58 protein-coding genes and 2 pseudogenes (2 of these 60 only partly in view) are annotated in these 54,034 nt (G+C 62.9%); 25 read left to right on the top strand and 35 right to left on the bottom strand.

Annotated features, from left to right (window positions below; all coding sequences use genetic code 11):
* Positions 1-203: the 5' end (the start) of an adenylosuccinate synthase gene (locus NKJ88_RS17895; RefSeq protein ID WP_023684197.1), read on the bottom strand. It extends 1,096 nt beyond the left edge of the window; 203 of the gene's 1,299 nt are visible here — the first part of the coding sequence; it begins with the start codon at positions 201-203; its stop codon lies beyond the left edge, outside the window.
* A gap of 209 nt (positions 204-412) precedes the next feature.
* Here NKJ88_RS17895 and NKJ88_RS17890 point away from each other — a divergent pair.
* Positions 413-1,316: pseudogene (locus NKJ88_RS17890) on the top strand (DMT family transporter).
* Positions 1,317-1,421: 105 nt separating this feature from the next.
* Positions 1,422-1,886: a DUF2231 domain-containing protein gene (locus NKJ88_RS17885; protein WP_352444938.1), complete on the top strand. Its 465-nt coding sequence runs from the start codon at positions 1,422-1,424 to the stop codon at positions 1,884-1,886.
* Between the two features lie 64 nt (positions 1,887-1,950).
* Here NKJ88_RS17885 and serA read toward each other — a convergent pair whose 3' ends face one another.
* From serA to glmM, 5 genes are all read right to left on the bottom strand, one after another.
* Positions 1,951-3,552 carry a phosphoglycerate dehydrogenase gene (gene serA, locus NKJ88_RS17880; RefSeq protein ID WP_023699182.1) on the bottom strand — a complete coding sequence of 534 codons (1,602 nt, stop codon included), beginning with the start codon at positions 3,550-3,552 and terminating at the stop codon, positions 1,951-1,953.
* A 58-nt stretch (positions 3,553-3,610) separates the two neighbouring features.
* The gene (locus NKJ88_RS17875; RefSeq protein WP_352444901.1) at positions 3,611-4,786 is read right to left on the bottom strand and encodes a phosphoserine transaminase; all 1,176 of its coding nucleotides are present in this window, start codon (positions 4,784-4,786) and stop codon (positions 3,611-3,613) included.
* Between the two features lie 201 nt (positions 4,787-4,987).
* Positions 4,988-5,848: an outer membrane protein gene (locus NKJ88_RS17870; RefSeq protein ID WP_352444899.1), complete on the bottom strand. Its 861-nt coding sequence runs from the start codon at positions 5,846-5,848 to the stop codon at positions 4,988-4,990.
* Positions 5,849-6,077: 229 nt separating this feature from the next.
* Positions 6,078-6,923 (bottom strand): outer membrane protein, encoded by an 846-nt coding sequence (locus tag NKJ88_RS17865; protein WP_023806565.1) that lies wholly within the window; start codon positions 6,921-6,923, stop codon positions 6,078-6,080.
* A 252-nt stretch (positions 6,924-7,175) separates the two neighbouring features.
* On the bottom strand, positions 7,176-8,528 hold the full coding sequence (glmM, locus tag NKJ88_RS17860) for a phosphoglucosamine mutase (protein WP_023704880.1): 1,353 nt from the start codon (positions 8,526-8,528) through the stop codon (positions 7,176-7,178).
* A 343-nt stretch (positions 8,529-8,871) separates the two neighbouring features.
* Here glmM and NKJ88_RS17855 point away from each other — a divergent pair, with 343 nt between their 5' ends.
* Positions 8,872-9,870: a hypothetical protein gene (locus tag NKJ88_RS17855; RefSeq protein ID WP_352444896.1), complete on the top strand. Its 999-nt coding sequence runs from the start codon at positions 8,872-8,874 to the stop codon at positions 9,868-9,870.
* Between the two features lie 238 nt (positions 9,871-10,108).
* Complete coding sequence (locus NKJ88_RS17850; RefSeq protein WP_023744990.1) at positions 10,109-10,561, top strand: hypothetical protein; 453 nt, start codon at positions 10,109-10,111, stop codon at positions 10,559-10,561.
* 73 nt (positions 10,562-10,634) lie between these two features.
* On the opposite strand, the gene NKJ88_RS17845 is transcribed toward NKJ88_RS17850, so the two are convergent.
* Together NKJ88_RS17845 and NKJ88_RS17840 are read right to left on the bottom strand one after the other, a co-directional pair.
* Entirely contained in the window at positions 10,635-11,510 is an 876-nt protein-coding gene (locus tag NKJ88_RS17845) for an NAD(P)-dependent oxidoreductase (protein WP_023736875.1), read from the bottom strand.
* Positions 11,511-11,538: 28 nt separating this feature from the next.
* A complete protein-coding gene (locus NKJ88_RS17840; protein ID WP_023699188.1) occupies positions 11,539-12,303 on the bottom strand; it encodes an SDR family oxidoreductase in 765 nt (254 codons plus the stop codon).
* A gap of 208 nt (positions 12,304-12,511) precedes the next feature.
* On the opposite strand from NKJ88_RS17840, the gene NKJ88_RS17835 reads away from it, so the two are divergent.
* The gene (locus tag NKJ88_RS17835; protein WP_352444893.1) at positions 12,512-12,856 is read left to right on the top strand and encodes a winged helix-turn-helix transcriptional regulator; all 345 of its coding nucleotides are present in this window, start codon (positions 12,512-12,514) and stop codon (positions 12,854-12,856) included.
* A 66-nt stretch (positions 12,857-12,922) separates the two neighbouring features.
* On the opposite strand, the gene ftsH is transcribed toward NKJ88_RS17835, so the two are convergent.
* The 9 genes from ftsH to ybgC all read right to left on the bottom strand — a co-directional run bounded on the left by ftsH (position 12,923) and on the right by ybgC (position 22,932).
* Positions 12,923-14,848 (bottom strand): ATP-dependent zinc metalloprotease FtsH, encoded by a 1,926-nt coding sequence (gene ftsH, locus NKJ88_RS17830; RefSeq protein ID WP_023673598.1) that lies wholly within the window; start codon positions 14,846-14,848, stop codon positions 12,923-12,925.
* A 103-nt stretch (positions 14,849-14,951) separates the two neighbouring features.
* Positions 14,952-16,367 carry a tRNA lysidine(34) synthetase TilS gene (tilS, locus tag NKJ88_RS17825; protein ID WP_352444891.1) on the bottom strand — a complete coding sequence of 472 codons (1,416 nt, stop codon included), beginning with the start codon at positions 16,365-16,367 and terminating at the stop codon, positions 14,952-14,954.
* Positions 16,368-16,418: 51 nt separating this feature from the next.
* Positions 16,419-17,501 (bottom strand): tol-pal system protein YbgF, encoded by a 1,083-nt coding sequence (gene ybgF, locus NKJ88_RS17820; protein WP_352444889.1) that lies wholly within the window; start codon positions 17,499-17,501, stop codon positions 16,419-16,421.
* Positions 17,502-17,712: 211 nt separating this feature from the next.
* Complete coding sequence (gene pal, locus NKJ88_RS17815; RefSeq protein ID WP_023684182.1) at positions 17,713-18,219, bottom strand: peptidoglycan-associated lipoprotein Pal; 507 nt, start codon at positions 18,217-18,219, stop codon at positions 17,713-17,715.
* Between the two features lie 249 nt (positions 18,220-18,468).
* A complete protein-coding gene (tolB, locus tag NKJ88_RS17810) occupies positions 18,469-19,773 on the bottom strand; it encodes a Tol-Pal system beta propeller repeat protein TolB (RefSeq protein ID WP_023673841.1) in 1,305 nt (434 codons plus the stop codon).
* Between the two features lie 38 nt (positions 19,774-19,811).
* A complete protein-coding gene (gene tolA / locus NKJ88_RS17805) occupies positions 19,812-20,969 on the bottom strand; it encodes a cell envelope integrity protein TolA (protein WP_023684181.1) in 1,158 nt (385 codons plus the stop codon).
* Positions 20,970-20,976: 7 nt separating this feature from the next.
* Positions 20,977-21,429 carry a protein TolR gene (tolR, locus tag NKJ88_RS17800; protein ID WP_023673843.1) on the bottom strand — a complete coding sequence of 151 codons (453 nt, stop codon included), beginning with the start codon at positions 21,427-21,429 and terminating at the stop codon, positions 20,977-20,979.
* Between the two features lie 9 nt (positions 21,430-21,438).
* Complete coding sequence (gene tolQ / locus NKJ88_RS17795; protein ID WP_023673844.1) at positions 21,439-22,149, bottom strand: protein TolQ; 711 nt, start codon at positions 22,147-22,149, stop codon at positions 21,439-21,441.
* 312 nt (positions 22,150-22,461) lie between these two features.
* Positions 22,462-22,932 carry a tol-pal system-associated acyl-CoA thioesterase gene (gene ybgC / locus NKJ88_RS17790; RefSeq protein WP_352444886.1) on the bottom strand — a complete coding sequence of 157 codons (471 nt, stop codon included), beginning with the start codon at positions 22,930-22,932 and terminating at the stop codon, positions 22,462-22,464.
* 64 nt (positions 22,933-22,996) lie between these two features.
* Between ybgC and NKJ88_RS17785 the strand changes: the two genes are divergently transcribed.
* Complete coding sequence (locus tag NKJ88_RS17785; RefSeq protein ID WP_352444884.1) at positions 22,997-24,247, top strand: glycoside hydrolase family 5 protein; 1,251 nt, start codon at positions 22,997-22,999, stop codon at positions 24,245-24,247.
* Between the two features lie 145 nt (positions 24,248-24,392).
* On the opposite strand, the gene NKJ88_RS17780 is transcribed toward NKJ88_RS17785, so the two are convergent.
* From NKJ88_RS17780 to NKJ88_RS17755, 6 genes are all read right to left on the bottom strand, one after another.
* A complete protein-coding gene (locus NKJ88_RS17780) occupies positions 24,393-25,295 on the bottom strand; it encodes a metallophosphoesterase (protein WP_352444882.1) in 903 nt (300 codons plus the stop codon).
* Between the two features lie 133 nt (positions 25,296-25,428).
* Positions 25,429-26,466: a Holliday junction branch migration DNA helicase RuvB gene (gene ruvB, locus NKJ88_RS17775; protein ID WP_023700287.1), complete on the bottom strand. Its 1,038-nt coding sequence runs from the start codon at positions 26,464-26,466 to the stop codon at positions 25,429-25,431.
* 43 nt (positions 26,467-26,509) lie between these two features.
* Complete coding sequence (ruvA, locus tag NKJ88_RS17770) at positions 26,510-27,130, bottom strand: Holliday junction branch migration protein RuvA (protein WP_352444881.1); 621 nt, start codon at positions 27,128-27,130, stop codon at positions 26,510-26,512.
* A 10-nt stretch (positions 27,131-27,140) separates the two neighbouring features.
* Positions 27,141-27,647, bottom strand: coding sequence for a crossover junction endodeoxyribonuclease RuvC (gene ruvC, locus NKJ88_RS17765; protein WP_023668769.1), 507 nt, complete (start codon positions 27,645-27,647; stop codon positions 27,141-27,143).
* Between the two features lie 66 nt (positions 27,648-27,713).
* Positions 27,714-28,244: a protease adaptor protein RcdA gene (rcdA, locus tag NKJ88_RS17760; protein WP_023668768.1), complete on the bottom strand. Its 531-nt coding sequence runs from the start codon at positions 28,242-28,244 to the stop codon at positions 27,714-27,716.
* Positions 28,245-28,629: 385 nt separating this feature from the next.
* Complete coding sequence (locus tag NKJ88_RS17755) at positions 28,630-29,010, bottom strand: hypothetical protein (protein WP_023668767.1); 381 nt, start codon at positions 29,008-29,010, stop codon at positions 28,630-28,632.
* A gap of 311 nt (positions 29,011-29,321) precedes the next feature.
* Between NKJ88_RS17755 and NKJ88_RS17750 the strand changes: the two genes are divergently transcribed.
* Positions 29,322-29,873: a DUF2269 family protein gene (locus tag NKJ88_RS17750; RefSeq protein WP_352444878.1), complete on the top strand. Its 552-nt coding sequence runs from the start codon at positions 29,322-29,324 to the stop codon at positions 29,871-29,873.
* 7 nt (positions 29,874-29,880) lie between these two features.
* Here NKJ88_RS17750 and NKJ88_RS17745 read toward each other — a convergent pair whose 3' ends face one another.
* Positions 29,881-30,651 (bottom strand): sulfite exporter TauE/SafE family protein, encoded by a 771-nt coding sequence (locus tag NKJ88_RS17745; protein WP_023668765.1) that lies wholly within the window; start codon positions 30,649-30,651, stop codon positions 29,881-29,883.
* A gap of 229 nt (positions 30,652-30,880) precedes the next feature.
* On the opposite strand from NKJ88_RS17745, the gene NKJ88_RS17740 reads away from it, so the two are divergent.
* Positions 30,881-31,378, top strand: a complete 498-nt coding sequence (locus NKJ88_RS17740) for a GNAT family N-acetyltransferase (RefSeq protein ID WP_023824263.1) — start codon at positions 30,881-30,883, stop codon at positions 31,376-31,378.
* On the opposite strand, the gene NKJ88_RS17735 is transcribed toward NKJ88_RS17740, so the two are convergent.
* Positions 31,335-31,778 carry an Lrp/AsnC family transcriptional regulator gene (locus NKJ88_RS17735; protein ID WP_031199504.1) on the bottom strand — a complete coding sequence of 148 codons (444 nt, stop codon included), beginning with the start codon at positions 31,776-31,778 and terminating at the stop codon, positions 31,335-31,337. The two genes, NKJ88_RS17740 and NKJ88_RS17735, sit on opposite strands and share 44 nt — an antisense overlap.
* A gap of 123 nt (positions 31,779-31,901) precedes the next feature.
* Between NKJ88_RS17735 and NKJ88_RS17730 the strand changes: the two genes are divergently transcribed.
* From NKJ88_RS17730 to NKJ88_RS17720, 3 genes are all read left to right on the top strand, one after another.
* Positions 31,902-32,819 (top strand): DMT family transporter, encoded by a 918-nt coding sequence (locus NKJ88_RS17730; RefSeq protein ID WP_023716071.1) that lies wholly within the window; start codon positions 31,902-31,904, stop codon positions 32,817-32,819.
* Between the two features lie 143 nt (positions 32,820-32,962).
* Complete coding sequence (locus NKJ88_RS17725; protein WP_352444876.1) at positions 32,963-33,610, top strand: thiamine phosphate synthase; 648 nt, start codon at positions 32,963-32,965, stop codon at positions 33,608-33,610.
* Between the two features lie 46 nt (positions 33,611-33,656).
* Positions 33,657-34,721, top strand: a complete 1,065-nt coding sequence (locus tag NKJ88_RS17720; RefSeq protein WP_352444874.1) for a tetratricopeptide repeat protein — start codon at positions 33,657-33,659, stop codon at positions 34,719-34,721.
* Between the two features lie 9 nt (positions 34,722-34,730).
* On the opposite strand, the gene NKJ88_RS17715 is transcribed toward NKJ88_RS17720, so the two are convergent.
* Complete coding sequence (locus NKJ88_RS17715) at positions 34,731-35,747, bottom strand: zinc-dependent alcohol dehydrogenase family protein (protein ID WP_352444872.1); 1,017 nt, start codon at positions 35,745-35,747, stop codon at positions 34,731-34,733.
* An 80-nt stretch (positions 35,748-35,827) separates the two neighbouring features.
* On the opposite strand from NKJ88_RS17715, the gene NKJ88_RS17710 reads away from it, so the two are divergent.
* From NKJ88_RS17710 to NKJ88_RS17680, 7 genes are all read left to right on the top strand, one after another.
* Positions 35,828-36,712 carry a LysR family transcriptional regulator gene (locus NKJ88_RS17710; protein ID WP_352444870.1) on the top strand — a complete coding sequence of 295 codons (885 nt, stop codon included), beginning with the start codon at positions 35,828-35,830 and terminating at the stop codon, positions 36,710-36,712.
* A gap of 141 nt (positions 36,713-36,853) precedes the next feature.
* Positions 36,854-37,420, top strand: a complete 567-nt coding sequence (gene efp, locus NKJ88_RS17705; protein ID WP_023668757.1) for an elongation factor P — start codon at positions 36,854-36,856, stop codon at positions 37,418-37,420.
* 22 nt (positions 37,421-37,442) lie between these two features.
* On the top strand, positions 37,443-38,243 hold the full coding sequence (locus tag NKJ88_RS17700) for an inositol monophosphatase family protein (RefSeq protein WP_023684166.1): 801 nt from the start codon (positions 37,443-37,445) through the stop codon (positions 38,241-38,243).
* 109 nt (positions 38,244-38,352) lie between these two features.
* Complete coding sequence (gene trhA, locus NKJ88_RS17695) at positions 38,353-39,069, top strand: PAQR family membrane homeostasis protein TrhA (protein WP_023700276.1); 717 nt, start codon at positions 38,353-38,355, stop codon at positions 39,067-39,069.
* 179 nt (positions 39,070-39,248) lie between these two features.
* Entirely contained in the window at positions 39,249-40,274 is a 1,026-nt protein-coding gene (locus NKJ88_RS17690) for a MotA/TolQ/ExbB proton channel family protein (protein WP_023668754.1), read from the top strand.
* Between the two features lies 1 nt (position 40,275).
* Positions 40,276-41,307, top strand: coding sequence for a peptidoglycan -binding protein (locus NKJ88_RS17685; protein ID WP_023684164.1), 1,032 nt, complete (start codon positions 40,276-40,278; stop codon positions 41,305-41,307).
* A 239-nt stretch (positions 41,308-41,546) separates the two neighbouring features.
* Entirely contained in the window at positions 41,547-41,972 is a 426-nt protein-coding gene (locus NKJ88_RS17680) for a hypothetical protein (protein ID WP_352444867.1), read from the top strand.
* A gap of 77 nt (positions 41,973-42,049) precedes the next feature.
* Here NKJ88_RS17680 and NKJ88_RS17675 read toward each other — a convergent pair whose 3' ends face one another.
* Positions 42,050-42,403: a DUF1304 domain-containing protein gene (locus tag NKJ88_RS17675; RefSeq protein ID WP_023668751.1), complete on the bottom strand. Its 354-nt coding sequence runs from the start codon at positions 42,401-42,403 to the stop codon at positions 42,050-42,052.
* A 153-nt stretch (positions 42,404-42,556) separates the two neighbouring features.
* On the opposite strand from NKJ88_RS17675, the gene NKJ88_RS17670 reads away from it, so the two are divergent.
* Complete coding sequence (locus tag NKJ88_RS17670) at positions 42,557-44,044, top strand: carboxypeptidase M32 (RefSeq protein WP_352444865.1); 1,488 nt, start codon at positions 42,557-42,559, stop codon at positions 44,042-44,044.
* Between the two features lie 10 nt (positions 44,045-44,054).
* Here the strand turns inward: NKJ88_RS17670 and NKJ88_RS17665 are convergent, their stop codons facing one another.
* Positions 44,055-45,857, bottom strand: a complete 1,803-nt coding sequence (locus NKJ88_RS17665) for an ABC transporter transmembrane domain-containing protein (protein ID WP_352444864.1) — start codon at positions 45,855-45,857, stop codon at positions 44,055-44,057.
* A gap of 204 nt (positions 45,858-46,061) precedes the next feature.
* Between NKJ88_RS17665 and rpmE the strand changes: the two genes are divergently transcribed.
* Complete coding sequence (rpmE, locus tag NKJ88_RS17660) at positions 46,062-46,283, top strand: 50S ribosomal protein L31 (RefSeq protein WP_023668748.1); 222 nt, start codon at positions 46,062-46,064, stop codon at positions 46,281-46,283.
* Between the two features lie 184 nt (positions 46,284-46,467).
* Here the strand turns inward: rpmE and NKJ88_RS17655 are convergent, their stop codons facing one another.
* Positions 46,468-47,109 (bottom strand): TetR/AcrR family transcriptional regulator, encoded by a 642-nt coding sequence (locus tag NKJ88_RS17655; protein ID WP_023684159.1) that lies wholly within the window; start codon positions 47,107-47,109, stop codon positions 46,468-46,470.
* Between the two features lie 118 nt (positions 47,110-47,227).
* Between NKJ88_RS17655 and NKJ88_RS17650 the strand changes: the two genes are divergently transcribed.
* Complete coding sequence (locus NKJ88_RS17650) at positions 47,228-48,055, top strand: NAD(P)H-binding protein (protein ID WP_023824267.1); 828 nt, start codon at positions 47,228-47,230, stop codon at positions 48,053-48,055.
* 1 nt (position 48,056) lies between these two features.
* Positions 48,057-48,507: pseudogene (locus tag NKJ88_RS17645) on the top strand (anthrone oxygenase family protein).
* A gap of 33 nt (positions 48,508-48,540) precedes the next feature.
* On the opposite strand, the gene NKJ88_RS17640 reads toward NKJ88_RS17645, so the two are convergent.
* The 4 genes from NKJ88_RS17640 to NKJ88_RS17625 form a co-directional block, all read right to left on the bottom strand.
* Positions 48,541-48,852, bottom strand: coding sequence for an Rdx family protein (locus NKJ88_RS17640; protein ID WP_023824269.1), 312 nt, complete (start codon positions 48,850-48,852; stop codon positions 48,541-48,543).
* Positions 48,849-49,637 carry an RDD family protein gene (locus NKJ88_RS17635; RefSeq protein WP_352444861.1) on the bottom strand — a complete coding sequence of 263 codons (789 nt, stop codon included), beginning with the start codon at positions 49,635-49,637 and terminating at the stop codon, positions 48,849-48,851. The genes NKJ88_RS17640 and NKJ88_RS17635 overlap by 4 nt, the downstream gene beginning before the upstream one ends.
* 81 nt (positions 49,638-49,718) lie before the next feature.
* Complete coding sequence (locus tag NKJ88_RS17630) at positions 49,719-50,468, bottom strand: YebC/PmpR family DNA-binding transcriptional regulator (protein WP_023668740.1); 750 nt, start codon at positions 50,466-50,468, stop codon at positions 49,719-49,721.
* A gap of 180 nt (positions 50,469-50,648) precedes the next feature.
* A complete protein-coding gene (locus NKJ88_RS17625; protein ID WP_023668739.1) occupies positions 50,649-50,972 on the bottom strand; it encodes an ArsR/SmtB family transcription factor in 324 nt (107 codons plus the stop codon).
* Positions 50,973-51,022: 50 nt separating this feature from the next.
* Here NKJ88_RS17625 and NKJ88_RS17620 point away from each other — a divergent pair, with 50 nt between their 5' ends.
* Genes NKJ88_RS17620 through NKJ88_RS17610 form a run of 3 tightly spaced genes read left to right on the top strand, consistent with a single transcriptional unit; the run spans position 51,023 to position 52,400 of the window.
* Positions 51,023-51,505: an SRPBCC domain-containing protein gene (locus tag NKJ88_RS17620; protein WP_023668738.1), complete on the top strand. Its 483-nt coding sequence runs from the start codon at positions 51,023-51,025 to the stop codon at positions 51,503-51,505.
* A 20-nt stretch (positions 51,506-51,525) separates the two neighbouring features.
* Entirely contained in the window at positions 51,526-51,888 is a 363-nt protein-coding gene (locus NKJ88_RS17615; RefSeq protein WP_023700266.1) for a VOC family protein, read from the top strand.
* A 29-nt stretch (positions 51,889-51,917) separates the two neighbouring features.
* A complete protein-coding gene (locus NKJ88_RS17610; RefSeq protein WP_023698429.1) occupies positions 51,918-52,400 on the top strand; it encodes an SRPBCC family protein in 483 nt (160 codons plus the stop codon).
* A 21-nt stretch (positions 52,401-52,421) separates the two neighbouring features.
* Here NKJ88_RS17610 and NKJ88_RS17605 read toward each other — a convergent pair whose 3' ends face one another.
* Together NKJ88_RS17605 and NKJ88_RS17600 are read right to left on the bottom strand one after the other, a co-directional pair.
* Positions 52,422-53,183, bottom strand: coding sequence for a TerC family protein (locus tag NKJ88_RS17605; RefSeq protein WP_023694576.1), 762 nt, complete (start codon positions 53,181-53,183; stop codon positions 52,422-52,424).
* A 73-nt stretch (positions 53,184-53,256) separates the two neighbouring features.
* Positions 53,257-54,034: the 3' portion of a TIGR00282 family metallophosphoesterase gene (locus tag NKJ88_RS17600; protein WP_023668734.1), read on the bottom strand. Its footprint extends 47 nt past the window's final position; the window shows 778 of its 825 coding nt (coding positions 48-825); its start codon lies beyond the right edge, outside the window; it ends in the stop codon at positions 53,257-53,259.

Here is a 54,034-nt window from a genome sequence, read left to right as displayed (position 1 = left end):
ATGATCGACAGCTTGCCTTGCCGCACCACGCCCGACGGCAGCAGCGACAGTTTGTAGACCTTGCCGTCGACGACCAGCGTATGGCCGGCATTGTGGCCGCCCTGGAAGCGCACGACCACGTCGGCGCGCTCCGACAACCAGTCGACGATCTTGCCCTTGCCTTCGTCGCCCCATTGCGAGCCGACGACCACCACATTGGCCATGTTTCTTTTCCCTTGAGATGCCGCCCTGGCGGCCTGGATATGGTTCGAAACGACAGGCCTCTATAGCGTCAAGACCTCGCAAGCGCGACCTTTCTTTGCCGCCGAAAATGCCCTGAGGCACAACAATTTTCGGCTTTGACATCATTTACTTGCGTCGGCGGGGGCAATAGGCCGGCAAACACAACTTCCCAGGCGGCCGGAATCCCGCAATGCATCGACGCGCCTACCTGTTCCTGCTGCTGACCACCTTGTTGTGGGGCGGCAATTCCGTCGCCGGCAAGCTGGCGGTCGATCACGTCTCGCCGATGACGCTGGTCTTCCTGCGCTGGGTGCTGGCCGTCGCGATCCTGCTGCCGATCGGCTGGCGCACGATCAGGGAGGACTGGCCGGTGGTGCGCAAACACTGGTTCGTCCTGGCTGCACTTGGCGCCAGCGGCTTCACTCTGTTCAACACCATTTTCTACACCGCGCTCAACTACACGACGGCGATCAATGTCTCGATCGAACAGGCGGCGATGCCGGTCTTGATCATCATTGCCAATTTCTTCTTCTTCCGCCTGCGCGTGAGCTGGGCTCAGATTGCGGGCGTGGTGCTGACCATCTTCGGCGTCATCTTGACTGCCTGCCGGCGATCCGCGCCGGCTGCTCCCATTGGAACTCAATTTCGGCGACGCCATCATGCTGGTCGCGGTCGTCCTCTACAGCGGTTATTCGGTCGGGCTGCGGCTGAAGCCGGTGATGCGCTGGCAGAGCCTGATGTTGTCCCTGGCGATCGCTGCCCTCATCACCTCGCTGCCGTTCTTCCTGTGGGAGGTCGCCGCCGGCAAGGTTATCGTCCCCGATATCAGCGGCTGGGTGGTCATCGTCTATACCGCGATCGGCGCTTCGGTCATTTCGCAGATCACTTACATCAGGGGCAACGAACTGATCGGCGCCAACCGTGCCGGGCTGTTCATCAATCTGGTGCCGATCTTCGGCACGCTGCTGTCAGTGCTGATCGTCGGCGAGACATTCCAGCTCTACCAGGCGCTGGCGCTTGCCCTGGTGCTGGGCGGCATTTCGCTCGCCGAATACAGCGGGCGCAAGATGTCGGCACCGAACCGCTGCGGATAACATTTGGCCGCTGCCGCGCTGCGCCGCCGTCGGGATAACTGCTGCCGCGCGCCGACCTGGAACATTTTACCTCTGGCGGAGTTTGCTGGGGAGGGAGGCAACAAGATGAGCCACAACCCTCGCAGCACAGCAAGCATTGCCGGTCACCCCATTCATCCAATGCTGATTCCGTTTCCGATCGCCTTCTTTATCGGCACCTTCGTTTGCGATCTGATTTTCTGGCAAACAGCCGATCCCGGGTGGGTCACCGGATCGCTTTGGCTTCTCGGCGCCGGCCTGATCATGGGCGCCTTGGCCGCTCTTACCGGCCTGACGGACGTTCTCGGCGATGTTCAGATCCGCAATCTCACGACGGCATGGCTCCATGCCGGCGGCAACGTGCTCGTCGTGCTGATCGAGCTTTATAACTGGTACTCGCGTTATGTCGGTGGAGCGGCGGCTGTGATCCCGACCGGCTTTATCTTATCGCTGATCGTGGTTCTGGTCCTGCTGTTTACAGGCTGGAAGGGCTGGGAATTGGTCTATCGGCATCGCGTGGGCGTCTCCGACGGCTCAGACGAATTGACCTGAACCGGCCTGTGCGGCGGCCGCCCCAATGATGGGGGGAGGACCGCCGCGTCCGCCACGACGTCAACTACATCGCGTTGACGTCGAACTGCAGCCGCTTGGCCGAGTCTATCGACTTGTGCGCCTTGACCTGTTCCAGCACTTTTTCCGGGAACGGCGCGTCGAGATAGAGCAGCGCAATCGCGTCGCCGCCCGGCCGGTTGCGGCCGAGCTGGAAGTTGGCGATGTTGACGCCGTTCTCGCCGCACACCGTGCCGAGCAGGCCGATAATGCCGGGCGCATCGGCATTGGTTGTGTAGAGCATGTGCTGGCCGACCTCGGCGTCGAGATTGATGCCCTTGATCTGGATGAAGCGCGGCTTGCCGTCGGAGAAGCAGGTGCCGGCGATCGAGCGCGTCATGTGCTCGGTCTTCACCGTCAGCTTGATGTAGCCGTCGAACACGCCCGACTTGTCGCGCTTGACCTCGGCGACGATGATGCCGCGCTCCTTCACCATGATCGGCGCCGACACCATATTGACGTCGGCGACCTGCGGCCGGATCAGTCCGGCAAGCGCGGCACTGATCAGGGCACGCGTGTTCATCGTCGCGGTCGAGCCGTCGAACAGGATCTCGACCTCGTTGATCGGGTCCTCGGTGACTTGGCCGACAAAGGCGCCGAGCACTTCGGCGAGCTTGACGAACGGCTTCAGCCGCGGTGCTTCCTCGGCCGTGATCGAGGGCATGTTGATGGCATTCGAAACCGCGCCCTTGATCAGATAGTCGGCCATCTGCTCGGCCACCTGGAGCGCTACATTTTCCTGCGCTTCCGCTGTCGAGGCGCCGAGATGCGGCGTTGCCACCACATTCTCCATGCCGAACAGCGCGTTGTTCTCCGCCGGTTCGACCTCGAACACATCGACGCCGGCGCCCGCCACCTTGCCGCTCTTCAGCGCCGCGACCAGGTCGGCTTCGACGATGAGCCCGCCACGCGCGCAATTGATGATGCGCACGCCGTTCTTCATTTTGGCGATCGCCGCCGCGTCGATGATGTTGCGCGTCTTGTCGGTCAGCGGCGTGTGCAGCGTGATGAAATCGGCGCGGGCGAAAAGCTCGTCCAGCTCGACCTTGTCGACGCCGAGTTCCTCGGCGCGCTTGTCCGACAGGAACGGGTCGAAGGCAACGACATGCATCTTCAGGCCGACGCCGCGCGTGGCGACGATCGAGCCGATATTGCCGCAGCCGATGACACCCAGCGTCTTGCCGGTGATCTCGACGCCCATGAAACGGTTCTTTTCCCATTTGCCGGCATGGGTCGAGGCATTGGCCTCCGGGATCTGCCGTGCGAGTGCAAAGATCATCGCCACCGCATGTTCGGCCGTGGTGATCGAATTGCCGAAAGGCGTGTTCATCACGATGATGCCCTTGCGGCTCGCCGCGGGGATGTCGACATTGTCGACACCGATGCCGGCGCGGCCGACGACCTTGAGTCTTGTCGCGGCGTTGATCAGTTTTTCCGTGACCTTGGTCGCCGAGCGGATGGCAAGGCCATCATACTGGCCGATGACTTCGAGCAGCTTTTCCTTGTCCTTGCCGAGATCGGGCAAATAGTCGACCTCGATACCGCGGTCCTTGAATATCTGGACGGCGGTGGTGGAGAGTTTGTCAGAGACGAGAACGCGGGGCGCCATGGCGGCCTCCTTGAACTGGATTGTCGGGAAAGGGCGGCCCGCAGGCCACCACGAAATCTCAGGCTGCGGCCTTCAGCGAAGCCTTCTGCGTGGCGAAGGCCCAGTCGAGCCAAGGCAGCAGCGCCTCGAGATCGGATGTCTCGACGGTGGCACCGCACCAGATGCGCAGGCCGGAAGGTGCATCGCGATAGGATCCAATGTCGTACGCGACGCCTTCCTTGTCGAGCACAGAGACGATCGCCTTGGCGAAAGCCGCCTGCCCGTCGGCGTCGAGCGCCGCGACATCGGCGTCGGTGAAGGACAGACATACGGACGTGTTGGAACGTGTCGCCGCATCGACCGCGAGATGGCCGAGCCAGGACGACTTGTCGACAAACCCATCTAGCACGGCGGCATTGGCATCGGCTCTGGCAATCAACGCATCGAGACCGCCGATCGACTTCGCCCAATGAAGCGCATCGAGATAGTCCTCGACGCACAGCATCGACGGCGTGTTGATGGTCTCGCCCTTGAAGATGCCTTCGATCAGCTTGCCGCCCGAGGTCAGGCGGAAGATTTTCGGCAGCGGCCACGCCGGCTTGTAGGTTTCCAGTCGCTCGACGGCGCGAGGCGACAGGATCAGCATGCCGTGTGCGCCCTCGCCGCCCAGCACTTTCTGCCAGGAGAAGGTGACGACATCGAGCTTCTGGAAATCGAGCTTTTGCGCGAATGCCGCTGAGGTGGCATCGCAGATGGTCAGGCCCTTGCGATCCGCCGGTATGAAATCGCCATTCGGCACGCGCACGCCTGAGGTCGTGCCGTTCCAGGTGAAGACCACATCGCGGTCGAAATCGATCTTGGTGAGATCCGGCAGTTCGCCATAGCCTGCCTCGATCCTTCTGATATCGGCGAGCTTCAGCTGCTTGACGACATCGGTCACCCAGCCCGAGCCAAAGCTTTCCCATGCCACCATGTCGACACCGCGTTCACCGAGCAGCGACCACAGCGCCATCTCGACAGCACCCGTGTCCGACGCCGGCACGATGCCGATACGGTAATCCGCCGGAACCTGGAGAATTTCGCGAGTCAGCTCGATCGCCTGTTCGAGCTTGGTCTTGCCGATCTTGGCGCGGTGGGAACGGCCGAGCGCGGCATTCTTCAGCGCCTCGACCGACCAGCCGGGGCGTTTTGCGCAGGGACCTGAGGAGAAATTGGGATTTGCCGGACGGAGTCCGGGCTTCGTATGCGTCGTCATCGTGGTCTATCCTTCCAGATAGTGGCCCCTCGTTGGGGAGGGGTGGCCCACGGACGGCGATATGCGTTCAGCCCTCAGGCGTCAAGAGGAAAGTTTTTGTCGCTGACAAGATAGAAGCAGTCCGGCATCAGGATGTCGTGAGCCCAAACGCAAACGGCGGATCGAAGAGATCCGCCGTCGGGTTTCGTATCTGCAGCCAGCCTACCAGAGGTCGTAGCGCAGCCCGAGCTTGACCGTCTGATAATTGATGCCCTTGTGGATGTTGAAGGCGCCGCTGTCATAAGCGACGTATTTGGCGCCCGGCACCGAGAAATATTCGTAGCCAAGGTCAACCGACACGTTCTTGGCCACCTGATAGGAAAGACCGCCCCCAATCGAATAAGCAAGGTTGAATTTGCCCTCTTTATCCGTTGCACCCTCGTAGCCGGCCGGATCATCACAAGAGAACCCGCCCGTGCCGGACGAATTGGGGGCCACTTCCACGCAATCCTTCGCCCCAATGCTCCTGTAATATTTATTGTATGCGACACCGACCCCTCCGCCAAGATATGGAGTGATTCCAACATAGGTGCCGAGATCGACATAGCCATTGGCCATGATGCTGTAGCCTTTGTTGGAAGCATTGTCGGAAAGATCGCATGCCTGCGTAGCCGCGACGGAATTGATGGTGCCAAAACCGTCGTCCACAAGCGTATGGCCGTCGCAAGTGGCTGCCAACTTGGCGTGTTCCCCGAATTTGTCGGTCGGAAGAATCCCGCCGTTCAGCTCGACCCGAAGATAGTCGTTGACATGATACCCCATACCGAGACTGCCTGTGAAAAGGCTGCTCTCATCGGTAAAGCTGTTAAGCGGGCCGGTTGTCGCTTCCTCATGCTCGAAGGGATGGCTGAACGCGTAGCCGACATCCCCCCGCAGATACCAGCCCGAGCCGACCTCGACCGGTTGATAGTCCGGCGCCTGATCGACATAGATCGGCGGGTCGTAGTCCGCGGCTTGCGCCGGCGTCAGCAGCGCTAGCGCGAGTGCGGCAAGTGCCGGCGCTGTCAGCAATTTGAAATTCATGGGTCCCCGGCTCCTGAAATTGGCGCTCTTCATTTTGATCGCAAGCGCCGTTTCAGTGGGCATTGTTAACCATAGTGGTTAAGTGCGGGTTAAGGATAACGCGACGTTACCGATTTGATTTCGATAGGCTTTCTCTCCGCACGCCGCGGCCTGGAAGTGCACCGCAATCGGCAAACAAAAACCGCCCGGCATGGCCGGGCGGTTCGCAAATTCCTGGATTTCGAAGCGACTACTTGGTGTAGATCGGCTCGGGCTCGGGCTGGTAAGGCTCCGGCGGCGGGGCGCAGTCCGACCGGCCGAACTGGTAGCGCAGGCCGCCGCGCACTTCGTGCACATTGATGCCGCGATCGAAGCCCGGACCAGCGCCGGTGGTGCCACCCAGTCCAGAAGCATATTCGAACATGCGGCCGCCATTGATGTGGCTGTAGCGATAGCCGACATCGAGCTTGACGCGGTCGGTCAGGCAGTAGGAGGCGCCGGCCATGAGGGCGTAGGCGAAACGCCAGCCTTTGCCGCCGCGGTGCTCGAACGAACCGTCCCTGTCGGTGTTGTGCAGCGTATCCCACTTCAGCCATGCACCGCCGATGCCGGCGCCGACATAGGGCGTCACGCCGTGCCAAGTACCGATATCGACATAGGCATTGGCGAGGAGCAACAATGCCGAATAGGAGGAAGTGTCGACGGAAGTACAAGGAAGCAGATCGCCGCAGGTTCCGCTGGTCGAGCCGCGGAATTTGGACTTGCTCATCCAGTCGAGTGTGAGATCGGTACGGAAATGCTGGTTGATCTGGTAACCGACACCGGCGCCGGCCGAAAATGCGCTTTTGAGCTTGCCGGTGTCGAAGTCGTTCGTGCCGGGTCCGTAGGTAATATAGTCACCACCGCGGAACTTCGACCAGTGATAGTCGATATCGCCGCGGATGTACCAGCCGCCGAAATCCGCCGGCTGCTCGTAGGCGATCGGCGCCGGCGCCTCTTCGACCACTGGCGGCTCCGCAAGATCGGCGGCGAATACTGGCCCGGCCACGCCTGCGAACAGCGCGGCAAGGAAAGCCATTTTTGCTGTATTGAACATGTTTGTCACCCCTGAGAACCCGTCGGAACTTTGAATCCGCTCGAATGTGTTTGACCTCAGTTGTGGATAATGAATTGCAAAAGTTAAAAGGCGTTTAACCCTGTCGATTAACCACGAATTCTCGACATTTTAGCAAACGGCCTCCGCCGCCATGACGCTGGGACCAACCCTGGCCGAAACAAAAAGCCCGCCTGCAGGCGGGCTTGAAGTCTTGAGCCGGCAGTTCGCCCCTGCCGTTGTAAGGCAGCGCAATCAGGCGGCGCTGCGCGTTTCCGAAATGATGTCGACGATGTCGTTGACCACGGCCTCGACCAGCTGTGGGTCGTCGCCCTCGGCCATGACGCGGATCAGCGGCTCGGTGCCGGAGGGCCGTATGACCAGGCGGCCGGCCTTGCCAAGACGGTTGCGCGCATCTTCGATCGCCGCCTTGACCAAGGCTTCTTCAAGCGGCTTGCCGCCGGCGATGCGGACATTCTTCAACAGCTGCGGCACCGGCTCGAATTTCTTCGACAATTCGCTGACCGGCCGGTTCTGCCGCTTGATGCAGGCCAGCACCTGCAGCGCCGAGACCAGCCCGTCGCCAGTGGTCGAGAAATCGGACAGCACGATGTGGCCCGACTGCTCGCCGCCGACATTCAACCCATGGGCGCGCATATGCTCCACGACATAGCGGTCGCCGACCTTGGTGCGATGCAGCTGCAGCTTCATGTCGCCAAGGAAGCGTTCGAGGCCGAGATTGGACATCACCGTCGAGACGACGCCGCCGCCGGCCAGTCGCCCGCTCTGGTGCCAGGACTCGGCGATCAGCGCCATGATCTGGTCACCGTCGACGATGGTGCCGTTCTCGTCGACGATGACGACACGGTCGGCATCGCCGTCGAGTGCGATGCCGATATCGGCGCGCACTTCATGCACCTTCTTCTGCAGGCCGGCCGGATGGGTCGAGCCGCATTCCTTGTTGATGTTAAAACCGTTCGGATCGACATTGATGGCAATGACCTCGGCGCCCAGTTCCCAAAGTGCGGCAGGCGCCACCTTGTAGGCCGCGCCATTGGCGCAATCGACGACGATCCTGAGACCCGACAGCGACATCGAGCGCGGCAGCGTGCGCTTGGCGAATTCGATGTAGCGGTCATGCACGCCGTCGACGCGCTTGGCGCGGCCGAGCCCGTCGGAATCGGCGAGCGCCAGTTCGATATCCTTGTCGAGCATGCTCTCGATGCGCTCCTCGATCTCGTCGGAGAGCTTGTAGCCATCGGGACCGAACAGCTTGATTCCGTTGTCGTAATAAGGGTTGTGCGAGGCCGAGATCATGACGCCGATATCGGCGCGCAGCGAGCGCACCAGCATGGCGACCGCCGGTGTCGGGATCGGGCCGAGCAGGAACACATCCATACCGGCCGCGCACAGGCCGGACACCATGGCGTTTTCGATCATGTAGCCGGACAGCCTGGTGTCCTTGCCGAGCACGACGCGGTGGCGATGGCTGCCGCGCTGGAACGACAGGCCGGCGGCCATGCCGACCCGCATCGCGATCTCAGCCGTCATCGGAAACTTGTTGGCGCGCCCGCGAATGCCGTCGGTGCCAAAATAACGTCCTGCCATGCTTGCCAGAATCCCCGTCGGTTTTCAGCCGGCTCGTAATGCCACAATTGGTCCGAGCCCGACTATCACATTGTGTGATTGTATATTACCAATTCTTAGAAAATCATTGTAGCAGGCTGTTCGGAGCGTTGGCAGCGTATCATGACACGGTGTTGCCGCAATATAGCATTCACACTGGGCCACACTGCTCAGATTGGGCCGGTAAGCCGGACTGTTGGAGCGGCAGATCGCAAGGGTCCATCACCTTATCGGGAGAACGCCGTTTAGCATCTGGCGCAGCCTAGCGTTGAGAGCTATTGATTGACACAGGTACAACCTGTGGGCGCAGCAACGGGAGAACGCCATGCTCATCCACCGACTTGCAACTTTGACGGGTCTTGCCGTCGCAACCTTGTTCATGGCGGCGCCCGCCAGCGCGCTGACCATGGCCCAGTGTAGTACCAAGTATAATGCTGCCAAGGACGCCGGCTCGCTGAACGGGCAGACCTGGAATCAGTATCGGAAGGCCGAGTGCGGCACCGACGCGGCGGCCACCACCGAGACCGCAAAGCCGGCGGCCAAGAAGGCCGCTGCGGCCAAGACGGACACGACCAAGGCCGCCGCCGCTGCTGATGACGGCGCCAAGGGTCTGACGGCCAAGGAATGCAGCGCTAAATACCAGGCTGCCAAGGCCGCCGGTACGCTCAATGGCGCAAAGTGGAACGACTTCCGCAAGACCGAATGCGCCGCCGGCGCGTCCGCCGCGGCAGAACCGGCCACGACCAAGGCCGCAGCCACAACCGACGATGGCGCCAAGGGCCTGACGGCCAAGGAATGCAGCACCAAGTACCAGGCGGCAAAGGCCGCCGGCACGCTGAACGGCGTGAAGTGGAACGACTTCCGCAAGACCGAATGCGCCGCCGGGGCCTCGGCCGCGGCAGCACCCGCCAAGGCAACCACCAAGGCAGCTGCCGACAGCAGCGGCAAGGGCCTGAGCATGGCCGATTGCAGCGCCAAGTACCAGGCTGCCAAGTCTGCCAATACGCTGGGCGGCAAGAAGTGGAACGACTTCCGCAAGGCCGAATGCGGCGCAGGCGCAGATGACGACGACACGGTGCCGGCTCCGAGCGAGGCGACCTATACCAGCGAGCCCGAGAAGCCCTCGGTCACCGCTCCCAAGGGCGTGAAGTTCCCGGCCGCGATCTCGAAGAAATACGCCGGCGAGACGCCGGCCAAGGGCCGCATGCACACCTGCCTCGAGCTCTACTACGCCAACAAGGATGCCAACACGCTGAATGGCCTGCGCTGGATCCAGAAGGGCGGCGGCTTCTACAGCCTCTGCAATGCCAAGCTGAAGAGCTGATCGCGTAGCCATATTCTCCAGACAGAGGCCCGCGCATCGCAACATGCGCGGGCCTTTTTATTGCGCTCGAAAACATCTGGCGTTGCTCGCGTTTACATATCGCGGAAGGTGTTGGCATCATCTATTCGCCCACACTGCCCACCGCAGACTTACGGTTGGCGCAAAGATTCCAGTTGAACATATGCAGAACAAACGGTATACAAAAGGACATCGAACTTTTGTCAACCAGGAGGGTCTTATGTCCAGATTGAAATTGGCGGCATTGGCTGTGACGGCATGGATTGCGTGGAGCGTCACCCCTGCAAGCGCACTGACAATGAAGGAATGCGGCGAGGCCTATCGCACAGCCAAGGAAGGCGGCACTCTGAACGGCATGGATTGGACCGCTTTCCGCACCGAGAAGTGTGCGACGTCAGCTGCGGAGAGTGCCAATGCGGATGCGGTCAAAACCGAGCCGCAGCCGCAGAAGGAAACCAGCGCGGCGGTCGCCCCCGCTGTAGCGCCGACGGGCGTGACATTCCCGACCACCCTCGCCGCCGAATTCAAGACCGAGAAGCCCTCGAAGGCGCGGATGAAGACCTGCCTGCAGGGCTACCACGGCAACAAGGACGCGGGTACGTTGAACGGCCTTCGCTGGATCCAGAAGGGCGGCGGCTATTACAGCCTCTGCAACGCCAAGCTGAAGAGCTGATCGACCAGCAGCGTTTGAAGATCGAAGGCCCTCAACCGCAAGGTTGGCGGGCCTTCTCTTGGGTCTTGCCCCGTCAAGCGCCTTGTTTCGAGAGCTGGAGCAGTGCGACCAGGCTTGTAAGATCGGCATTGGCCTGGCCGGCAGCCACCCCGCGCTTCATCAGGCTTTGCATCGGCAAGACGAGTTCGGTGCTGACGTCAGCCGACCTGCTGGCATCGATGAGATTGACGTAGGCATCAACCTGCATGCCCAGGTTGGAAACGACATTGCTGGTGTGATCGCCACTGTCGATCTGTTCCGCCCACTTCGGCAGCAGGCCTTGCATCGACTGAAGCCAGGAGGCCAGCAGCGGCATGAACTCGCCGGCCGGGATTCCTGCTGCGCCCGTCAATGCCAACGCCTGCAGAACGCCCGCGAACATGCCGTACATGCCGGTCAGAAGCGAGATATCATAGAGCGGCGCGAGGCCAGCATCCTCACCGAGGAATTTGCTGGTGCCGAGCGCTCCGAGCTGCCCCGAACAGGCATCGAACGCCTGGCGCGAACCGCTGTAGAGAATCAAGGCGTGCGGCCCGCCGATCATCGGCGGCACCGCCATGATGCCGCCGTCGATATAGCTCGCGCCCTGGCTCACCGCCCAGCCCGACATCGCCCGCGCCTGCTCGGGCGTGCCGTTGGTGAGATTGACCAATGTGCGGCCCGACAGCGCGTCTCGGCTTGGGCCGAGCACCTCACGAGCGGTGTCATAGACAAGCAGGCACGCCACGATCAGTGGACTCGATCTGACGGCTTCCTCGACACTCTTGGCCACAATGGCGCCCTTGGCTGCCAAAGCCTCAGCCTTTGCCGGAGAACGGTTCCACACCGTCACCGCATGTCCCTGGTTCAGAAAGGCTTCGGCAAGCGCCGTGCCCATGGCGCCGAGACCGATCACTGTTATGTCGCTCATTCTGCTTCTCCTTGGTTTGGTTGCGCGGTTACGCCGGTGTCGGGCTCAGGTCCTGGCCAAGGCCACCGTCCACGGTCAGCCGCGCGCCCGTGGTGAAGGTCGCGTCGAACGCCAGGAACAGCACTGCGCGCGCCACCTCCTCCATCGTGCCGTGGCGCTTCATCGGCGTGACCGCGTCGCCGATCGCCATGAAGGCGGCCCGCTCCTCGGCCGAGGCGTCGGCCACACCCATCGTCGGCGTATCGATGAAACCAGGGCTGACCACATTCACGCGGATGCGGCGCGGCAGAAGCTCGGCGGCCAGGACCTTGGCGAAGGCGCGCAGTGCCGCCTTCGATCCGGAATAGACGCTCATGCCGCCGGTGCCGGATTCGTCGGCGATCGACGAGGTGAAGACTATGGCGCCACCATCGCTGATGAGGGGCAGCAGGCGCTGCGCGGTGAAGAAAGCGCCTTTGGTGTTGATGTCGAAGGTGCGATCGTAACTGTCCTCGGTGACCCGCTCCACGGGTTCGAGATTGGCCACCCCGGCATTGACGTGAAGGAAGTCAATCTGGCCAAGCTTCTGCCCCACTTCGGCACCGAGCGTGACGATATCGGCCATGTCTGAGATATTGGACCGCACGACATGAGCTCGCGAAAGCAGCTTGGCTCGCGCGGCCTCGATGTTGCGCTGGTCGCGGCCGGTGACCAGGACCTCGGCGCCGCTTTCGATCAGGGCTTCGGCAACGGCGAGCCCCATGCCGTGCGTCCCGCCTATGACAACGGCCTTCTTGTTTGCGTATCGTGTCATGATCCATCCGTTTTTGACAAAATCCGGCCGCCGACGGCCTTTGCAGGTCGAAGCGAGGTACCGATATGATGTTGTGGTGTTCGCCGATGCCGGCGAGCTGGTTTGAAGCTATGGACCGGCTTGGTTTTTCTCAAGTACCGACAAAAATGTAAGCTACCCACCGATTGCTCAGAATTGGATGAAACATGGGAAAGAAACAGCCAGATAGTTGCGGATTGGGGCCGGCGCTGGAGGTCATCAGCGGCAAATGAAGGCGCTACTGCTCTGGCAGATTCACAAGGCGCCGGCACGATTCGGTGAGCTGAAGCGGCTGGTGCCTGACATCAGCGAAAAGATGCTGATCCAACAGCTGCGCGAAATGGAGGCCGACGGCATCGTCCATCGCGAAATCTTTCCCGAGGTGCCGCCGAGGGTCGAATACTCGATTACCGAATTCGGCATCGAGCTGGACAATGCCCTGATCCCGCTGGCCAGATGGGGCAAGCAACATGCTGGCCGGACTGACGGTGTGCGCCCCGGCAAAGCAAATGCATCCGTCCCGCATGCTCTTTGAGAGACCCTGAATAGCAAAACGCCGCGGATTGAGCCGCGGCGTTTTCTTGCATCAAGTGATGTCAGCTCAGCTCGACGGCTGAGGCTCCATGCCGCCTTCGGGCTCGGGACCCTTTTTGCGGCGGCCGGACTTCGGCACAGCCGAGCCGCGGCTTGTGGGGGTATCATCCCCCAAATCTCGCGCGGGCTTCTGCCCGGCGATCAGCTGCTTGATCTCTTCGCCCGAAAGCGTCTCGTATTCGAGCAGGCCCTGCGCCAGAGCGATCCATTCCTTCTTCTTCTTGGTCAGAATGGACTTGGCCGTGACATAGGCCTCGTCGATCAGCCGGCGCACTTCGGCGTCGATGATCTGCGCGGTCTCTTCCGAGACGTTCTGCGTGCGCGCCACCGAATGGCCGAGGAAAACCTCTTCCTGGTTGTCGCCATAGGCGACATGGCCGAGCTTGTCGGAGAAGCCCCAGCGCGTGACCATGGCGCGCGCCAGCTTTGTCGCCTGCTCGATGTCCGAAGAGGCGCCCGAGGTGATGTTCTCCTTGCCGAACTTGAACTCCTCTGCGACGCGGCCGCCCATCATGATGGCAAGCCGCGAGATCATGTATTTGTAGCTCATCGAATAGCGATCGCCTTCCGGCAGCTGCATGACCATGCCGAGCGCGCGACCGCGCGGGATGATGGTCGCCTTGTGCAGCGGATCGGCCGACGGCACGTTGAGCGCCAGGATGGCGTGGCCGGCCTCGTGATAGGCCGTGAGTTCCTTTTCGGCCTGGGTCATGGCCGACGAGCGGCGCTCGGCGCCCATCATGATCTTGTCTTTGGCGTCCTCGAACTCGGCCATGGTGACAAGTCGCTTGTTGCGGCGCGCCGCCATCAGAGCGGATTCATTGACCAGGTTCATCAGGTCGGCGCCCGAGAAGCCCGGCGTGCCGCGTGCGATCACCTTGAGGTCGACATTCGGCGCCAGCGGCACGTTGCGCACATGCACCTTGAGGATCTTCTCGCGGCCGACGATGTCGGGGTTCGGCACCACCACCTGGCGGTCGAAACGGCCCGGACGCAGCAGCGCCGGGTCGAGCACGTCGGGCCGGTTGGTGGCGGCGATCAGGATGATGCTCTCGTTGGACTCGAAGCCGTCCATCTCGACCAGCAGCTGGTTCAGCGTCTGTTCGCGCTCATCATTGCCACCGCCGAGGCCGGCGCCGCGATGGCGGCCGACAGCGTCGATTTCGTCGATGAAGATGATGCAGGGAGCATTCTTCTTGGCCTGGTCGAACATGTCGCGGACACGGCTTGCGCCGACGCCGACGAACATCTCGACGAAGTCGGAACCCGAAATGGTAAAGAACGGCACATTGGCCTCGCCGGCGACGGAGCGGGCGAGCAGCGTCTTGCCGGTGCCGGGAGGTCCGACCAGAAGCACGCCGCGCGGGATCTTGCCGCCGAGGCGCTGGAACTTCTGCGGATCGCGCAGGAACTCGACGATCTCTTCCAGATCTTCCTTGGCCTCGTCGACGCCGGCGACATCCTGGAAGGTGACGCGGCCATGCGCCTCAGTGAGAAGCTTGGCCTTCGACTTGCCGAAACCCATGGCGCGGCCGGAGCCGGACTGCATCTGGCGCATGAAGAATATCCACACGCCAAGGATCAGGATCATCGGCAGGTAGGAGATCAGATAGCTGAACAGCGAGTTGGAACCGTCCGACTCAGGCCGCGCATTGATGGTGACGTTCTTGTCCTGCAGCCGCGAGACCAGCTGCGGATCGCCAGGCGAATAGGTCTGGAAGCCATTGGCGTTGTCGGCGTAGGTGCCCGTGATGCGGGCGCCGGCGATGACCACCGTCTTGACCCGGCCGGCCGCGACCTCTTGCAGGAACTGCGAATAGGGAACGTCGGTCGAGGCCCCGCGAGTCTGCGGCGTCTGGAACAGATTGAAGAGAGCAATGAGCAGGACCGCTATGATCGCCCAGAGCGCGAGATTGCGATAATTCGGATTCATCAATTGTCCCGTTGGTGCCCGCTGGGACACGCGTCATGAGAGGAAACTTGCGCCTAACATAGGGAGAGCGCCCCCCCTTGCCAAGCATAACAGCACGTCTGGGTTAAGCTTTCGCGCCATGATCAACCGGCACTGTGGCGGCCAAAGGGCAAGCCGAGACAGGCGGTGCGCCGATCAACTCGGCCACGGCCTGCGCCAACACCAGATCGAAGCACGGCAGAAAACGGGCAAAGGGCGCAACGGCGGGACTGACGGCGATTGCCGCCGCCGCCGCTACATCCCCTGCAAAACCAAGGCATTCGCCGCCGCGCCATAGCGCCGGTTCCGCAGCCAGGGCGGCGCGCACAAGGCTTGGCGGCGCGCCATCCCCGGCAATCGGCGTTTTGGCGGCGGCAGCAGCGCCAAGCGGCGCGATCAACCATGCACCCGAACTGTCGCCCAATGTGATCGCCCCGGCTTCGATGTCTGGCGTGATCCGCCGGCGACCGTCCCAAAGCAGAGTGCCAGCTATCGGCGCGGAACGCGGCAGGTCGCGCGATTCACGGCGCAGGAAGATGCCGTTTCGCCTGATATCGACGACCGCCCGCGACAATGTGGCGCAAAGCCGACCGGCCCGCATTTGCTCGAACAGCGCTTCGCCGCGCGCCTGGTCCGGCAACAAGGCGGTGCCGCCCGTCGCCGCCAGCAGGACACGCAGCGCATAGACCGCGGCTCGCGTGTCGTCAGCTTCGGCAAGACCGGGATCGAGACGGATGAGACCCCTCGCCGGCCGGCTGGCAAATTCACCGATCAGGGCGGCGGCACGGCGGCCGAGTTGTTCGCGCTGGCCGGCGGCCCGCCTGGCAAGGCCGATCGCTTCGGCAAAACGCTGCCCGCTCCGGTCTTCGCCGAGCACGGCCCGGATGCGCGGGCGTTCGAAGTTCGTGTCGATGTTGGTCGGATCCTCCGCCCAGCCGACATGTTCGCGCTGCAGGAAGGCGCGCAACGCCGCGCGCCGTACGCCGAGCAGCGGCCGCGCGATCCAGATCCGCCAGTCATAGAGGGTGGCCGGCGCCATGCCGGCGAGACCTCGGCCTGCCGTTTCACCGAGATCTCGCCCATCATTCCGCGCGGCTCGCATCAGGACGGTCTCGGCCTGGTCGTCGGCGGTGTGGCCGGTCACGATCACACCAATGCCTTGCGCCTGCGCTGCCTCGGCCAGCAACCGGTAGCGCGCCTCGCGCGCCGCCGCGGGCAGGCCGGCCGACGGCTTGGCGCCGGACCAGTTGAGCGTCCGGTGCGCGATGCCGCGCTCGGCACAAAGCTTTGCCACGCTGCGCGCTTCGACTGCTGCTTCCGGACGCAGGCCGTGGTCGATCGTCACCGCCAGCAGCAGGGCGGTCGGGGCGCTGCGGTCGAGGTGAGCCTTGAGGAGAAGAAGGAGGGCGGTCGAGTCGCTGCCGCCGGACACGGCCGCAAGCGCGCCGTTGGTAAAGTCGATCTGCGAAAAATTCGAAAGGTCAGGCTCGGTATCGAGCATCAGTGCATGTCGCGCAAAAGTGGTCCCGGTTCTGGGACAACACGGCAAAGACTAGCACGCCGCCAGCGCCCTCTCCTGCTTGACGCGTTCCTTGAGCGCGGCCGAAATATCGGGATAGCGCTTGCCGATCTCGCCGAAGGTGGCGCAGGCGACATCCTTCTGCTTGAGGCCGACCAGCGACACGCCAAGCTTCAGGAGCATGTCAGGCGCCTTCTTGGCCTTCGGATAGTCCTTGCTGGCGGAGAGGAAAACCTCGGCAGCGTCATGATACTTCTGCTGGCCAAGCAGCGATTCGCCAAGCCAGTAATGCGCGTCCGCCGCCTTGGCGTCCTTCGGGAAGCGGGCGATGTGGTCGCGAAAACCCTGCTCGGCGGTGCTGTAGTCGCCCGACAGGATGAACTGGTAGGAGTTGCGGTAGATCTCTTCCGGGTTGTTGGTGGCAGGCAGCGCCGCCACCACCGTGCCGTCCGACTTGCCGGTCTTAGCCCCGGCAGCCGGCGCCTCGGCGGCGGGAGCCGCACCTTCCGCCGGCGCCGCTGCCTGCGTGTTGCCGCCGGCGTCGATTACATTGCCGTTCTTGTCGACGGTGATGGTGCCGAAGGTCTTGGGCGGCGTGCCGTTGATCACCTTGCCGGGATCGCCGGTCTGCGATTCGACGATGACCTCGCCGACGCTCTGGCCGCCATCCGACTGCGCGCCGGCATCGGCCGGCGCCTGGTCTGCCGGGGCCTCGGCGACGCCGGTGCCCGCGCCACCGTCCTGCGGCGCGGCCTCCGATTTCTTCTGGGCCGGCGGCTGCCCGCTGGAGCCGCCTTCCAACTGCTGGAAGCGGAACTCGTTGTCTTCCTGCTGCTTGCGCATCTGCTCCTGCATCTGCAGGATCTGGAAGTTGAGTTCCTCGAGCTTGCCGTTCATCTGCCGGAGCTGATCTTCCAGCCCCGCGGCGGCGGTGCCGTCCTGCTGCTGCGCGATCTGTTGCTGCTCCGGCTTCTCCTTCTTGCCGAAAATGCCGAGCGTCGGCAGATGGAAGGAAAAGCCGCTATCCGAGGGTTGTCCGGTGCCGCTCGCGGAAGCCGCGAAGCCTGATACGAGCAGCAGCGCAAGCGTGCCGCTCAAGACCGATCTGAAATGCATGTGCCTCTCGCCGTGAATATCGTGAGCCTGTTCGCGCCTTCCGATCACAGTGGGACCGGCACGACGCCCTCGGCTCTTAGCAGGAGGCGAGACTTCGGCCAAATTTTGTTTCCGGGTTTGTTTCCGGGGCCGAAACTAAAAAAGGCGGCCACAAGGCCGCCTTTCGCATGGAGGTGTTGCAATTATGCGACTAAGGCCGCCGTCTTACTCATCAGGAGCCGGCGCCGGAGAGCGTGGTGACGGCGCGGCGATTCTGCGACCAGCAGGAGATGTCGTCGCAGACCGCGACCGGACGTTCCTTGCCGTAGGAAATGGTCTTCAGGCGGCTCGCCGAAACGCCCCTGGCGACCAGGAAGTCGCGGGTGGCGGCGGCGCGGCGGGCGCCGAGAGCCAGATTGTATTCACGTGTGCCGCGTTCGTCAGCATGGCCTTCGACGACGATGGCGTACTGCTTGTACTGGTTGAGCCACTGTGCCTGCCGCGACAGCGTCGTCTGCGCATCGGCGCGGATCGCGGTCGAGTCCGTGTCAAAGAAGATGCGGTCGCCAATGTTGACGGTGAAGTCCTGCGCCGAGCCCGGCGTTGCGGCACCCGCGCCATTGAGACCGAGATCGGCAGCGTTGTTCGGGGTTTTCTTCGAGGCGCAACCGGTGATGGCGAGCATCGCGATCAGGGCGATCATCGCCGGGTTTCTGGTAAGTGCTGCGATACGGCCCATGCCGCCTCTCCTTCGTATTCGAGTGATCGTATTTCGAGTGATTTCGTTGATCACCCAGTAACCACGTTTGGGTTAACCGGCATTCAAGAAATACGGTTAATGTTTGGTTTCGATCGTCCGTCCACGACCTTCAAATCCACAGTCACAGTTGGCGCGGACCCTAGGCGGAAATGCGGCCGAAACGCGACTAATGAATGGAAAAGGGGCCAAACGGGCCCCTTTTTAGCAGGTGTGGCAATTCGGCCGAAACTACTCCAGCAGCGGCGACCAGGCGGGATCCGACGCGAAATTCGCGGTCGGGATCGACTGTTCGTTGCGGCCGGTGAGATCGACGGAAACCAGTTTTGGGCCGCCGGCGGAGTCGCGGAAGAACATCAGCACGCGGCCGTTGGGCGCCCAGGTCGGTCCCTCCTGCTGGAAGCCCGAGGAGAGGATGCGCTCGCCCGAACCGTCGGTCTTCATGACGCCGATCTGGAATTCGCCGCCGGTCTGCTTGGTGAAGGCGACGAGGTCGCCGCGCGGCGACCACACCGGCGTCGAATAGACGCCGTCGCCGAACGAAATGCGGGTCTGGCCCGAGCCGTCGGCGCCCATCACATAAATCTGCGCACGGCCGCCACGATCGGAAGTGAACACCACCTTGCTGCCGTCGGGCGAATAAGAGGGCGAGGTGTCGATGGCGGTCGAGTTGGTCAGCCGGGTGGTCGAGCGGCTTCGCAGGTCCATGGCGAAGATGTTGGAATTGCCGTCATCGCGCAGCAGGCTCATGATCACCTTCTGGCCGTCGGGCGAGAAGCGCGGCGCAAAGGTCATGCCGGGAAAGTTGCCGACCAGTTCGCGCTGTCCGGTCTCGATCTGCAGCAGATAGACCCGCGGCTGGCCGCTTTCATAGGACATGTAAGTGATTTCCTGCCGATTCGGCGAGAAACGCGGCGTCAGCACGATCGAGCGGCCATCGGAGAGATAGCGCACATTGGCGCCGTCCTGGTCCATGATGGCGAGCCGCTTCTTACGCGCATTCTTGGCGCCGGATTCGTCGATGAAGACGACGCGTGTGTCGAAATAGCCCTTCTCGCCGGTGAGCTTCTCATAGATCGCATCGGCGATGATGTGGGCGACACGGCGTTGATTTGCGTCGTTGGCGAAAAACTGCTCCCCGGCTATCTGCTGGTTGCCAAAAATATCCCATAGTCGGTACTGGGCGCGGATTCGGCCGTCCGCCTCCTTGCTCACGCTGCCGGTGACCAGCGCCTGCGCATTGATCACCTTCCAGTCGTCGAAACGGGGCTGCGCATCCGGATTGGCGATCTTCTCGATGAAGGCGTTCTTGTCTATCGGTGCGAAGAGACCGGAGCGCTTCAGGTCGGCGGTGACGATCTCGGAAATCTGCGCGCCGAGCCCTCCCTGGAAATCTGGGATGGCGATCGGCATCGGTTCGACATTGCCTTTGTTGACGTTGAGCTCGAGGGTTGCTCGAGCAGGCAAGGTGACGACGGCGTTCATGCCCATCGCCATCGCGGCGACCATCAGGAGCGGCTTGAGGATGGATTTCATGTCTTCTCGCTTCTCTTGCTGATTTCTGGGTGCTCAGGCTACAGGCCAAGCATCGCTCTGGGATCGAAGTTGACGCGAACGTCGGACCAAATGTCATGCTTTCCGGCGGGCACCTGCAGGCCGGCGACATCGCATTTCTGCACAGCGCGAACCGCGCTGCTGTCGAACTGGGGGTTGCCGCTGGACTTCTCGACGGTCGGACGGCCCTCCAGCTTGCCGGAGGCATCTAGGCTGAAACGGATCACCACGGTGAAATCCTCAGAACCCTCAAGCCCAACCGGGAGGGTCCAGCAGCCACCGAGTTGTTCTTCCAATGCCCCTTGCTCGGACTTCGACAGCTTCTGGCCTTGATCCTTGTCGCCGCCTAGCGATGCTTGCTGGGTCGAGCGCTTAGCGCCGCCGCCGGATGGCTTCTGCTTGTCGAGCAAAGCCTTGATGTCAGCCTCATTGAACTGCTTGTCATCCGACTTCGGCTTCGACGAGGCTTCCTTGACTGGCTTGTCAGCGTCCTTGCGGTCCGGTGCCTTGGCGCTTTCGGCCTGCGCCGGCTGCGGCTTCGGCCGTGCTTCGGGAGCAGGAGCGGAAGTCGGAAGCTGCGCTTCTTCCAGAGGCTGCTGATCCGATATGGCTTCGGCGACCGCATCGGGCTTCACGCGTGGCTTCGGCTCTATGGCGGCGGTCGTGTCCGGCTGCGGTGTTGGTGCAGGCTCCTTCACCGGGGTCGGCTTCGGTTCAACCTGCTTCACCGGCTCGGGCTTGACCTCTTCCTTCGGCTGCGGCTCCGGCGCCACCTCCGTCGCAGGTGTCGGCTTCGGCGCTTCCTTTGGCTTCGGCGTGTCCTCGGTCTTCGGCTTTTCGGTCGGGGTCGGCGCCGGAGCAGCCGTCGCTGTTTTCTCCACCAGCTTCGGCTTGGGCTCGTCCGTCACCGGCTTGTCGGTATCAACGCTGTTCTCGCCGATTTTCTGTGCATCTGGCACGATGTCGGGACGCTTGGTCGGCATCGGCGCCGGCTTTTCGTGCATCACCGCCTTCTTGTCGCCCTGCAGCGTCTGCGCAATGGCTTCCATGGGAACGATGTCGACCGCTATCGACTCGACATCCGTGGACGGCAGCGCGGCCGGCGCCGACAGGGTGAACAGGCCGAAAGCCAGTGCCACCGTATGCAGTATCACCGATGTGGTGAGGCCGGTCTTCATCGTGCGTCTACTGATCCTGTTGCTGCAGTGAAATCAGGCCGATATTCTTGTAGCCGGCGGCCTGGATGAGGGCCATCACCTCCATCGCGGCGCCATAGTTGGTCGCCTTGTCGCCGCGGATGAAGATGCGCTCTTCGTAGCCGGTCTTGGAAATCGCCTGCAGTTTGGCGACCAGCTCTTCCCTTGGGATTTCGGTCTCCTGCAGGAAAATCTTGCCGGCCGCGTCGATCGAAACGGTGATCGGCTGGGTGTCGGCGTTCATAGCCTTGGCCTTCGTCTCCGGCAGGTCGACCGGCACTCCGACCGTCAACATAGGTGCGGCGACCATGAAGATAATCAAGAGCACCAGCATCACGTCGACCATCGGCGTGACGTTGATTTCCGACATCAATGCATGGTGGCGGCCGCGCCGCCTGTGTCCGCGCCCGCCGCGTCCTGCCATGCCAACCGACATACCCATCTTCTTACCTCAGCCCTTAGGCGCTACTTTTTCATCGATTTGGCGCGAGAGTATGGCGGAGAACTCATCCGAGAACCCTTCCATCCGCACCGCGATCTTGTTCGCGTCGGATGACAGCTTGTTGTAGGCGATAACCGCCGGTATGGCGGCGAGAAGACCGATGGCCGTCGCCAGCAGCGCTTCGGCAATGCCGGGTGCAACAACCGCGAGACTGGTGTTCTTCGAACCGGCAATCGCCTGGAACGAGGTCATGATGCCGATGACGGTGCCGAACAGGCCGATGAAGGGTGCGGCCGAACCAGTGGTGGCGAGAAAGCCGAGACGGCCCTCCAGCTTCTCCATCTCGCGCGTCAACGCCAGGTCCATCGCCTTGTCGATGCGGGTCTGCAGGCCGAGCGGCGATTTGGCCCCCTTCTCGAAGCTCTTCTTCCATTCGCGCATGGCCGCAACGAAGATCGCACCCATGCCCGTGGTCTTGCGGTCGGCAAGCGTGCGATAGAGCTCTTCCAGCGACTGCCCCGACCAGAACACCTGTTCGAAGCGATTGAGCGACAGACGCATGCGGGCATAGCTGACCAGCTTGTCGACGATGATCGCCCAGGTCCAGACCGAGGCGCAGAGCAGACCGATCATGACCAGCTTGACCACCCAGCTGGCCTGTGTGAACAGCGCCCAAATCGACAATTGCGCTGCCGGATCGGCGAGTGCGGTAGTTTCCATGCTTCAGTCCTTAAGATTTTCCGGGCATCGCTGGCGGCTGGCCCATGGGCATCCCTTGTGGTCCGTTCGCGCTTGGCTTCCGGATTAACCCCAAAATGCACCGTTGGCGGCCTTTTCAGGGCAAATATTGGTGAAAGGAAGGCGCGCGGATTCTTCCAATCTTCACCGATCTCTTCATGAACCGTTATGGTTAAGGATGGGTTAGGAAATATGGCGCGGCGCATTGCCGCGCCAAGGCACGACGCGGGCCATCCATCCACAATCGAATGCGCTGCCGATTGGCCGCTCGTTGCCGGCCGGCAGGCCTGGATATCAGCTTGCTCCTGGTAGAAAGGCCGCGATCCATTCTTTCGGAAAGCGCTTCGGCCGGCCGTTCTCGCCGATGATCGCCGCCTCGACCTTTGCTTCGACCAGAACCTCTGTCCCGCGTTTCAATTGCTGCGCCATGACGATGCGGGCGCCGGAAATATCCTGCGTTGATGTGTCGATGGTCAGGATGTCGTCCATGCGGGCAGGCGAGCGGAAATCTATCTCCATCCGCCGCACCACCCAGACGATCCGTTCGCCGTGCTTGCCTTCGTGAAGTTCTGTGTGGTGGACGCCCGCCAGCCTGAGATAGTCCGAGCGGCCGCGCTCGAAGAATTCGAGATAGCGCGCGTGGTAGACGACGCCGGAGAAGTCGGTGTCGGCATAGTAGACCCGCGCCATCAGCCGATGGCCGAATTCCGTCAAGGCTCCGGAAAGCCAGGCAGCAAGCGCCGCCGATTCACCATGATCGTCCATCGCGCTTTCCTTTTTGCCCCCGGCGGGGCACCTGTCTTGCCGAAATCACCAGCGCAGCAAACCGATGGCACTGTTGACGGCGATGATCAAGACCGTGATGGCAGCGCTGCTGGTGCTGGCGTCGTCTGCGCTTCCCGGTCAGGCCGCGAGCTTTTCGATGAAGCGCGGCCTCAACCTCGACCAGTGGACGACCTGGGTCGGGGAAGACAAATGGAACGACCGACAAGCCATCCTGCCCTATCCGGAATGGCGCAAGTTCCTGAACGAGGATGACCTCAAGGCGCTGAAGGCCGCCGGTTTCGACTTTCTGCGCATGCCGGTCGATCCCTCGCCGTTTATGTCGGATCAGACACTGGCGCTGCGTGACGACCTTTATGCCAGCGTGCGGGACTCGGCGCGCATGATCAACCGGGCCGGTCTGAAAGTGATCGTCGACATGCACCTGATCCCGGCCGGCGGCGGCCGCGAGATCGGCATGGGCCAGGTGATGGACGATCCCGCAACCTTCGACGCCTATGTCGAGGTCGTCCGCAAAATGGCGCGCACGCTTGCCACTGAGGACCCGGCGCAGGTCGCTTTCGAGCCGATGAACGAGCCTATCGTCGACTGCGACAGCGAGGGCACCAGCCTGTGGCCGGAGCGTCAGCAAAAGCTGTTCGCGGCCGTGCGCGCCTCGGCCACCAGGCTGACGCTGATCCTGACCGGCGCCTGTTATTCCAGTGCGGCTTCGCTGGTCAGGATCGACCCAAAGTCGATCCCCGACGACAACATCATCTGGACCTTCCACTCCTACGACCCGTTCCTGCTGACGCATCAGGGCGCGACCTGGGCCGGCGATTTCATTCTCTATGTTACCGGCCTGCCCTATCCGCTGACCGCGGTGCCGCGCGCCGAGCTCGATGCGACGCTGGATGCGATCCGCGCCAAGATAAAAGCCGAGGCGCCACGGACCAGACGGAACGGCCTGCTCGCCTATCTCGATGAACAAGTCGCCAGCATGGACACGGACGAAAAGCTGCTCGGCGTCATGGATGCGCCGTTCGAAAAGGTCGAGGCCTGGGCGAAGGCCAACGCCATCAAGCCGGAAAACATCACGCTGGGCGAGTTCGGCATGATCCGCCAGGAATATGGCAATCCCTATGTGATGCCGCCCAAATACCGCGCGGCCTATGTCAAGGACATGATCGCGCGCGCCGAGGCGCATGGCTTCTCATGGTCGGTGTGGAGTTTTGGCGGCGCCTTCGGCATCGTCGACGCTTTCAACGGCGAAAAGGCCGAACCCGCCGTGATGGATGCGATCCGCTCGCTCCATTAGCCCTAGGGCATGTCGAGATTTCAGGTCAGGCCGAGTCGAAAATGAGGGGTCCGAAAACCGGAACGGAGCGGACTTTGGTCCGTGACTACCGGAAGCGCAGGAACACCTCATTTGCAGGCCGGCATCACCTGAATACCGGCATGCCCTAACCGAGGTCGATCTGCAGGATCTCCGGCCGCATGCCAAAGCGCACCGGCGCGATGCTGAAGCCGAGTCCGCCTGACACGATCAAATTGCGGTCATTCTCGACGACATGGCCATAGGCAAAGCGGTTGCCGAAGCGGGACGGCACCACCGGTGAATAGCCGAACAGCCTGACCTGCCCGCCATGTGTGTGGCCCGACAGCGTCAGCGAAACCCGCCACGGCACTTTCGGGAAAATGTCAGGCTCATGCGCAAGCAGGATGATCGGTGCCTGGTCGGTGATCTTGGCCAGCGTGCCGTCGAGATCGTCCAGGCCTTCAAATCTGTCGCGGCCTGCGGCCTTGTTCGGTAACAGTGCCAGCTGGTCGGCGAGTCCGGCGATCCAGAAGCCGTATCCATTCTTTTCCAGACGCACAGCGTCGTTCTCCAGAACCGAGATGCCGGCTTCCTCCAATGCCTTGCGCGCCACAGTCGGCCCCGCTCCGGCCTGCTGCGCGAAAGGATCGTGCCACCAGTCGTGATTGCCGAGGATCGACAGGACACCAAGCGGCGCCTTCAGTCCTGACAAGGCCGGCGCCCATTCATGGGCCTCCACCCGGTTCGTCACCAGGGACATGCCTGAGATATAGTCGCCGAGCAGTACGATCAGATCGGGCTGCAGCACGTTCGCACCCTCGACGAGCGAAGCGATCCGCTCAGGCGTCATCCAGGGGCGGCAGGCGTGAATATCGGCAAGTGCTACGACGCGCAGCTTCAGACCTGCCGGCCAGTGCGGCGGCGTCAGCCGGTAGCGCTTCACATGGGTCAGCAGCATCGGTTCGATGCCGACCGCATAAGCACTGAGCGAAGCTAGCGAGAGGAACGAACCTCCGGCGAATTTCAGGAACCCGCGTCTGGTGATCACTTTTCTGGCTCCGACCTTGATCGGAGCAGTTCGCGCCGACATTGCGACGCCCGATACAATCGAGGAATGCGCCTTCACGCTGGCAGGTTTGAGGAGATTCTGCACAGAATCCGTTCCGAAGAACAAATGTCCGTTACTCTTCCTGGAACAGGTTGATCTGCTGCTGTGCCAGATCCTTTGGCGCGTCGAGGCCGAGATGGCGCCAGGCGTTGGCGGTCAGCACGCGGCCGCGTGGCGTCCGTTGGATGAAACCCTGCTGGATCAGATAGGGCTCGATAATGTCCTCGATGGCGTCGCGCGGCTCGGAGAGGCCGGCGGCGATGGTTTCGATGCCGACCGGTCCGCCGCCGAAATTGCGCGCGATCATTGAGAGATAGCGGCGGTCGAGCGCGTCGAGGCCGAGCGCGTCGACCTCGAGCCGGGTGAGAGCTTCGTCGGCAATCTGCTTGTCGACGTGGCCGTCGCCGGCGACGGAGGCGAAATCGCGCACGCGGCGCAACAGTCGGCCGGCGATGCGCGGCGTGCCGCGGGCGCGGCGCGCAATCTCCAGCGCGCCGTCGTCGCCGAGCGGCATTTGCAGGATACGGGCGCCGCGGCGCACGATCTGCTCCAGTTCCTCGACCGAATAGAAATTAAGCCGCACCGGAATGCCGAAGCGATCGCGCAGCGGGTTGGTCAAAAGGCCGAGCCTGGTCGTGGCGGCAACGAGCGTGAAGCGGGCAAGATCGATCTTGACCGAGCGTGCCGCCGGACCTTCGCCGATGATCAGGTCGAGCTGGAAATCCTCCATCGCCGGGTAAAGGATCTCCTCGACTGCCGGATTGAGCCGGTGGATCTCATCGATGAACAGCACATCGCGGTCTTCGAGATTGGTGAGAAGTGCGGCGAGATCGCCGGCCTTGGCGATCACCGGACCGGAGGTCGAGCGGAAATTGACGCCGAGCTCGCGCGCCATGATCTGCGCCAGCGTTGTCTTGCCAAGCCCCGGCGGCCCGACGAACAGCACATGGTCAAGCGCCTCGCTGCGGCCCTTGGCGGCCTCGATGAAGACTTTGAGATTGGCCCGCACTGCGGCCTGGCCGACGAAATCGGCGAGCGTCTGCGGCCGCAAGGTCTGCTCAGCATCCTCGCCGCGCTTTTCCGGGGCAATGAGGCGGGGTGAAAGGCTCATGCGGCCTTCCTCGCACAGGGCAAAGGACCGGACAAGCAATCACTCACCGCGCCAGTTCCTTCAGCCCGAAACGAATGAGCTTCGAGGCATCGGCGTCCTCGCCGGCCGTCTTCAGCGCCGCCGCGACAGCATTGGCTGCTGTGTCGCGCGAATAGCCGAGATTGACCAGCGCCGAGACGGCGTCGGTAATCGGCGCCGGCGCCACGCCTCCGCCGAGCTCCTGCTTAAGGCCGATGGTGCCGGAGGCGGTTCCGGCATAGGCCGGCGCCTTGTTCTTCAACTCGGTGACGATGCGCTCGGCCACCTTCTTGCCGACGCCGGGCGCGCGGCTGACCATGGCGATGTCGCGCAGCGCGATCGCATTGGCGAGGTCTGCCGGCGCCAGCGTCGACAGGATGGCCAGCGCCACCTTGGCGCCGACGCCTTGCACATTGCTCATCAACAGCCGGAACCATTCGCGCTCAAGCACCGACTGGAAACCGTAGAGCCGGATCATGTCCTCGCGCACATAGGTCTCGATGAACAGCACCACCGCCTCGCCGGGCGAAGGCAGCGCGGCCAGCGTGCGCGCCGAGCAATAGGCGACATAGCCGACGCCGTGCACATCGACGAGGCAGAAATCCTCCTCGATCTCGTCCAGCGTGCCTTTCAATTTGCCGATCATGCGTGATCCCTCATGCCAGCGCCATCCTGTAGGCGACGCTTTGCCGGTGATGCGCGTGGCAGATGGCGATAGCCAACGCGTCTGCGGCATGTTCGGTGTCGAAAACGGCTTTCGGCAACAGCACCTTTACCATCATGTGGATCTGCTTCTTGTCGCCATGGCCAACGCCGATCACCGCCTTTTTGACGGCATTGGGGGCATATTCGGCCACAACAAGGCCGGCGCGCGCCGGCACCAGCATGGCTATGCCGCGCGCCTGGCCGAGCTTCAGTGTCGCCACCGCATCCTTGTTGACGAAGGTTTGCTCGACGGCCGCTTCCTGGGGCATGGCCGCATGCAGGATCTCGGCCAGCCCGTCATGCAATTGGCAGAGCCGTGTCGCCAGCGCCGCCTTGTCGTCGGAGCGTACAGTGCCGGAGCTGATAAAGCGCAGCGAGTTGCCGAGGCTCTCGACGATGCCCCAGCCGGTGCGCCTCAGCCCCGGATCGATACCGATAATGCGAATCGCTTCCCTCATGCGCGAAGTCTACCTCCGGCGCACAGCGATGTCAGCGAAATGTGAACAAACCGGAAACGGAGGCGTTTAACCTCGAGCGAAAGCCGTGTTCAGCAGCGTGATCTGGTCGGAAACCGGATTGGCGCGGCGGGCGGCGGCAGGCGTCTCGGCAAACGCGCCGCCATAGATCTCTTCGTCCATGCGGCGCACCAGCGCCTGCAGGCGCAGCGAGCGGGTGACGAGGTCGAGGAAATCCTTCGGCAGTTCGCCCCAGCCGACCGCTTCGTCATGCGCCGAGGCGGTGTCGAGACGCACCTTGGATTTTTCCGAAGCGACCTGGTCGCGGGTCATCTCGCCGGAATTTGCCGCCCGCTGCAAAAGCAGCCAGGAGGCGACTTGCATCAACCTTGTGGTCAGCCGCATCGATTCGGCCGCATAGAGCGTCGCCGCCAGCCTGGACAGCTTCTTGGCCTCGGCCCGGCCCTTGCCGTCAAGATACTCGGCTGCCTGTTCGACCAGGCCCATGCCTTCCTGGTAGAGCGGTTTGAAGGATTGGGAGAAAACCCGGCGTTCCGCCAGCTTGATGGTTTTCGCGATGCCCTTCGAAGGCTCGTTCATCGATACGCCCCTGCACTGCCCCGTCGGCTGATTCGGCTTCTCGCCGTCACGCCGGCACCCTAGATGACTGAAGCTTGAAAATGCGCTTCGCCGCCGGCGAAGGCAAGCACATGTTTAACAAACGGTTAACGCCTGCGCAGGGGCGCCAAGCGGACCAAAAGCAGACAAAAAAAGAGCCGCGGATAAGGCGGCTCTCAGGAGTTTAACAGGGAGGCGTCAAACGAAGTGGCTCCAACCACTCGGTAAGAATCCAGATCACTGGACGGACATAGTAAACACCTGTAAAGCTTAATGAACCCTTAACGGCGCGGATATTTCTTGATCGACCGCTGCCCTTCTGTGCCGTATCAGCACAACGGTGCCCTAAGCCTGATCGTCGGCTTGTTCATGCCTTCTTCCACACAGCCGGCAAGGAAATGAAGGCGAACAGCAGCATTGCCGCATAAAACCCCATCGAGGAGGAAGCCAGCACCGGCTCGATCTCCGGATGGCCGGCAAGTTCAAAGTAAAGCCCAATCATCAGTGCGATGCCGCAGATTGCCGTCAGCCAGAAATGCACGACGGCAATCGTCTTTTGCCCGACCGCTGGAAACAGGTGGTAGAAGAAGGCAAACACCGCCGACATCAGCCAGCCCGCCACCATGGTGTGCGCGTGGGTCGGCATCTGCCCATGGTCATTGGAGATCGCCATATGCAGGCCGAGCGCCATGCCGCACAGGGAATAGATGACGGCCAGGGTGAAGAAATTTCGTGCTACGCCTTGCATGGGATACCCTCGTTGGTTGTTGCAGACTTGGTCCGACCGCGCGCGGCCAAAATGGAGCGTCGGTCGCGAGCGGCTTAGTCCCCGCAGGTTTCAGGATCATGCCGCGAAACCAGCCAATGCCGACACGGCGTCTATCCGGCAAATGCCGGGTATTGTGCGGGCTGGCGGTAAAATCCGGCGACGGCGCCACCGCAACAAGCCGGCACCCACGCGGCATCTTCTGGATACATGTACGGAGATAATCCGCCCTCCTTCGGAAGCAGACGCGCGATAGCAGCGTTTACCCCCGGAACGATGCACAAGGAGCGGCAATGGACTGGTATTCTCTCTTCAAATTCCTGCATGTCATGGCAGCGATCCTCTGGCTCGGCGGCGGTTTCGCCATGCTGCTGGTTTCGATACTCGCCGATCGCGACGGCGACGACGAGACGCTGATGGTCATGCTGAGAACGACGGACAAACTCGGCTTGCGTCTGTTCGTGCCGGCGTCTATCGCGACCCTGGCTTCTGGTCTGGTGCTGACTTCGCTATGGACCGGCTTCTCCGACCTTTGGGTCGTCATCGGCCTTTGCGGCTACGCCGCCGCGTTTCTGACCGGTATCCTCGTGCTCAAGCCTTCGTTCGAAAAGCTTGCCACAATGCTTGCCGCGGACGGCATGACCCCGGCTGCCATAGCGTTTGGGCGCCGCATGATACGGATCGTCAAGTTCGATTTCGTCATCATGATCGTCGTCGTCGCCGACATGGTGCTGAAGCCGACCGCGCACGATATCGCCACTCTCGGCGCAATGGCGGTCGTGGTCATGGGTGGTGCATCGCTGACCTTTGCGAGCGCCCCGCGAACCAAACCGGCAGCCGCCTGAGCGGGATTTAGAGCAGGCCGGCGATCCCGTCCCAAAGCAGCTTGACCGCGACCACGGCCACGGTCGCGTAGGTGAAGGGATAAAAAATCTCCGGCCGCATGCGCCGCACCAGCCAGGCGCCGGCGATGGTGGCCAGCGGCGCCAGCGGCATCAGCACGGCCGACGCCGTCAGGTTGGCGGTGTCGAACTGGCCAAGCGCGAAGTAGGGGATCAGCTTCAGCGCGTTGGTGGCGGCAAAGAAGATCGCCGATGTCCCCGACAGCACCTTCGGATCGAGCCGGATCGGCAGCGCATAGACCTGGAAGGGGGGCCCGCCGACATGGGCGACGAAGCTGGTGAAGCCGGCGACGGTGCCCCAGAAGGCGGCGGCGATGCGGTTGGGCGCCGCCGCATGGTCGGAACCGTGGCGGAACTGGAGATAGAGCCAGCGCAGCACGAAGATCAGCGCGACAGCGCCGACGATCAGCCGCACCATCTCTTCGGTTACGAGCGCTGCCGTCAGCCAGCCGAGCCCAATGCCGATCACCGCGCCCGGCATCATGTCGACCAGCATCTTTCTGTCATACACACCCCACCACGTCCACACCGAAACGATGTCCATCAGGCACAGGATCGGCAGCAGGATGGCCGCCGCCTGCACCGGCGGCATGGCCAGCGCCATCAAAGGCACGCCAACGAAGCCGACAGCGCCGCCGAAGCCGCCTTTCGACAGCCCGACAAGTATCACCGCCGGAATGGCGGCGGCATAAAACCACGGATCGGCGAGCAGACCTGACATGAACTGGAAATGCTGGAGGGAAGACGGTTGCCCTGCAATAGCCCAGAAACCCTTGCGCCGCGACCGGGAAAATGCCGGCCGTGTCGATCAACTGTGCGTAAAGCGACGGTTCCGGATTTACGGCAAGATCGCCGCCGATGCATAAGGGCGCCGTCCGATGCATCAGGTTTTGACCCCAGGTTTTGGCCCCAGGTTTTGACCCCAGGTTTTTGACCCCAGGTTTTTGACAATGAGCGAACCCCACATCCGCCGCGCCGAAGCGGCCGACCTGCCTGCCATCGTAGCCATGCTCGCCGACGATCCGCTTGGCCGCAGCCGCGAGGATGCGACCGAGCCACTCGCCAAGGCCTATCGCGACGCCTTTGCCGCCATCGACGCCGACCCCAACCAGTTTCTTGCCGTGATGACGGATAGCGGCCGCGTCATCGGCACGTTGCAGATCAGCTATCTCGCCGGGCTGTCGCTGCAGGGCGCCTTGCGCGGCCAGATCGAGGCTGTGCGCGTCGTCGCAGACCGCCGCGGCGAACGGCTGGGACAGCGTCTGCTGGAATGGGCGGTCGAACAGTGCCGTGAACGCGGCTGCAAGATTGTCCAGCTGACCACCAACAAGAGCCGCCAGGACGCGCATCGCTTCTATGACCGGCTCGGCTTCAAGGCCAGCCACATCGGCTACAAGCTGGAGCTTAATTCAGTGGCGGCGGACGGCGCCGGATCGGCTGCGCCTTGATGATGGCGGTGCTGGTCTCCGCCTTGTCGGCGATGCGGTCGAGAAGCTTGTCGAGCTCGCCGATGGAGCGCACGTAGAGCCGGGCCACGAAACAGTCGTCGCCAGTGACCTTGTCGCATTCGCCGAATTCCGGGATCTCCTCGATCAGCTTCTGGACGATATGCAGCTTGCCCGGCAGTGGCCGCACCCGCACGATCGCCTGCAGCGGAAACCCCAGCGCCTCCGGGTCGATCTCGATGGTGAAGGCGCGGATGACGCCGCGTTCCTCGAGCCGCCGCAGCCGTTCCGAGACGCTCGGCGACGACAGCCCGACCTGCTGCGCCAGATCCTTCAACGAAGTCCGCGAATCCAGGATCAGGATGTCGAGAAGCTTTCTGTCCAACTCGTCCAACTTTATCATCTCCTCGCAAAAGGGCTGCGCGCACCTTATTGAATAAGGTCCTGCCCCCCTATCACCTTTCATAGGGTATATAAACCCTCAAGACGGCATGAGATTATGGCCTCAACAGATAGAGGTATTGTCATGGACAACACGGTACGTGGCACGATCGAGATGACGGCGGCGATGACGATCGTCGGCACGATCGGCTGGTTTGTCGTCATGTCGGGCCAGCCCGTCATGGACGTGGTGTTCTGGCGCTGCGCTTTCGGAGCGGTGGCGCTGCTGATCACCTGCGCGGCACTCGGGCTGCTGCGCGGCAGGCTGACGCTGCGCATTGTTGCCATCGCCGCTCTTGGCGGCGCGGCCATTGTCATCAACTGGCTGTTGCTGTTCAGCGCCTTCTCCCGCGCCTCGATCTCGATTGCCACGGCGGTCTACAACACGCAGCCCTTCATGCTGGTCGGCTTCGGCGCGCTGTTCTTCGGCGAGCGGCTGACCCTGGCCAAGCTGACCTGGCTCGGCATCGCCTTCGCCGGCATGCTGCTGATCGTGCAGACAGGGCCCGATGCGGGTGTCGGTTCCGGCATAACCGGCACAGATTATGTCATCGGCATCGTCATGGCGCTCGGAGCGGCCTTCTTCTGGGCTGTCGCGGCAATCGTCGCCAAGAAGCTCAAGGGCACCCCGCCGCATCTGATCGCGCTGATCCAGGTCTGCGTCGGCGTCGTCATGCTGGCGCCCTTTGCCAACCTCTCGCATTTGCCCGCCGATGCCTGGAGCTGGGCCATGCTGGCCACGCTTGGCGTCGTTCACACCGGCCTGGTGTACATATTGATGTACGCCGCCATCCAGAAACTGCCGACGCATCTGCAGGGGTCGCTGTCCTTCATCTATCCTGTCGTTGCGATCCTGGTCGATGTGATGGCCTTCGGCCACCGGCTGCATCCGGCCCAGCTCGTCGGCGCAGCCGCCATCCTGATCGCCGCCGCCGGCATGAATCTCGGCTGGACTTTGTGGAGGGCCAAATCGCCGGCCGAAAGCCCGCAAGCCGTCAAATGAGCCGCAGAGCGTCGGCTCGCCGGCGATCGTAAACCAAAGCCATCGCATCGATCCCCGCCCGCCTGTTCAAGGCGGGCGCTTTGTTCTATGCCGCAATGCAACCATCTTCGCCCGGCATAGGCGAAACCCGGGATCGAAAGCCAATGAACGACGCAACACCCCCCAACCGCTGCCGCATCGTGCTGATCGCACCCAAGGACGCTCCGGCGCGCCGCATTGCGGCTGCCTTCGACGGCGGTGATATCGCTTCGCTGATCCTGCCTGAAAACGGCATGGACGAGGCTGCCTTCCAGGCTTTTGCAGAACAGATCGTACCGGCCGCGCAAGCGGCCGGCATCGCTGTCATCATCGCCGGCGATACCCGCATTGCCGGCCGTGTCCAGGCCGACGGCATTCATGTCGAGGTTTCCAAGGACGCGCTCGCTGAGACCATCGAACACTTCCAGGGCAAGATGATGGTCGGCGCCGGTGGCGCCAAGACGCGCGACGACGCGCTGGAACTCGGCGAAACCAGGCCCGACTACATCTTCTTCGGCCGCTTCGGCTACGACAACAAGCCCGAGCCGCACCCGCGCAACCTGTCGCTTGGGCAATGGTGGGCGGACGTGATCGAGATCCCTTGCGTCGTTATGGCCGGTTCCGCCATCGCTTCGGTAGAAGCGGTGGCCGCCACTGGCGCCGAGTTCGTGGCGCTGTCCAGCGCCGTTTTTGCCGAAGGCGCCGATCCGAAGGCGGCGATTGCTGCCGCCAATGCGCTGCTCGACGAAACCGCGCCGCGCTTCGAGGGCTGACGTGCGCCGACCTGGACTTCCTCTGGCGGTTCTCGTTGCGGCCTTGATGAGCGGGGCAGCGATCGCGGCGGAGACCGTTCCGCTGCCGCAGCCGAGGCCGGACACCAGCGCGCCCGCCCTCAGCGTGCCGGATGCGGTCGCCCCCGATGCGGGTGCCCCAAAAGCCGGTGCCACGGATTCCGGCGTCCATATCGACAAGCCGATCGACACCCCGCTGCCGCAGCCGGCGACAACCGCGCCGCTGCCGTCGGCCGACGCGATCAACCCCGAACGTTTCGGCGCCAAGCCGGCGGACCCCGCCTATGGCGCTTTCCAGCGCGGCCTTTACAAGACGGCCTACAATCTGGCGTTGGTGCGGGCTCAGAATGGCGACCCGGCGGCGCAAACGCTGGTGGCCGAGATCCTGTCGCGCGGGTTGGGCGTGCCGCTCAACCCAGCGGAAGCCGCCAAATGGTATGCGCAGGCCGCCGAGCAGGGGATTCCTGAATCGCAGTTCCAGTATGCGCTGATGCTGCTCGACGGCCGCTACGTCAAGAAGGACGAGAAGGGAGCTTATGCGCTGATGCAGGCCGCCGCCGAGGCCGGCAACCGGCTGGCGCAGTTCAACTTCGCGCAATTGCTCGTGCAGCAGGATCCTGGCGATGCCGGCATCGCCAGGGCTGTGCCTTATTATGAGCGTGCCGCGGCGACAGGGCTTGCCGACGCCCAGTATGCGATGGCGCAGGTCTATGCCAATGGCGTCGGCGGCAAGACCCGCGACGATGGAAAGGCCCGCAGCTTGCTGGCACAGGCTGCCAGGCAGAACTACGACACCGCGCAGATCGATCTTGCCGCCTGGATGATCGAGGGCCGGGGCGGTGTTCGCGACCTGAAATCCGGCTTCAACTGGATGAAGCAGGCAGCTGAAGGCGGCAATGTCGCTGCCCAGAACCGGTTGGCAAAGCTCTATATGGGCGGCATCGGAACCGACCCCGACCTGATCCTGGCCGGGGCCTGGTATGTGGTCGCCCGCCGCGCCGGCCTTATCGATCCGGAGATGGACGATTTCCTGCAAGGGCTGACCGACGATCAGACAAAGCAAGCCTTGCAGAAGGCCAACCGCCTGCCCTGACACGCAACGTCACTGTGTATGATCCAGCACAACCTTGCCGAAGGGAGAGCCGTGTTCGAGATGGCGAAAGGCCTGCGCTGCCTCTGCCCATGGGAAGACCCGGTCGATCACCGGCCGCAGCCGATTGACGGCGAGCGCCCGGTTCATCGCTTCGAAGGACTCGCGCGAGCCGACCGGTATGCCGCGTGCTTTCACCTGGCGTCGGAAGATGTCGAGCGGATTGATCACCCCTTCGCTGCCGCCGAGATAACCGATGACGTTGATCTGGGCGCCGCGCGCCGACGCCTTGAGCGACTGCGCGAAACTTTGGGGACCACCGACTTCGATGATGTGATCGGCGCCCCGGCCATCGGTCAGCGGCAGCACGGCCGACGACCAGTCCGGATTGTCGCGGTAGTTGATGCCGTGATGCGCGCCGAGCTCTTTGGCCCGGACAAGTTTCTCATCGCTACTCGACGTAACGACGACCCGCGCGCCGGCCGCCTTCGCGAACTGCATGGCAAACAGCGATACGCCGCCCGTGCCGAGGCTGAGCACGGTCTCGCCCGGCTTGAGGTTGCCTTCCGTAAACAAGGCATGCCAAGCGGTGACGGCGGCGCAGGGTAACGTCGCCGCCTCTACGTCGCTGAGATGCGCCGGCGCGATGACAGCCGCCTGTTCGTCCAGCCGGGCGAATTCGCTCAGCAAACCGTCGATAGGGCCACCGCGCTGGTATGAGGGTTCGGCCATGGCGAAGCTGCCGCCGACCCATCGCTGCCAGAACGTGCCGCAGACCCGGTCGCCGACCTTGAAGCGGCTGACCTCGGGGCCAAGCGCCACGACCTTGCCGACGCCGTCGGAAAGCGGCACCAGCGGCAAGGGGAATGTCGTGTGATAGCTGCCGCGCGCGATCTCGACATCGCGGTAGTTGAGCGCCGTCGCCTTGACGCGGACGATCATCTCCTGACGGCCGGGCTCCGGCGTTGGTCGTTCGACCATCTTGAGATTGTCGATGCCGCCCGGCTTCTGCAGTTCGATTGCCTTCATTGTCATTGTCCTTCCGTTTGAAAGGAAAATCGCTTGCCAGGCGGTGGATTTCAAATTCATAATGTTCAGAATGATTATGCTTGCAAAACATCGTTCTGGCTATGCTTGAGGAATTGCGCACGCTCGCCCTGTTTGCCGAGGAGGGCTCGATCCAGAAGGTCGCCCGGCGCCTGCCGCTGACGCAGCCGGCTGTGACACGGCAAATCCAGCGGCTGGAGGACATGCTTGGCACGACGCTGCTCGACCGCCGGCAAAAGCCGCCGCGACTGACGCCGACGGGGCTGGAAGTGCTGGCGCGCGGCCGCGATATCATCGCTTCCGTAGAAGCGCTGAAATCCTTCGCCGGAAAGACCGAGCCGGAAGGACTGTTCCGCCTGGGTCTCGCCCATGGCCTCTCGGACCGCGACATAGCGGGGGCCATCGCCAACGCCGCGGCGGCGTTCCCGAAAGTGTCGCTACGGCTCAAGACCGGCTGGAGCGCCGAACTGATCGATCAATTCGAACGCGGCGAGCTCGATGTGACGATTGTTCTGCGATCGTCGGACAAGCCAGGTCCGGAAGCGCTTGGCACTGAACGTCTTGGCGTCATAGCTGCGTCCACCGTCGCCGATCCGGAAGACGGTGGCCGGACACCCATGCCGTGGGTGCTTAGTCCGGCACCTTGCGACGCGCGCCAGAAACTCATGTCGGTTCTGGTCGGCGGAAGGCGTTGTTTCGAGATCGCGGCGGAGATACAGGATCCGGCCTTGCAGATGGAATGGGTCCGTCGGGGGCACGGCCTTGGGCTAGTGCCGTTGCGTCTTGCAAGGCGCGGACTTCCCGACGGCCTCATGCTGGTCAACACGGAAGATGTCGACCTTTCCTTGCAGGTCGCCGCACTTCGTTCGCCTCATCTCAACCGGCTGACTGAGGCTGCGGATGCCATAGTCGAGGCCGTCGGCAAAGTCATTGCAGCCCAGGTTTGAGGCTACCAGCCCTTGTCGGGCGATCTGGCATCCCTTGCCTCTCCTGCCGATTTGTGGTCTTGGGGGCCCGAAATCGCTTGTCCAGCGACCATCCCCATACCAACGGCCAAGCCGTTGGTAGCATCCCGGATCAATCTCATCATGGCCAAGATCAATGGCAACGAAATCCGTCCCGGCTATGTCATCGAGCACGATGGCGGCCTCTGGGTGGCGGTCAGGACCAACACCGTCAAGCCCGGCAAGGGCGGTGCCTACAACCAGGTCGAACTGAAGAACCTGATCAACGGCACCAAGCTCAACGAGCGCTTCCGCTCGGCCGAGACCGTCGAGCAGATCCGGCTCGACCTGAAGGATTTTTCCTTCCTCTACGCCCAGGACGACGCACTGGTGTTCATGGACACGCAGAGCTACGAGCAGCTCGAGCTGGCGAAGGATTTCGTCGGCGACCGCGCCGCCTTCCTGCAGGACGGCATGATGGTGACGGTCCAGCTCTATGAGGACAGGCCGATCGGCATTTCGCTGCCCGACCAGGTGACGCTGACCATCACCGAGGCCGACCCGGTGGTGAAGGGCCAGACGGCCGCGTCCTCGTACAAGCCGGCGGTCCTGGAAAACGGCATCCGCGTGCTGGTGCCGCCATTCATCGGCGCCGGCGAACGCATCGTCGTCGACACCAACGAACTCACCTACATGCGCCGCGCAGACTGACACGTAGGCAGGAACAGATACGATGGCACGCTCCGCACTTCTCAATGTCATGGTCCAGGCCGCCATGAAGGCCGGCCGCTCGCTGTCGCGCGACTTCGGCGAGGTGCAGAACCTGCAGGTGTCGATGAAGGGACCGGGCGACTATGTCAGCCAAGCCGACCGCAAGGCCGAGGACATCCTGTTTGCCGAACTGTCGAAGGCACGGCCGGGTTATGCCTTCCTGATGGAAGAGCGCGGCATGATCGCAGGGGACGACGACCAGCACCGTTGGATCGTCGACCCGCTCGACGGCACCACCAATTTCCTGCACGGCATTCCGATCTTTTCCATCTCGATCGCGCTGGAGCGACAGGGCCAGTTGGTCGCCGCCGTCATCTACAATCCGGCAATGGATGAGCTCTACACCGCCGAGCGCGGCGGCGGCGCCTTCATGAACGATCGCCGGCTGCGCGTTGCCGGCCGCAGCAAGCTCACCGACTGCGTCATCGGCTGCGGCGTGCCGCATCTCGGCCGCGGCCAGCACGGCAATTTCCTCGTCGAGTTGCGCAATGTGATGGCCGAGGTCTCGGGCGTGCGCCGCCTGGGTTCCGCCGCGCTCGATCTCGCTTATGTCGCCGCAGGCCGCATGGACGGCTTTTGGGAAACCGGCCTGTCGGCCTGGGACATTGCCGCCGGCCTGCTGTTGATCCGCGAGGCCGGTGGCTTCGTCTCCGACATGGATGGCGGCCAGGATATGCTCGAGGCGGGTTCGCTCGTCGCTGGCAACGAGGTCATCCAGCGCGCGCTGCTCAAGGCCGTGAAGAAGCCGCTTTCGGCGCGCTGATCACTTGGCATGCCGGCGCGGCGCGCTGAAGCGCCGCAGTCGCAAAACCGCAATCAAAGCTTGAAATACTGCCCGGCGGCCGCCCAGATAAGGGTGACGCAGGATTTTTATGACGAGCATACCTTCACTATCCTCGCGAGAAGCGCAGCCAGACCAGCCAATTGAAATCCCTTTTGTCGGGCGTTGGCACTACTCGCGTGCGGAGATGATCGCCGATGGCATCGTCCATGCGGTCGGCATCGTGCTGGCGATAGCAGCCGGCTCGGCGTTGCTGGCGCTGGCCGCCTTCCATGCCGGTCCCGGCGAATACATCGCCGCCGCCTTCTTCGTGGTGTCGCTGCTGACTGTGCTGTCGATTTCGCTGACCTACAATCTGTGGCCGGTGACGTCGCCGGCGAAGTGGATCTTGCGGCGCTTCGATCATGCGGCGATCTACCTCCTGATCGCCGCGACCTACACGCCCTTTCTGGCCCAGCTCGACGGCTCGCCGCTGGCGCTGCCGATGATTGTCCTTGTCTGGACCGCTGCTTTGACCGGCATTGCCATGAAAGTGTTCCTGCCCGGCCGCTTTGATCGTCTGGCCATTGTCTTCTATCTCGCCATCGGCTGGAGCGGCGTCGTCCTGGTCAAGCCGCTGGTGGCGACGTTGCCGACGACTTCAATCGCGCTGATTGTCGCCGGCGGCATCGTGTACTCCTGCGGCGTCATCTTCTTCGCCTGGAAACGCCTGCGCTTCCACAATGCCCTCTGGCACGGCTTTGTCGTCACCGGCGCCGGGCTGCATCTTGCCGCCATGGTCGACTGCCTGGTCGTCAACCGCCTCTGAACGGCGTGGTGCGGCCCGACAGTCGGGCAATATTGCCAAGCGCCATTCAATTTGGTCACAATTCCGTTTAGAGTCGCGAATTACGTGATCGGCGGCAATGGAGCGGTTCCAGGGAAGTATGAGCGGCTTCCCGTTCGGAATTGCGTCAAGGCAAATAGAGCATCGGAAACGGGGCACGGATGGCTTTTCTCAGATCCTTCGGCGTGGGCAGGCGTTCTGATGTCCTGATGTACGATCCGCACAAACTGTCGAGCCCGCAGGTCTTCCTCCTGACCATGGTCATCTTCCTGGTCATCGTCGCCTTCATCGCCGCCATCCTCACCCGCCAGATCTCGACCGCTTTCGGGAGCAATCCCGGCCTCAACGGCCTGATCGTCGGCGTCCTTGTGGTCGGCATCCTGCTCGCCTTCGCCCAGGTCGGACGACTGTTTCGCGAAGTGCGCTGGGTCAATTCCTTCCGCGCCGGTTCCGAAACCACCGAGCCGGTGCTGCTGGCGCCGATGAAGGCGATGATCGGCCGCTCCTCGACGGTGGCCTTCTCGACGTCTTCGATGCGCACCATGCTGGATTCGATCGCCACCCGCCTCGACGAAAGCCGCGACACGTCGCGCTATCTTGTCGGCCTGCTGGTGTTCCTCGGTTTGCTCGGCACCTTCTGGGGCCTGCTCAACACCATCGGCTCGATCCGCGAAACCATCGAATCGCTCGATCCCGGCACCGGCGACGCCGCCGCGGTGCTCGATTCGCTGAAGCAGGGGCTGTCGGCACCGCTGGCCGGCATGGGCACGGCCTTTTCGTCCTCGCTGTTCGGTCTTTCCGGGTCGCTGGTGCTAGGCTTCCTCGACCTGCAGGCCGGCCGCGCCCAGACCCGTTTCTATACCGAGCTGGAAAACTGGCTCTCCTCGGTCACCGATCTCTCCTCCGACATCGCCGTCGCCGACCCGGCCAAGACTGAATCCTCCGACGAGATCCGGGTCCTGTCGGAACGGCTGCGCAGCATGCAGGAAAGCGGCGGCGGCTCCAATCCGCGCGTCGCCACCGCCATGGCCAATCTCGCCGACGGCATTTCCGGCCTGGTCAAGAACATGCGCTCCGAGCAGCAGATCATGCGCGACTGGGTCGAGGCCCAGTCGGACGAGCAGAAGGCGATGCGCAACACGCTGGAAAAGATCGCCGACGCGCTGAAGAAACCCGGGGTCCACTAGCATGGCTCTCGCCAGGGGCCGGCGCACCGATCGCCGGATCGACTATTGGCCGGGCTTCGTCGACGCGCTGTCGACGCTGCTGCTCGCCATCATGTTCCTGCTCACCGTTTTCGTGCTGGCGCAGTTCCTGCTCGGACGCGAACTCTCCGGCAAGGATACGGCGCTCACGCGCCTCAACTCGCAGATCAACGAACTGACGCAGTTGCTGGCGCTGGAGCGCTCGAGCGCGCAGGACAAGGACGATTCGCTGGCCAATCTGCAGGCGTCGCTGTCGGCCGCCGAAGCTGAGAAGAGCCGGCTCGAGCAGCTGCTGGCGCAAGGTGCCGGCGCCGGCGACGCCGCCACCCAGCGCGCCGCGGAACTCGGCGGCGAACTCGACAGCCAGCGCCAGATCAGCCAGCAGGCGCTGAGCCAGGTCGAGATCCTCAACCAGCAGATCGCGGCGCTGCGCAAGCAGATCGGCGCGCTCGAGGATGCCCTCAACGTCTCTGAAACGCGCGACCGCGATTCCAACACCAAGATCGCCGATCTCGGCCGTCGGCTCAACGTCGCGCTGGCGCAGCGCGTGCAGGAGCTGAACCGCTATCGCTCCGACTTCTTCGGCCGCCTGCGCGAAATCCTCGCCGACCGCGAGAACATCCGCATCGTCGGCGACCGCTTCGTCTTCCAGTCGGAAGTTCTGTTCCCGACCGGGTCGGAAGTGATCAACGATGCCGGCAAAGTCGAGATGAAGAAGCTCGCCGATGCCATCATCGAGTTGCAAAAGGAAATCCCGCCCGAGATCAACTGGGTGCTGCGCGTCGACGGCCACACCGACAACAAGCCGCTGTCCGGCGCCGGCCGCTATCGCGACAATTGGGAATTGTCGACGGCGCGTTCGACCTCGGTGGTCAAGTTCCTGATCGAGAACGGCGTGCCCGCCAACCGGCTGGTTGCGGCCGGCTTCGGCGAATTCCAGCCGCTCGACCCCGCCGACACCGAAGACGCCCGCAACAAGAACCGACGCATTGAACTGAAGCTCACCGAACGGTGATTTTCAGTCACGCGAAATTGTTTGCCGGCTCAACTCTAGGGCGCAACGCCAGGTCGGCAAGGCCTGAAAACATTATCTTTCTTTAATTACACTTCGCGTTTCCGGGCTCCTACTTTGACGCGCAGGGCCGAGAACCACCGGCGATGCCTCCCATCGCGACGCGACGGAACCGGACGGCCCGCTTCCGGAAGGCGGAGCGAAAGCGCTTGCCCCTTCCACAGCAGGAGGAGACGCACATCATGCGCTCTTTGAAGACTCTCAGGACCGCAACCCTCACGACACTTCTGATCACTGTTCCACTCGCCGGCGCCTATGCCGCCGGACATCACAAGGGCGCCCTCGACGCCAGCGACCCGACCGACATGACCGGTCCGCGCGTGACCGGCCTGATCGAGCAGGTGCGGGGCGTCGAACAGGGCATCACGGATGCGCGCGAAACGAAGGGCATCTCGACCTCGGAAGCGCGGTGGCTGCATCTGCGTGCGGCGCATATCGGCCAGGCCGCCGAACGGGTCGCCGCTTCGGACCATGGCCGGATCCCGGCCGCGCAATATCACGATCTGCTGCGCCGCCTCGACAATGTCGATCTGAGGCTGATGTCCGACACCGGCAGCGGCTTCATGATCGGTGATGGCTCCGACGGCGGGAATTATCCGAACGGCTGAGATCCGCTCTGATATCTCCAGGAATGAGGAAGGGACTGTCTGACGCCCCCGGATCTGGCTCCGAGGGCGTTTTTTTGTCACCAGCCCAGCCACAGCGCAGCGAGGGCCAGCACCGCCGGCACGGTCTGAATATAGAGGATCTTCCGGCTGGCAGTCGCCGCGCCATAGAGGCCGGCGACGGCGATGCAAAGCAGGAAGAACACCTTGATCTGGAATCCCGCCGCCCCGAGATAGAGGCCCCAGATCAGCCCGGCGGCAAGGAAGCCGTTGTAGAGCCCCTGATTGGCGGCGAGCACCTTCGATGCGCTGGCGAAGTCCGGCTTGAGGTTGAACGCCCTGTGCCCGCGCGGTGTGTCCCACGCCACCATCTCCAGATAGACGATAAAGAGGTGGATCAGTGCCACCAGCCCGACCAGGATATTGCCGATCATCTTAGTCTCCCCTCCATGGCGGTGTTCCACCGTCAGCCAGCATTCCACGCACCAGCTCACCGGCGCAAGCTGCATCGGCGATAGCCACCTTTGAGGGTTGCCAATCCTGGCGCGTTGGTATCTTTTCCCGCCGTCCAAAACGCGGAACCTGCCATGTCCTTTCACAAGCTCGATGATCTCGGCCACAAGCTCGAAGCGCTGGAACATGCGCTCGCTATCCTCGGCGCCGACGAGGCGACCCACATGGCCGTCGGCGGCGGCGAGAAGCGCGCCGAAGCGATGTCTTCCCTTGCCGGCATGCTGCATATCAGGGCTACCGCGCCGGAGATCGCCGACTGGCTCGCCGCTGCAGAAGCTGAAGCGCTCAACGAGGAGCAGCAGGCGGCGGTCCGCGAACTGCGTCGCCAATACACGAACCTGACCTGCCTGCCGGTCGAATTCGTTGAGCGCCAGACGGTGGCGCGTATGCGCTCGGAGCAGCTCTGGCGCGATCTGCGCGCCAAGAATGACTGGGCAGGCTTCCTGCCGGCGCTCGAAAGTGTCATCGCGCTGGTGCGCGAGGAAGCCGCTTTGCGCGCCGACGCGCTCGGCCTCGATCCCTACGACGCACTGATGGAGCAATACGATCCTGGCAACCGGGCCGCCGACATCACGCCGGTCTTCACCGAGCTGAAGACATTCCTGAAGGGCTTCGTGCCGGAAGCGCTGGCCGTACAGGAAGCGCGACTGGCCAAGCGCCCGCTGAAGCCGCTCTCCGGCAGCTATGCGATCGACCGGCAGCGCGAGCTTGGCCTTGCCATGATGGCTTCGGTCGGCTTCGACCTCACCCATGGCTCGCTGTCGGTGTCGCACCATCCTTTCTGCGGCGGTGTGCCGAGCGACGTGCGCATCACCACCCGCTACAAGACGTCCGACTTCCTGTCGGCGCTGATGGGCGTGCTGCATGAGACCGGCCATGCGCTCTACGAGCAGAACCTGCCGAAGGCCTGGGCGCACTGGCCGCTCGGCAAGGCCCGCGGCATGGCGGTGCATGAAAGCCAGAGCCTGTTCGTCGAGAAGCAGATCGGCCGCAACCCCGAATTCTGGCGCTGGGCGCTGCCGGTGGTGGAAAAGCATCTCGGCGAGGCCTGGTCGCTGGACGACATCCTGCCGCATGTGCACCGGGTCGAGCGCGGCCTGATCCGCGTCGACGCCGACGAGGTCACCTACCCGCTGCATGTCATCCTGCGCTACGAGTTGGAGCAGGAGCTGGTCTCGGGGCGGCTGCAGGCGGCCGACCTGCCCGAAGCGTGGGACGCCAAGATACGGGAGTATCTTGGCCTTTCGACCATCGACAACCCAGCCGACGGACCGATGCAGGACGTGCATTGGCCAGGCGCCGCCTTCGGCTATTTCCCGTCCTATACGCTGGGCGCCATGATGGCGGCGCAGCAATGGGCTGCGCTGACGCGCGACCATCCTTCAGCCGACAGCGATCTCGCCAGGGGCAATTTCGCCGCCATCAATGACTGGCGCCGCGACAATATCTGGTCGCAGGGATCGCGCTGGTCGACGCCCGAACTGCTTGAGCGCGCCACGGGCGAGAAACTGAATGCCGCGCATTTCACCGAGCATCTCCGCAAGCGGTATGGTCCCGCCTGATTGCGGGTTGCTACTCCGCGGCACCCCTGAAGGCGCTTGCTCCGGTTTCGAACTGCAGCTTGGCCAGCCTTGCATAGATGCCGCCCTTGGCGACCAGGCTCTGGTGCGTGCCTTCCTCGACGATGCGGCCGCCATCCATGACCAGGATGCGGTCGGCCTTCAGCACGGTCGCCAGCCGGTGGGCGATGACGATGGTGGTGCGGCCCTGCATCAGCCGTTCCAGCGCCGTCTGCACCAGCGTTTCGCTTTCGGCGTCGAGCGCCGACGTGGCTTCGTCGAGCAGCAGGATCGGCGCGTCGCGCAGGATGGCGCGGGCGATCGCCACGCGCTGACGTTGGCCGCCGGACAAGGTGACGCCGCGCTCGCCGACCTGGCTATCGTAGCCCTTGTCGAGCCTGAGGATGAACTCGTCGGCCAGCGCGTCCCCGGCGGCGGCCTCGATCTCGGCATTCGTCGCGCCCGGCCTGCCAAAGCCGATATTGTCGCGCGCGCTTGCCGCAAAGATGGTGACATCCTGCGGCACGATCGCAATGCGCTCCCGCACTTCAGCCGGATCGGCTTCGCGCACGTCGACGCCGTCAATGGCGATGCGGCCGGTTTCGGGATCGTAGAAGCGCAGAATCAGCGAAAAGACGGTGCTCTTTCCGGCGCCCGACGGGCCGACGATCGCCACCGTCTCGCCCGGCTTGACCTGAAAACTCAAGCCGTGGACGGCGGCACGGTCCGGCCTTGCCGGGTAGGAGAAGGAGACGTCGTCGAAGCTGATCGCGCCTGTCGCCTTGGCGGGCAGCGGCAGCGGATTGGCCGGCGGTTGAATCGCCGGCGTCTCGTCGAGTATCTCGGTCAGCCTTTCGGCCGCACCCGCCGCCTGGGCAAGCTCGCCCCAGACTTCCGACAGTGCGCCCAGCGCGCCTGCGGCAAACACGGAGTAAAGCAGGAACTGGCCGAGCGTACCGGGCGACATCGTGCCGGCAAGCACGTCACGCGAGCCGAACCACAACACCGCCACGACCGAGGAAAAGATCATGAAGATGGCAAAGAAGGTGAGCAGCGAGCGGGAGAAGATCGACGAGCGCGCCGCTTGGAAGGCGGCTTCCACCGCGGCCGAGAACCGCCCGGTGACCAGCGTCTCGTTGGTGAACGCCTGCAGCGTGCGCACCGCGCCGATCTGCTCGCTGGCATAGGCGGTCGCTTGCGCCAGCGTATCCTGCGCCTGCCGTGACCGGCGCCTCACCGAACGGCCGAACGCGACCAGCGGCAGCACGATGAGCGGAATGGCCGCGATCACTAGGCCCGACAGTTTCGGGCTGGTGACGACCATCATCGCCACCGCGCCAAGGCCGAGGATGACGTTGCGCAACGCCACGGAGGCGGTGGCGCCGACGGCGGATTTCACCTGCGTGGTGTCGGCGGCAAGCCGCGAGACGATCTCGCCCGACTGGGCGGTGTCGAAGAAGGACGGCGAAAGCGTCGTGACATGCGAAAACACGTCGCTGCGGATGTCGGCAACGACCCGCTCGCCGAGCGTGATGACGAAGTAGTAGCGTCCGGCCGATGCCGCCGCCAGAATGGCTGCCATCGCCACCAAAGCGGCGAAATATTCGGCGATGAAGACGGTGCCGGAAGCGCTGAAACCGTGGTCGATCATGCGCCGCACGGCCAGCGGCAGCGCCAGGGTCGTCGCTGCGGCGATGGCGAGCGAAATGAGGGCGCCTATGACCAGTTTGCGGTAGCGGAATATGTAGGGATATAGGCGCCTGAGCGGCCCGAGCGAGCGCCTGCGCCCGTCTTGCTCGCCACTGATGTCCGCCATGACCGTTTCCTCTGGCCGCTCCAGGTGGGCGCGTTCAATATGCGCCTGCCGTGGCCTTGTGATTCAATTCCGGCTGATGTATAGGCTCGCCGACCGTTTTAGAAGCCGTGGCTTTTCAATAGCTGCGGCTTCGAGTTTTAAAAAGGGGCGCATCGACGCAGGCCGCGGGCCCGTCTGTAGCGCCACAAGCTAGGAAGCACGACAATGAAGGCCGATATCCATCCCGACTACCACACCATCAAGGTCGTCATGACCGATGGCACCGAATACTCGACCCGTTCGACCTGGGGCAAGGAAGGCGATACGATGAACCTCGATATCGACCCGACCACGCACCCGGCCTGGACCGGCGGCCAGCAGACCCTGCTCGACCGCGGCGGTCGCCTGTCGAAGTTCAAGAAGCGCTTCGAAGGCTTCGGCCTCTAAAGTTTACCTGTATCGCTGAATCAAGAACCCGCCTTTGTGGCGGGTTTTTTGTTGCCGCCAAAGTCAGTCGCATCAAGCTAACGCGCCGATACCTCCCGCTTGTGGGGAGGTCGGCCCAAGGGTCGGGTGGTCCGACGCCTCCACCCTGCTGCTTCGAAGCGACCCTTCCCAGAGTGGTGCGAGCCTACCCGTCCACCAATTCCCGCAGCGCCATGCGCTTGTAGGCGGCGACCAGCCTGTCGCCCTCCTGCCGATCGACCGAGATCGCCAGCCGCACGGCAGCCTCGCCCATCTGCCAGACCAGAAACGCTGTGGTCTCCAGCGCCACCGGATCGGCGCCGGGATGCAGCCGCTTCAGCACCATGGTCAGGAATTCGGCATTTGCCCGGCTGTCGGCGAGTTCGAGTTGGCGCAGCGCCTTGTCGGCCTGCGTGCCCGACCAGATGTCGCGCATCACCGGCTCGGCCAGGAACAGCTGATAGTAGATATCCACCAGCTCCGAAAACGCCTGCCGCAGGCCCTCGGCGTCGACGACATCCTTGAGCGCCGAGGAGATGCAGGCCTGGCTTTCGGCGGTGTAGCGCTCGGCCAGCGCCCAGACGATCGCCCGCTTGTCGGGAAAGAACTGGTAAAGCGAGCCGATCGACACCGCGGCCCGTTCCGCCACCTCGCCCATGCGCATGGCGTCGCTGCCTTGCTCGGCAATCAGCGCCGAGGCTGCGGCCAGCATGCGCTCGACCCGCTCGCGGCTGCGCTGCTGGGTGGGCGCCCGTCGCGGCGATGCGACCTGCTCCTGGGCAGATGCGGGCGTTGCTGTGTCTTCCATGACGGCCTCCGGTCTCGACAAAATCTGCCAACAGACGGCTTGACTCCCAAAATACGAGGGTTTATCACGTTTTGCAAATGTGAGGATTACTCATATTTGTAAACAGAGGAAAACCACAATGACCGACACCAAACCAGTCCTGATCCTCGGTGGCACTGGCAAGGCCGGCCGTCGCCTCGCCGAGCGGCTGACCTCACAGGGCATTCCCGTGCGCATCGGCTCGCGTTCCGGCAGCCCCCGCTTCGACTGGGAGGTTCCGGCGACCTGGGAGCCTGCCATGCTGGGCGTGGGCGCCGTCTACATCAGTTACTATCCCGACATCGCCGTGCCGGGCGCCGCCGAGACCGTCGGCGCCTTCGCCAGGCTTGCGGTGGCAAATGGCGTCACCCGCATGGTGCTGCTCTCCGGCCGCGGCGAGACCGAAGCCCAGCGCGCCGAAGAGATGGTCAAAGCCTCGGGCGCTGACTGGACGATCCTGCGTTGCGCTTGGTTTTCGCAGAATTTCAGCGAAGGTTTTCTCGTCGAGTCCTTGCGGCAGGGCGAAGTGGCTTTGCCTGTCGGCCCTGTTGGCGAGCCCTTCGTCGATGTCGACGACATCGCCGATGCTGCCTTCGTTGCGCTGACCGAACCGGGCCATGTCGGCCAGCTCTATGAGTTGACCGGGCCGCGGCTGCTAAGCTTCGCCGACGCGGTTGCCGAGATCGCCAAGGCGACCGGCCGCGACATCCGCTATATCAAGATCTCGCATGACGAATTCACCGCCGCGACGGCGGCATACGAACTGCCGCCCGAAATCGCCTGGCTGCTCAACGAGCTGTTCACCGAAGTGCTTGACGGCCGCAACGAGACGCTGACCGACGGCGTCCAGCGTGTGCTCGGCCGCGCGCCGAAAGACTTTTCCGCCTACGCAAATGAAACCGCTGCAACCGGCATCTGGAGCAACTGAGATGATCAAGCTTCTTCCCACCCTCACCATCATCGCCGCCATCGGCTCGGGCGTCGTCGGCGGCGTGTTCTTCGCCTTTTCCAACTTTATCATGTCGGCGCTTGCCCGGCTGCCGGTCCCCCAAGGCATCGCAGCGATGAATTCGATCAACATCACGGTGATCACGCCCACCTTCATGACGGCGCTGTTCGGCACCGGCGTGCTCTGTCTGGTGCTTATCGCCGCCGTTCTCATGGGGTGGAGCCAGTCCGGCTCATACTGGCTGCTTGCCGGCGCCGTGATCTATTTGATCGGCAACCCCGATCGTGACCATGGTCTTCGCCGTCGACCCGGCCAGCGCCAATGGCGCAGCCGTGTGGGCGAACCATCTGAATCAATGGGTGATGTGGAACCACGTCCGCACCATCACCGCCATCGTGTCGATGGCCTGCTTCATGTTCGCATTGCTCTGAAAAATGACACTTCGCAAACGCAAGGACCTCGCCTCAAGCGGGGTCCTTTTGCGTGTGACCCTTGCGGTCGGAATGACCGAGATCGCGGCCCGGATCGATGACGTCGCGCACCAGCTGCTTGAGCTTGGCGGCATCGGGAAAGCCGCCGTCGCGCTTGCGGTCCCAGACCAGCACATCGTTGCAGGAAACGGTGAAGATGCCGTCTGTGCCCGGCACCAGCGTCACTTCACCAAGATCCGTGCCGAAGGTGGAGAGCAGTTCCTGCGCCATCCAGCCGGCCCGCAACAGCCACTGGCACTGCGTGCAATAGGTGATGACCACGCGGGGCCTCTCCGGCACACTCATGTCTGGGCCTCCTGTATGCGCACCGTGGTATTTGCGAATCGATCGTGTATCGGGTCGTCGCCCAGAGCTATGGATATCGCAATCCAGACCGGCCAGATCAGCACCAAAACGAGGGCAGCGGATGCAACCACTATTTCCAGGCTGGAGTAATCCTGCACGCCACCGGGAGCGGTGCCCCAAGCCTGAAAAGCATACCAGCTTCCCGTCAGGACGATCGGTAATGCGCCGAGAAACTTGATAAGTTGCCGCCGAACAGCCTTTCTCGCCGGCAGGCCGACCCTATGTCTGTCGTCCTCATCATGTACAGTGAGCTCCGTGAGCCGCTTGCCGATTGATTGGCCGGACTTCAACTCCATAATGAGGAGATAAGACGCCAGAGCGATCAGCTCGAGGAAACCCAGGTCCAATGCTGCAGGCCTGAAATTCCCTTGCGAATCCAGATCGATCGAGATGGAGGAGGTTTCTCCAGGCTTTGAGCCCGGCGCCGTACCCACGCTCCATATGGCGACCGGCAAACCGAGTACTGATGTTCTACACACCTGCCAATCATAACGGGCAAGTGTCGGGGCACCGTGAACCGTACCCTCCTGGCATAGTTTCCAGTTCAGCCAAAAGCTGCCTTTTACGCCACCGTTGGTCAGCAGAAATAGAGCCCCTACGAGCAAATAGAGGGCGATCAGGATTACAAGGTAGCCGATGAGTGCAGCGAGAAACCGTCGCCATATGCCGGGCCGGCGAGGCCAGGCCACCGCATCGGCAAAACTTGCCTCTTTATAGTCGGTCATCGGCCCCCCCTGATAACTGACTAATCTATAGGCAGGCCGCCGTCATACAGCAATATTCGCATCCGACTGTATTGCACGGACCTACGCCGCGCTGAGCTTGGCCATGGTCTCGTCGTCGACCTCGAAATTGGCGTAGACGCTCTGCACGTCGTCATCGTCCTCGAGCGTTGCCACCAGTTTCATCAGCGATTGCGCCCGCTCTTCGTCGACCGGGACATTGTTCTGCGGCTGCCAGATCGGCTTCACCGATTCGGCCTCGCCAAGCGAGGCTTCCAGCGCCTTAGACACTTCGCCCATACTCTCGAACGCACAGTAGATGGTGTGGCCTTCCTCGTCGGACTCGACGTCATCGGCGCCGGCCTCGATCGCCGCGTCCATCACCTTGTCGGCGCTGCCGGCGGAGGCCGGATAGTAAATCTCGCCGGCGCGGTTCCACATGAACGACACCGAGCCGGTTTCACCAAGCGCACCCCCGGCTTTGGTGAAGGCGGCGCGCACGTTCGAGGCCGAGCGGTTGCGGTTGTCGGTCAGCGCCTCGACGATCAGCGCCACGCCGCCTGGCCCATAGCCTTCATAGCGCACCGCTTCGTAATTCTCGGCATCGCCCATCGATGCCTTGTTGATGGCGCGCTGGATGTTGTCCTTCGGCATCGACACCGCCTTGGCGTTCTGAATGGCCAGGCGCAAACGCGGGTTCATCGACGGATCCGGTGTTCCGCTCTTGGCGGCGACGGTGATTTCGCGCGCCAGCTTGGAAAACATTTTCGACCGCACCGCGTCTTGCCGGCCCTTGCGGTGCATGATGTTCTTGAACTGTGAATGGCCGGCCATGGCACCCCTGTCGTCTTCGGCTAGAGCATCCCGAAGCGAGGTGGTCTCACCTCGTCCTCCCGGGTACTCGAATTCAAATTTTCAGAGCCGTCCAAGGTGCAACGCGATGGATGCACGGCGTTCTCTGTCGGAATGGCCGGCTTATAGATAAATCGGCTCAATTCGTCCAGCCGCGCCGGTTCAGCCCTCCAGATCGGACTTCAGCCGGTCGATAATGCTGAGCGCATGGCCGGCATACTGGCTGATCCAGCGGTCGTGGATGTGCTTGATCGGCAGCGCGTTGAGATGGTTCCAGCGCTCTCGCCCTTGGCGCTTTGCCACCACCAGTTCGGCTTCTTCCAGCACCTTGAGATGCAGCATGACGGTGCAGCGATCGATGTCGGGAAACGCCTCGCACAACATGCCGGTCGTCTGCGGCGCATCCTTCAGCCGATCCAGCAATTCGCGACGGCGCGGATGCGCCAACGCCTTGAAAACGTGATCGTCTGCGGTTTGGCTTGACATGTTATGTTTCTATAACATATCGTCGAGCCAATCAAGGAGGAGCTGTGGATATGTCTCTTGGATTCAGAGTTTCCGGGCGCATCGGCAAACCGGTCGCCGAAGTCTTCGACGCCGTCGTCAATCCCAAAAAGCTGAGTGGCTATTTCACCACCATCGGCGGCGCCAGCGCGCCGCTGAAGGCCGGCACCGGGGTGGTCTGGTGGGGCAAGGTGCCCGTCGAAGTCGATGAGGTGATCAAGGACCGCCATATCGTGCTGCGCTGGGATGCCACCGATGCCGAAGGCAAGCCCGCCTACAAGACACGCATCGAGATGAACTTCGAGCCGCTGGACGATGGCGGCACCCTTGTGACCATTGCTGAATCCGGCTGGCCGGAAGGCGTGGTCGGCCTGCAGAAATCCTACCTCAATTGCGAGGGCTGGTCGCAGATGCTGGCCTGCATGAAGGCCTATGTCGAATACGGCATCAATCTGCGCGACGGCTACTACCGCGGCGAGATGAGGGGCGAGCCGGCCAACGAGACAAACAGATGAACAGCGCAACGGAGCCCGCAATGACCGCGAAAATGACAGGTGGAATCAACATCGCCATGAAAGTCCCGTCACATCAGTACGAGGCGACGATCGCCTTCTATCGCGACGTCGTCGGCTTGAATCCATTCACCGCCAAGACGCCGGCCATCGGCTTCGAGCTTGGCCCAAACCGTCTGTGGATCGACGAGGCGCCGATGCTGAGCCAGGCCGAAGTCTGGCTTGAGCTTTTCACCGACAATTCTGCAGCCATTGCGGATCATCTCGCCAAGGCCGGCGTCGTCCGTTGCGACGCGGTCGAGCCCCTGGGCGAAGGCTTTCGCGGCTTCTGGATCGCCAACCCGGCCAGCATCGTTCACATGGTGCGCGAGCCTGACGCCTGGTGAGCGCAAACCGGACAAGGAAAGGAGCATCGATGGAAATTCACAAAACGCCGACTGCCGAAGCCGGCATGCTGATCAGGCGGCCGGTCGCCGAGGTCTTCGAGGCGATCGTCGACCCGGCCATCACCACGAAATTCTGGTTTACCCACAGTAGCGGCCGGCTGGATAGCCGCAAAGAGGTTCGCTGGGAGTGGCGCATGTACGGGGCCTCGGCGATGGTCAATGTCAGCGAGATCGTCGAGAACAAGAAGATCGTCATGCAATGGAGCGATCCGCCGACCACTGTGGTCTGGACATTCACGGAGATGCCCGGCGCCGAAACGCCTGACGGTGCGACCTTTCTTGAGGTCAGCAATTTTGGCTTCGCCGGCACCGCCGACGAGCAGGTCAAGCAGGCGGTCGGCTCGACCGACGGCTTCGCACTGGTTCTTGCCGGCGCAAAGGCATGGCTGGAACAGGGCCTGTCGCTTGGCCTGATCGGCGACCGTTATCCGAAGGGCGTGCCGGGGCGCTAGGATCGCCCCGATCGCCCAGCCTCAATGCCCACCGCTGGATTTCTTCCTTCGCCGCGCCAGCATGTTGAGGCCCTCGACCAGGGCGGAAAAGCCCATCGCGGCGTAGATGTAGCCCTTCGGCACATGATAGCCCATGCCGTCGGCGATCAGCGTCATGCCGATCATCAGCAGGAAGCCCAGCGCCAGCATGACGATGCTCGGGTTCTTGGCGATGAAATTGGCCAGCGGCCCGGCCGCCAGCATCATCACGCTCACCGCCACGATCACGGCGATGTACATGATGGCAATCTCGTCGGTCATGCCGACGGCGGTGATGATCGAATCGATCGAAAAGACGAGATCGAGCAGCAGGATCTGGAAGATGGCGCCGGCAAGCGAGATCTGCAGCGTCTCGCCCATCATCGTATCCTTGTGGTCGTCGGGATCGACGGTGTGGTGGATTTCCTTGGTCGCCTTCCAGACCAGGAACAGGCCGCCGGCAATCAGGATCAGGTCGCGCCAGGAAAAGCCATGGCCGAACGCTGTGAACACCGGCGTCGTCAGCTGCACGATGATGGAGATGGTTGCGAGCAGCACCAGCCGCATGATCAGCGCCGCCGAGATGCCGAGACGGCGGGCGCGGGCGCGCTGCGCCTCAGGCAATTTGTTGGTCAGGATCGAGATGAAGATCAGATTGTCGATGCCGAGCACGACCTCGAGGACGATCAGCGTCAGCAACGCGACCCACGCGGTTGGATCGGAAACAAATTGAAAATGCGGCGCAAAGAACTCGATCAGCTGCATGGAGGTCGTCCCCTCTTTAACGATCTAGAGCAGTTTCGTCGCCAGTTAGGTACTTTACTCGACTATATCAATGTCAAGACCAGAAGGATGGCGCGGTTTCTTCGAGCCGCGGCCCGCGACGAAAAGGCGCGATCTTCTCGGTCAGGCCGGTGCGGTCGGAAATAGTGACGCCGACGCCGCACAATGTCGCCGGTCCGGTCGCCGCCTCGAAGCGGCCTTTCGGCACTTTCGACAGGAAGCGGTTGAGCGGCTCTTCCTTGTCCATGCCGAGCGAGGAATCATAGTCGCCGCACATGCCGGCATCGGACATGTAGCCGGTGCCGCCGTTGAGGATCTGGTGGTCGGCCGTCGGCTGGTGCGTATGGGTGCCGATGACGAGGCTGGCGCGGCCGTCGACGAAATGCGCGAAGCACATTTTCTCCGAGGTCGCTTCGGCATGGAAGTCGATGACCACGGCATCGGCCTGCTCGCCCAGCGGACAGGCGGCCAGCTCGCGCTCGCCGGCCTGGAACGGATCGTCGAGCTCGGGATGCATGAACACCCGGCCCATGATGTTGGCGACCAGCACGCGCGCGCCGTTTTTGGCGATATAGACGCCGGAACCGCGCCCCGGCGTGCCCTTGGGGAAGTTGGACGGGCGCAAGAAGCGCTCCTCGCGCGGCGCGAAGACCAGTGCGTCGCGCTGGTCCCAGACATGGTTGCCGGTGGTGACGACATCCGCACCGGCGGCGATGGTGTCGCGAAAAATGTCTTCGGTGATGCCGAAGCCGCCGGCGGCGTTCTCGCCATTGACGATGACGAAGTCGAGTTTGAAATCCGAGATCAGGCCGGGCAGTTGTTCCCACACCGCC

Source organism: Mesorhizobium sp. M0016, from assembly GCF_040324035.1.
GTDB lineage: Bacteria > Pseudomonadota > Alphaproteobacteria > Rhizobiales > Rhizobiaceae > Mesorhizobium.
The sequence above is the reverse complement of the archived record's forward strand: the minus strand, read 5'-3'. Positions and strand labels throughout refer to the sequence as shown.

Excerpts from the sequence above, each read along its gene's own strand:
- trhA (WP_023700276.1), top strand. The coding sequence starts at position 38,353 with ATGACGAGCATACCTTCACTATCCTCGCGAGAAGCGCAGCCAGACCAG.
- NKJ88_RS17635 (WP_352444861.1), bottom strand. The coding sequence starts at position 49,637 with ATGACCGACTATAAAGAGGCAAGTTTTGCCGATGCGGTGGCCTGGCCT.
- NKJ88_RS17730 (WP_023716071.1), top strand. The coding sequence starts at position 31,902 with ATGGACAACACGGTACGTGGCACGATCGAGATGACGGCGGCGATGACG.
- NKJ88_RS17650 (WP_023824267.1), top strand. The coding sequence starts at position 47,228 with ATGACCGACACCAAACCAGTCCTGATCCTCGGTGGCACTGGCAAGGCC.
- NKJ88_RS17610 (WP_023698429.1), top strand. The coding sequence starts at position 51,918 with ATGGAAATTCACAAAACGCCGACTGCCGAAGCCGGCATGCTGATCAGG.
- NKJ88_RS17755 (WP_023668767.1), bottom strand. The coding sequence starts at position 29,010 with ATGCAAGGCGTAGCACGAAATTTCTTCACCCTGGCCGTCATCTATTCC.
- tilS (WP_352444891.1), bottom strand. The coding sequence starts at position 16,367 with ATGCTCGATACCGAGCCTGACCTTTCGAATTTTTCGCAGATCGACTTT.
- NKJ88_RS17615 (WP_023700266.1), top strand. The coding sequence starts at position 51,526 with ATGACCGCGAAAATGACAGGTGGAATCAACATCGCCATGAAAGTCCCG.
- rcdA (WP_023668768.1), bottom strand. The coding sequence starts at position 28,244 with ATGAACGAGCCTTCGAAGGGCATCGCGAAAACCATCAAGCTGGCGGAA.
- rpmE (WP_023668748.1), top strand. The coding sequence starts at position 46,062 with ATGAAGGCCGATATCCATCCCGACTACCACACCATCAAGGTCGTCATG.
- ruvC (WP_023668769.1), bottom strand. The coding sequence starts at position 27,647 with ATGAGGGAAGCGATTCGCATTATCGGTATCGATCCGGGGCTGAGGCGC.
- NKJ88_RS17680 (WP_352444867.1), top strand. The coding sequence starts at position 41,547 with ATGCGCTCTTTGAAGACTCTCAGGACCGCAACCCTCACGACACTTCTG.
- NKJ88_RS17875 (WP_352444901.1), bottom strand. The coding sequence starts at position 4,786 with ATGACGACGCATACGAAGCCCGGACTCCGTCCGGCAAATCCCAATTTC.
- NKJ88_RS17725 (WP_352444876.1), top strand. The coding sequence starts at position 32,963 with ATGAACGACGCAACACCCCCCAACCGCTGCCGCATCGTGCTGATCGCA.
- tolQ (WP_023673844.1), bottom strand. The coding sequence starts at position 22,149 with ATGGAAACTACCGCACTCGCCGATCCGGCAGCGCAATTGTCGATTTGG.
- NKJ88_RS17665 (WP_352444864.1), bottom strand. The coding sequence starts at position 45,857 with ATGGCGGACATCAGTGGCGAGCAAGACGGGCGCAGGCGCTCGCTCGGG.
- NKJ88_RS17885 (WP_352444938.1), top strand. The coding sequence starts at position 1,422 with ATGAGCCACAACCCTCGCAGCACAGCAAGCATTGCCGGTCACCCCATT.
- NKJ88_RS17750 (WP_352444878.1), top strand. The coding sequence starts at position 29,322 with ATGGACTGGTATTCTCTCTTCAAATTCCTGCATGTCATGGCAGCGATC.
- NKJ88_RS17685 (WP_023684164.1), top strand. The coding sequence starts at position 40,276 with ATGGCTCTCGCCAGGGGCCGGCGCACCGATCGCCGGATCGACTATTGG.
- ruvA (WP_352444881.1), bottom strand. The coding sequence starts at position 27,130 with ATGATCGGCAAATTGAAAGGCACGCTGGACGAGATCGAGGAGGATTTC.
- ruvB (WP_023700287.1), bottom strand. The coding sequence starts at position 26,466 with ATGAGCCTTTCACCCCGCCTCATTGCCCCGGAAAAGCGCGGCGAGGAT.
- NKJ88_RS17870 (WP_352444899.1), bottom strand. The coding sequence starts at position 5,848 with ATGAATTTCAAATTGCTGACAGCGCCGGCACTTGCCGCACTCGCGCTA.
- NKJ88_RS17690 (WP_023668754.1), top strand. The coding sequence starts at position 39,249 with ATGGCTTTTCTCAGATCCTTCGGCGTGGGCAGGCGTTCTGATGTCCTG.
- glmM (WP_023704880.1), bottom strand. The coding sequence starts at position 8,528 with ATGGCAGGACGTTATTTTGGCACCGACGGCATTCGCGGGCGCGCCAAC.
- NKJ88_RS17785 (WP_352444884.1), top strand. The coding sequence starts at position 22,997 with ATGGCACTGTTGACGGCGATGATCAAGACCGTGATGGCAGCGCTGCTG.
- pal (WP_023684182.1), bottom strand. The coding sequence starts at position 18,219 with ATGGGCCGTATCGCAGCACTTACCAGAAACCCGGCGATGATCGCCCTG.
- NKJ88_RS17850 (WP_023744990.1), top strand. The coding sequence starts at position 10,109 with ATGTCCAGATTGAAATTGGCGGCATTGGCTGTGACGGCATGGATTGCG.
- NKJ88_RS17865 (WP_023806565.1), bottom strand. The coding sequence starts at position 6,923 with ATGTTCAATACAGCAAAAATGGCTTTCCTTGCCGCGCTGTTCGCAGGC.
- efp (WP_023668757.1), top strand. The coding sequence starts at position 36,854 with ATGGCCAAGATCAATGGCAACGAAATCCGTCCCGGCTATGTCATCGAG.
- ybgF (WP_352444889.1), bottom strand. The coding sequence starts at position 17,501 with ATGCATTTCAGATCGGTCTTGAGCGGCACGCTTGCGCTGCTGCTCGTA.
- NKJ88_RS17605 (WP_023694576.1), bottom strand. The coding sequence starts at position 53,183 with ATGCAGCTGATCGAGTTCTTTGCGCCGCATTTTCAATTTGTTTCCGAT.
- NKJ88_RS17740 (WP_023824263.1), top strand. The coding sequence starts at position 30,881 with ATGAGCGAACCCCACATCCGCCGCGCCGAAGCGGCCGACCTGCCTGCC.
- NKJ88_RS17745 (WP_023668765.1), bottom strand. The coding sequence starts at position 30,651 with ATGTCAGGTCTGCTCGCCGATCCGTGGTTTTATGCCGCCGCCATTCCG.
- NKJ88_RS17670 (WP_352444865.1), top strand. The coding sequence starts at position 42,557 with ATGTCCTTTCACAAGCTCGATGATCTCGGCCACAAGCTCGAAGCGCTG.
- NKJ88_RS17655 (WP_023684159.1), bottom strand. The coding sequence starts at position 47,109 with ATGGAAGACACAGCAACGCCCGCATCTGCCCAGGAGCAGGTCGCATCG.
- tolA (WP_023684181.1), bottom strand. The coding sequence starts at position 20,969 with ATGAAGACCGGCCTCACCACATCGGTGATACTGCATACGGTGGCACTG.
- NKJ88_RS17735 (WP_031199504.1), bottom strand. The coding sequence starts at position 31,778 with ATGATAAAGTTGGACGAGTTGGACAGAAAGCTTCTCGACATCCTGATC.
- NKJ88_RS17720 (WP_352444874.1), top strand. The coding sequence starts at position 33,657 with ATGAGCGGGGCAGCGATCGCGGCGGAGACCGTTCCGCTGCCGCAGCCG.
- NKJ88_RS17630 (WP_023668740.1), bottom strand. The coding sequence starts at position 50,468 with ATGGCCGGCCATTCACAGTTCAAGAACATCATGCACCGCAAGGGCCGG.
- NKJ88_RS17620 (WP_023668738.1), top strand. The coding sequence starts at position 51,023 with ATGTCTCTTGGATTCAGAGTTTCCGGGCGCATCGGCAAACCGGTCGCC.
- ybgC (WP_352444886.1), bottom strand. The coding sequence starts at position 22,932 with ATGGACGATCATGGTGAATCGGCGGCGCTTGCTGCCTGGCTTTCCGGA.
- NKJ88_RS17640 (WP_023824269.1), bottom strand. The coding sequence starts at position 48,852 with ATGAGTGTGCCGGAGAGGCCCCGCGTGGTCATCACCTATTGCACGCAG.
- NKJ88_RS17675 (WP_023668751.1), bottom strand. The coding sequence starts at position 42,403 with ATGATCGGCAATATCCTGGTCGGGCTGGTGGCACTGATCCACCTCTTT.
- NKJ88_RS17715 (WP_352444872.1), bottom strand. The coding sequence starts at position 35,747 with ATGAAGGCAATCGAACTGCAGAAGCCGGGCGGCATCGACAATCTCAAG.
- NKJ88_RS17625 (WP_023668739.1), bottom strand. The coding sequence starts at position 50,972 with ATGTCAAGCCAAACCGCAGACGATCACGTTTTCAAGGCGTTGGCGCAT.
- NKJ88_RS17845 (WP_023736875.1), bottom strand. The coding sequence starts at position 11,510 with ATGAGCGACATAACAGTGATCGGTCTCGGCGCCATGGGCACGGCGCTT.
- tolB (WP_023673841.1), bottom strand. The coding sequence starts at position 19,773 with ATGAAATCCATCCTCAAGCCGCTCCTGATGGTCGCCGCGATGGCGATG.
- NKJ88_RS17855 (WP_352444896.1), top strand. The coding sequence starts at position 8,872 with ATGCTCATCCACCGACTTGCAACTTTGACGGGTCTTGCCGTCGCAACC.
- NKJ88_RS17840 (WP_023699188.1), bottom strand. The coding sequence starts at position 12,303 with ATGACACGATACGCAAACAAGAAGGCCGTTGTCATAGGCGGGACGCAC.
- serA (WP_023699182.1), bottom strand. The coding sequence starts at position 3,552 with ATGGCGCCCCGCGTTCTCGTCTCTGACAAACTCTCCACCACCGCCGTC.
- tolR (WP_023673843.1), bottom strand. The coding sequence starts at position 21,429 with ATGGGTATGTCGGTTGGCATGGCAGGACGCGGCGGGCGCGGACACAGG.
- NKJ88_RS17700 (WP_023684166.1), top strand. The coding sequence starts at position 37,443 with ATGGCACGCTCCGCACTTCTCAATGTCATGGTCCAGGCCGCCATGAAG.
- ftsH (WP_023673598.1), bottom strand. The coding sequence starts at position 14,848 with ATGAATCCGAATTATCGCAATCTCGCGCTCTGGGCGATCATAGCGGTC.